51 protein-coding genes (1 of these 51 running past the window's edge) are annotated in these 57671 nt (G+C 66.0%); 15 read left to right on the top strand and 36 right to left on the bottom strand.

Annotation, left to right across the window (positions count from 1 at the left end):
• From GOOTI_RS00795 to GOOTI_RS00780, 4 genes are all read right to left on the bottom strand, one after another.
• Nucleotides 1-547 carry the start of a cytochrome P450 gene (locus GOOTI_RS00795; protein ID WP_007236648.1) on the bottom strand. 788 nt of this gene lie to the left of the window's left edge, so the window shows 547 of its 1335 coding nt (coding positions 1-547); it begins with the start codon at nt 545-547; its stop codon lies off the left edge, out of view.
• 140 nt (nt 548-687) lie between these two features.
• Nucleotides 688-1668 carry an o-succinylbenzoate synthase gene (locus tag GOOTI_RS00790; protein ID WP_007236647.1) on the bottom strand — a complete coding sequence of 327 codons (981 nt, stop codon included), beginning with the start codon at nt 1666-1668 and terminating at the stop codon, nt 688-690.
• Between the two features lie 41 nt (nt 1669-1709).
• Nucleotides 1710-2480, bottom strand: a complete 771-nt coding sequence (locus tag GOOTI_RS00785; protein ID WP_007236646.1) for an alpha/beta fold hydrolase — start codon at nt 2478-2480, stop codon at nt 1710-1712.
• A gap of 89 nt (nt 2481-2569) precedes the next feature.
• Nucleotides 2570-6355 (bottom strand): NACHT and WD repeat domain-containing protein, encoded by a 3786-nt coding sequence (locus tag GOOTI_RS00780; RefSeq protein ID WP_007236645.1) that lies wholly within the window; start codon nt 6353-6355, stop codon nt 2570-2572.
• Between the two features lie 190 nt (nt 6356-6545).
• Here GOOTI_RS00780 and GOOTI_RS00775 point away from each other — a divergent pair, with 190 nt between their 5' ends.
• Complete coding sequence (locus tag GOOTI_RS00775) at nt 6546-6848, top strand: LuxR C-terminal-related transcriptional regulator (protein ID WP_007236644.1); 303 nt, start codon at nt 6546-6548, stop codon at nt 6846-6848.
• A gap of 231 nt (nt 6849-7079) precedes the next feature.
• Here the strand turns inward: GOOTI_RS00775 and GOOTI_RS00770 are convergent, their stop codons facing one another.
• Nucleotides 7080-8018, bottom strand: coding sequence for an alpha/beta hydrolase (locus GOOTI_RS00770; protein WP_007236643.1), 939 nt, complete (start codon nt 8016-8018; stop codon nt 7080-7082).
• Between the two features lie 613 nt (nt 8019-8631).
• Between GOOTI_RS00770 and GOOTI_RS24595 the strand changes: the two genes are divergently transcribed.
• Genes GOOTI_RS24595 through GOOTI_RS26365 form a run of 3 tightly spaced genes read left to right on the top strand, consistent with a single transcriptional unit; the run spans nt 8632 to nt 10932 of the window.
• Nucleotides 8632-9525, top strand: a complete 894-nt coding sequence (locus tag GOOTI_RS24595) for a TIGR04222 domain-containing membrane protein (protein WP_007236642.1) — start codon at nt 8632-8634, stop codon at nt 9523-9525.
• A gap of 55 nt (nt 9526-9580) precedes the next feature.
• Nucleotides 9581-10450, top strand: coding sequence for an MbnB/TglH/ChrH family RiPP precursor modification enzyme (locus GOOTI_RS00760; RefSeq protein WP_051997818.1), 870 nt, complete (start codon nt 9581-9583; stop codon nt 10448-10450).
• Nucleotides 10447-10932, top strand: a complete 486-nt coding sequence (locus GOOTI_RS26365) for an SCO6045 C-terminal-like domain-containing protein (RefSeq protein WP_007236640.1) — start codon at nt 10447-10449, stop codon at nt 10930-10932. Before GOOTI_RS00760 ends, GOOTI_RS26365 begins: the two co-directional genes overlap by 4 nt.
• Before the next feature lie 149 nt (nt 10933-11081).
• On the opposite strand, the gene tuf is transcribed toward GOOTI_RS26365, so the two are convergent.
• From tuf to GOOTI_RS00670, 18 genes are all read right to left on the bottom strand, one after another.
• Nucleotides 11082-12272 (bottom strand): elongation factor Tu, encoded by a 1191-nt coding sequence (gene tuf / locus GOOTI_RS00755; RefSeq protein ID WP_007236639.1) that lies wholly within the window; start codon nt 12270-12272, stop codon nt 11082-11084.
• A 111-nt stretch (nt 12273-12383) separates the two neighbouring features.
• The gene (gene fusA / locus GOOTI_RS00750) at nt 12384-14489 is read right to left on the bottom strand and encodes an elongation factor G (RefSeq protein ID WP_007236638.1); all 2106 of its coding nucleotides are present in this window, start codon (nt 14487-14489) and stop codon (nt 12384-12386) included.
• Nucleotides 14490-14578: 89 nt separating this feature from the next.
• A complete protein-coding gene (gene rpsG, locus GOOTI_RS00745) occupies nt 14579-15049 on the bottom strand; it encodes a 30S ribosomal protein S7 (protein ID WP_007236637.1) in 471 nt (156 codons plus the stop codon).
• A 6-nt stretch (nt 15050-15055) separates the two neighbouring features.
• Nucleotides 15056-15427 (bottom strand): 30S ribosomal protein S12, encoded by a 372-nt coding sequence (gene rpsL, locus GOOTI_RS00740; protein ID WP_039993009.1) that lies wholly within the window; start codon nt 15425-15427, stop codon nt 15056-15058.
• 488 nt (nt 15428-15915) lie between these two features.
• The gene (locus GOOTI_RS00735) at nt 15916-16575 is read right to left on the bottom strand and encodes a hypothetical protein (protein WP_007236635.1); all 660 of its coding nucleotides are present in this window, start codon (nt 16573-16575) and stop codon (nt 15916-15918) included.
• A gap of 149 nt (nt 16576-16724) precedes the next feature.
• Nucleotides 16725-17615: an exodeoxyribonuclease III gene (locus GOOTI_RS00730; RefSeq protein ID WP_007236634.1), complete on the bottom strand. Its 891-nt coding sequence runs from the start codon at nt 17613-17615 to the stop codon at nt 16725-16727.
• Nucleotides 17616-17654: 39 nt separating this feature from the next.
• Nucleotides 17655-18677: a DUF6158 family protein gene (locus GOOTI_RS25935; protein ID WP_007236633.1), complete on the bottom strand. Its 1023-nt coding sequence runs from the start codon at nt 18675-18677 to the stop codon at nt 17655-17657.
• The gene (gene fdxA / locus GOOTI_RS00720) at nt 18674-19003 is read right to left on the bottom strand and encodes a ferredoxin (RefSeq protein ID WP_007236632.1); all 330 of its coding nucleotides are present in this window, start codon (nt 19001-19003) and stop codon (nt 18674-18676) included. The genes GOOTI_RS25935 and fdxA overlap by 4 nt, the downstream gene beginning before the upstream one ends.
• A gap of 9 nt (nt 19004-19012) precedes the next feature.
• Nucleotides 19013-20026: an NAD(P)/FAD-dependent oxidoreductase gene (locus tag GOOTI_RS00715; protein ID WP_007236631.1), complete on the bottom strand. Its 1014-nt coding sequence runs from the start codon at nt 20024-20026 to the stop codon at nt 19013-19015.
• Nucleotides 20027-20031: 5 nt separating this feature from the next.
• A complete protein-coding gene (locus GOOTI_RS00710; protein ID WP_007236630.1) occupies nt 20032-21606 on the bottom strand; it encodes a benzoate-CoA ligase family protein in 1575 nt (524 codons plus the stop codon).
• 4 nt (nt 21607-21610) lie between these two features.
• Entirely contained in the window at nt 21611-23344 is a 1734-nt protein-coding gene (gene boxC / locus GOOTI_RS00705) for a 2,3-epoxybenzoyl-CoA dihydrolase (RefSeq protein ID WP_007236629.1), read from the bottom strand.
• A gap of 67 nt (nt 23345-23411) precedes the next feature.
• Nucleotides 23412-24905 (bottom strand): benzoyl-CoA 2,3-epoxidase subunit BoxB, encoded by a 1494-nt coding sequence (boxB, locus tag GOOTI_RS00700; RefSeq protein ID WP_007236628.1) that lies wholly within the window; start codon nt 24903-24905, stop codon nt 23412-23414.
• Between the two features lie 145 nt (nt 24906-25050).
• Complete coding sequence (locus GOOTI_RS00695; protein ID WP_039993008.1) at nt 25051-25770, bottom strand: SDR family NAD(P)-dependent oxidoreductase; 720 nt, start codon at nt 25768-25770, stop codon at nt 25051-25053.
• 2 nt (nt 25771-25772) lie between these two features.
• On the bottom strand, nt 25773-26648 hold the full coding sequence (locus tag GOOTI_RS00690; protein WP_007236626.1) for an amidohydrolase family protein: 876 nt from the start codon (nt 26646-26648) through the stop codon (nt 25773-25775).
• 46 nt (nt 26649-26694) lie between these two features.
• On the bottom strand, nt 26695-27951 hold the full coding sequence (locus tag GOOTI_RS00685; protein WP_007236625.1) for an NAD(P)/FAD-dependent oxidoreductase: 1257 nt from the start codon (nt 27949-27951) through the stop codon (nt 26695-26697).
• Nucleotides 27951-28271: a 2Fe-2S iron-sulfur cluster-binding protein gene (locus GOOTI_RS00680; RefSeq protein ID WP_007236624.1), complete on the bottom strand. Its 321-nt coding sequence runs from the start codon at nt 28269-28271 to the stop codon at nt 27951-27953. Before GOOTI_RS00680 ends, GOOTI_RS00685 begins: the two co-directional genes overlap by 1 nt.
• Before the next feature lie 124 nt (nt 28272-28395).
• Nucleotides 28396-29601, bottom strand: coding sequence for a cytochrome P450 (locus GOOTI_RS00675; RefSeq protein ID WP_007236623.1), 1206 nt, complete (start codon nt 29599-29601; stop codon nt 28396-28398).
• Nucleotides 29602-29684: 83 nt separating this feature from the next.
• Nucleotides 29685-30071, bottom strand: coding sequence for an SRPBCC family protein (locus GOOTI_RS00670; RefSeq protein WP_007236622.1), 387 nt, complete (start codon nt 30069-30071; stop codon nt 29685-29687).
• 393 nt (nt 30072-30464) lie between these two features.
• Between GOOTI_RS00670 and GOOTI_RS00665 the strand changes: the two genes are divergently transcribed.
• From GOOTI_RS00665 to GOOTI_RS00650, 4 genes are all read left to right on the top strand, one after another.
• Entirely contained in the window at nt 30465-31517 is a 1053-nt protein-coding gene (locus tag GOOTI_RS00665) for an AraC-like ligand-binding domain-containing protein (protein ID WP_007236621.1), read from the top strand.
• A gap of 174 nt (nt 31518-31691) precedes the next feature.
• On the top strand, nt 31692-32561 hold the full coding sequence (locus tag GOOTI_RS00660) for a PaaX family transcriptional regulator (RefSeq protein WP_051997821.1): 870 nt from the start codon (nt 31692-31694) through the stop codon (nt 32559-32561).
• Between the two features lie 53 nt (nt 32562-32614).
• Nucleotides 32615-34270 (top strand): sigma-54-dependent Fis family transcriptional regulator, encoded by a 1656-nt coding sequence (locus GOOTI_RS00655; protein WP_007236619.1) that lies wholly within the window; start codon nt 32615-32617, stop codon nt 34268-34270.
• 120 nt (nt 34271-34390) lie between these two features.
• Nucleotides 34391-35869: an aldehyde dehydrogenase gene (locus tag GOOTI_RS00650; RefSeq protein WP_007236618.1), complete on the top strand. Its 1479-nt coding sequence runs from the start codon at nt 34391-34393 to the stop codon at nt 35867-35869.
• A gap of 45 nt (nt 35870-35914) precedes the next feature.
• Here GOOTI_RS00650 and GOOTI_RS00645 read toward each other — a convergent pair whose 3' ends face one another.
• Nucleotides 35915-37282 (bottom strand): carboxylesterase family protein, encoded by a 1368-nt coding sequence (locus tag GOOTI_RS00645; protein WP_007236617.1) that lies wholly within the window; start codon nt 37280-37282, stop codon nt 35915-35917.
• 98 nt (nt 37283-37380) lie between these two features.
• On the opposite strand from GOOTI_RS00645, the gene GOOTI_RS00640 reads away from it, so the two are divergent.
• From GOOTI_RS00640 to GOOTI_RS00625, 4 genes are all read left to right on the top strand, one after another.
• Entirely contained in the window at nt 37381-39036 is a 1656-nt protein-coding gene (locus tag GOOTI_RS00640; RefSeq protein WP_007236616.1) for a sigma-54-dependent Fis family transcriptional regulator, read from the top strand.
• 166 nt (nt 39037-39202) lie between these two features.
• On the top strand, nt 39203-40699 hold the full coding sequence (locus GOOTI_RS00635; protein ID WP_007236615.1) for an aldehyde dehydrogenase family protein: 1497 nt from the start codon (nt 39203-39205) through the stop codon (nt 40697-40699).
• 58 nt (nt 40700-40757) lie between these two features.
• On the top strand, nt 40758-41870 hold the full coding sequence (locus GOOTI_RS00630) for an NDMA-dependent alcohol dehydrogenase (protein WP_007236614.1): 1113 nt from the start codon (nt 40758-40760) through the stop codon (nt 41868-41870).
• A gap of 108 nt (nt 41871-41978) precedes the next feature.
• Nucleotides 41979-42776, top strand: coding sequence for a hypothetical protein (locus tag GOOTI_RS00625; RefSeq protein ID WP_174299100.1), 798 nt, complete (start codon nt 41979-41981; stop codon nt 42774-42776).
• A 5-nt stretch (nt 42777-42781) separates the two neighbouring features.
• Here GOOTI_RS00625 and GOOTI_RS00620 read toward each other — a convergent pair whose 3' ends face one another.
• On the bottom strand, nt 42782-43147 hold the full coding sequence (locus GOOTI_RS00620) for a VOC family protein (protein ID WP_007236612.1): 366 nt from the start codon (nt 43145-43147) through the stop codon (nt 42782-42784).
• A 95-nt stretch (nt 43148-43242) separates the two neighbouring features.
• On the opposite strand from GOOTI_RS00620, the gene GOOTI_RS00615 reads away from it, so the two are divergent.
• Complete coding sequence (locus GOOTI_RS00615; RefSeq protein ID WP_007236611.1) at nt 43243-44022, top strand: alpha/beta fold hydrolase; 780 nt, start codon at nt 43243-43245, stop codon at nt 44020-44022.
• Nucleotides 44023-44081: 59 nt separating this feature from the next.
• Here GOOTI_RS00615 and GOOTI_RS00610 read toward each other — a convergent pair whose 3' ends face one another.
• Entirely contained in the window at nt 44082-44432 is a 351-nt protein-coding gene (locus tag GOOTI_RS00610) for a Dabb family protein (RefSeq protein WP_007236610.1), read from the bottom strand.
• 112 nt (nt 44433-44544) lie between these two features.
• Here GOOTI_RS00610 and GOOTI_RS00605 point away from each other — a divergent pair, with 112 nt between their 5' ends.
• The gene (locus GOOTI_RS00605; RefSeq protein WP_007236609.1) at nt 44545-45132 is read left to right on the top strand and encodes a Pr6Pr family membrane protein; all 588 of its coding nucleotides are present in this window, start codon (nt 44545-44547) and stop codon (nt 45130-45132) included.
• Nucleotides 45133-45134: 2 nt separating this feature from the next.
• Here the strand turns inward: GOOTI_RS00605 and GOOTI_RS00600 are convergent, their stop codons facing one another.
• From GOOTI_RS00600 to GOOTI_RS00565, 8 genes are read right to left on the bottom strand one after another with little or no spacing between them, the layout of a single operon-like run.
• Nucleotides 45135-45764, bottom strand: a complete 630-nt coding sequence (locus GOOTI_RS00600; protein WP_007236608.1) for a TetR/AcrR family transcriptional regulator — start codon at nt 45762-45764, stop codon at nt 45135-45137.
• On the bottom strand, nt 45761-46576 hold the full coding sequence (locus tag GOOTI_RS00595) for an enoyl-CoA hydratase family protein (RefSeq protein ID WP_007236607.1): 816 nt from the start codon (nt 46574-46576) through the stop codon (nt 45761-45763). The genes GOOTI_RS00600 and GOOTI_RS00595 overlap by 4 nt, the downstream gene beginning before the upstream one ends.
• A gap of 57 nt (nt 46577-46633) precedes the next feature.
• Nucleotides 46634-47791: an acyl-CoA dehydrogenase family protein gene (locus GOOTI_RS00590; RefSeq protein ID WP_007236606.1), complete on the bottom strand. Its 1158-nt coding sequence runs from the start codon at nt 47789-47791 to the stop codon at nt 46634-46636.
• A complete protein-coding gene (locus GOOTI_RS00585; RefSeq protein WP_007236605.1) occupies nt 47788-49833 on the bottom strand; it encodes an ATP-binding protein in 2046 nt (681 codons plus the stop codon). The genes GOOTI_RS00590 and GOOTI_RS00585 overlap by 4 nt, the downstream gene beginning before the upstream one ends.
• An 8-nt stretch (nt 49834-49841) precedes the next feature.
• Nucleotides 49842-51440, bottom strand: coding sequence for an acyl-CoA carboxylase subunit beta (locus GOOTI_RS00580; protein ID WP_007236604.1), 1599 nt, complete (start codon nt 51438-51440; stop codon nt 49842-49844).
• Entirely contained in the window at nt 51437-52612 is a 1176-nt protein-coding gene (locus GOOTI_RS00575; protein WP_007236603.1) for an acyl-CoA dehydrogenase family protein, read from the bottom strand. Before GOOTI_RS00575 ends, GOOTI_RS00580 begins: the two co-directional genes overlap by 4 nt.
• A gap of 3 nt (nt 52613-52615) precedes the next feature.
• A complete protein-coding gene (locus tag GOOTI_RS00570) occupies nt 52616-54397 on the bottom strand; it encodes an acyclic terpene utilization AtuA family protein (protein ID WP_007236602.1) in 1782 nt (593 codons plus the stop codon).
• Nucleotides 54398-54447: 50 nt separating this feature from the next.
• Nucleotides 54448-55260, bottom strand: a complete 813-nt coding sequence (locus GOOTI_RS00565; protein ID WP_039993007.1) for a TIGR03084 family metal-binding protein — start codon at nt 55258-55260, stop codon at nt 54448-54450.
• Nucleotides 55261-55365: 105 nt separating this feature from the next.
• Between GOOTI_RS00565 and GOOTI_RS00560 the strand changes: the two genes are divergently transcribed.
• Nucleotides 55366-56013: a pentapeptide repeat-containing protein gene (locus tag GOOTI_RS00560; RefSeq protein ID WP_007236600.1), complete on the top strand. Its 648-nt coding sequence runs from the start codon at nt 55366-55368 to the stop codon at nt 56011-56013.
• 54 nt (nt 56014-56067) lie between these two features.
• On the opposite strand, the gene GOOTI_RS26570 is transcribed toward GOOTI_RS00560, so the two are convergent.
• Both GOOTI_RS26570 and GOOTI_RS00550 read right to left on the bottom strand, forming a co-directional pair.
• Nucleotides 56068-56457, bottom strand: a complete 390-nt coding sequence (locus GOOTI_RS26570; protein WP_233425386.1) for a PaaI family thioesterase — start codon at nt 56455-56457, stop codon at nt 56068-56070.
• 698 nt (nt 56458-57155) lie between these two features.
• Nucleotides 57156-57476 (bottom strand): hypothetical protein, encoded by a 321-nt coding sequence (locus GOOTI_RS00550; RefSeq protein ID WP_039993006.1) that lies wholly within the window; start codon nt 57474-57476, stop codon nt 57156-57158.
• Between the last annotated feature and the right edge of the window lie 195 nt (nt 57477-57671).

Here is a 57671-nt window from a genome sequence, read left to right as displayed (position 1 = left end):
GGACGGTCTCGATGAAGGCCTTGTTGAGCCGGTCCGCCTCCTCGCGGGGTAGGGCGACGCCGAGGAATACCTCGAGCGCGACGTCGAGCGTCAGCGCCTTGAACTCGTCGGCCAGCAGTACCTTTCCGGTCGCGAAGCGCTGCATGCGGTCGGCGATCATGGGCGACATCTCCTGCATGTAGCCCTTGAGCGCGGTGTTGGCGAAGACCTGCTGCATGATCAGCCGATGGTGACGGTGTTCCTCGAAATCGAGGAGCATGAGCCCCCGATTGAAGAACGGGCCGATCAGATAGCCCCACGCGGGGCCGTTCGCGAACGCGCGATCGCGGTTGCGCAGGATCGTGTCGGCGGCGTCGACTCCGGAGGCGACGACGATCCTCTTGCCGAGCGCATTGATCCCGTACAGCTGGCCGAACCTCGCGCGACGGTCCGCCGCGAAACCGAACGGGTCGCGCCGCATCGACAGCACTTCGAGCATTCCGTTGCGGTCGGCACACTGCACGGCGCGTAACCCGCTTCCCGGGGGCGCGGGGGCGATGATCGTCATGTTCGGCCTTTCTGTTCCGGCAGAGCTCTCGATCGGAGCACGTGCTCAACAGCGGTACGGCGTCGATCGGATCAGGACGGCCTGCAGGCCGATATGTGATCCACATCTCCCCTTATTGGAACAGATCGACAGAAATGTCTCTATGATTTGCCGAACTCCGCGCCGTGGCCACGTCGACGCAGCACGTCATGGCACCGACGCAGACGGTCGTGCCACCACGCTGTGGTCGCCGGGTCGGCGAGCGTGGCGGGTGCGAGGTCGACGTCGGGGCCGAACCACCGCGGGGTGACGACGCCGTGCTCGGGCAGGAACGGCTCGGCGACGTCGACGGTGAACAACGAGCCGGTACCGAGGCCGCACGCGAGGTCGAGGCGTGGAAGGGCTGCTGCTGCGGCGACCCCCGCTGCCATGCCGACCGCGGTGTCGAGCGCACTCGACACGACAACGGGCAGACCGATCCGATCGGACAACGCCAACACCGATCGCATGCCCCCGAGCGGCGCCACTTTGAGGATCGCGACATCGGCTGCGTCGGCCGCGACCACGCGCATCGGGTCTGCGGCCTTGCGGATCGACTCGTCCGCGGCGATCGGAACGTCCACGGCACGCCGCACCTGTGCCAGTTCGTCGACGGTGGCACACGGCTGCTCCGCGTATTCCACCTCCCCGATTGCACTAATCGACGAAATTGCTTGCGGTACAGTCCACTTGCCGTTGGCATCGATCCGCACGCGGGGTATCACGGCGCGCGCCGCAGCCACACGGTCGACATCGTCCGACAGTGACTGTCCGGGCTCGGCCACCTTCACCTTGGCGGTCGTCGCTCCGGGATAACGGGCGAGTATCTCGGCCACCTGATCGGCCGCTACGGCGGGAACCGTTGCGTTGAGGGGCACCGCGTCACGTTGTGCGACAGGCGGTCCGAGATAGGCCGCCTCGATTCCCGCGGCCAGCCACGGCGCCGACTCCTCGTCGTCGTATTCGACGAAGGGCGCGAACTCGCCCCACCCCGCCGGCCCACGGAAGATCAGCGCCTCGCGGCGCGTGATCGAACGGAATCTGGTGCGCATCGGTAGCGCGACGACCTTCGCCGCCTCCAGGATCTCCTCGACCGGAGGCATTATCGGGCCCCCTGGCCCGCCGCCGGAGCTTCTCGTCATCCTCACACCCGCGCCGAGAGGAAATCGCCTGCGAGACCGGCGAATCGGGCTCTCTGGTCACGGTGCACGGAGTGACCGGCGTCGATGATCTCGAACGAGCCGTCGGGCAGCCGCTCACTGAGTGTCCGAAGGTGGTGCGGCGGAAGAAAGCTCCGCCGTCCGCCGGAGATCACCAGCGTGCGTGCACGCACGTCCTCGAGTGCCGACCACCACTGCGGCGCCGCCACCGCGAACTCGGCGTTGACCTGATCTGTGACAGACCTGTCGTAGCGGAGGAACGGACGCGGGTCGATGATCAACTGCCCGAGCCCGCGCAGTCGCTCACCGAGGGTCGCGTCCACCGCGATCTCCTCATCGAGGTCGGCCTTGTCGCGCGGCATCGGGGGGACCTCCTCGAGTACCAACCGCCGGACGCGGTCGGGCTGGTCCATCGCGACCCGCAACGCTGTGTGCGCACCGAGCGAGTGACCGGCGAGATCGACGGTATCGAGGTCGAGTTCGTCGAGCACGAACCGCACGTCGCCGCTGAAATCGTCGAGCCCGTAGCGCTTCTCCCGACTGCTGACACCGTGCCCGCGCATGTCCACCGACACCACGGAACGTCCACGCCGACGCAGCGATCTCGCGAACGACCGCCATGTGGTGTGATCCGAGGCCATACCGTGCAGGAGAACCACCGGGACGTCGGTGTCGATCGGCCCTGACACCTCGACGCCGAGCGACTGCGTGGGCGCTTCGTCGGTGCCGGTCCGCTGACGATGGAGAATACGCACGCCTTCCGAGGGTAGTCGCGACGCCGTTTGCCTCCTGTCAGCGCTACGCCGAGTCCCGGGTCGACCGCTCTGTTCGTCGGGTGCTGCGATCATTCACGACACGGGGATCGGTAGTCGATGCCGTGGACGTAAGTGCGCCACTCGTCGGCCGTGATCGGGTCACCACCCTGTGCACACAGCTCGTCGATGATCCTGTCGGGGCCCAGGTTCCAGCTCTCCATGAACCCGCCCTGACCTGCCGCGAGGATGCGATCGTCAGGCAGGAACCGGACGTCGTAGACCCGCCCGGGATACGACCGGAGCACCACGTCGGCGGCGCCGTCGGTGAGGTCCCACACCCACACCTCGGAGTTGCTCCCGCCTGCGATCACCCGTGTGCCGTCCGCGGAGAAGCCTGCGCTGTACAACTGTCCCGCGGGCCCGGAGAGCTCAGCGGTTCTGCGGGGGTGCTCCTTATCGGAGATGTCGACCACCTCGACGTTGCGTTCCTCCGACGTCGCGACGAGTCTGCTGCCTGCTGGGTCGAAGCGCACCGAGAGCGCCGATGCCTTGAACGCGATCGGGTCCGGATAGGCGCGCGGTGCCGCGGGGTTCGACAGATCCAGGAGACGCACCGGTCCCGTGACGGTCGCCACCGCTGCGGTGCGGCCATCCGGACTCAACGACGCCCACGCGATGCCGCCGCCTGCATCGAAGCGGGAGACGACCCGAGGGGCCGAGAGTGTCGATGCGTCGATGACGGTGAGGTTGTTGCCGTCGGTGGCGCCGGTGACGGCGAGTCCGGAGCGTTCGCTGTAGTCGACGGTTTCGTTCAACGTCGGCTGGGCTGCCACACTGCCGACCACATGCGGTTTCTGCGGATCGCTGTAGTCGGCGAATTGCACGGTGCCGGTGACGGTTCCAGTCGTGACGACGCGACCCGACGGGGTCATCACCACTGCCCCCGAGTAGACCGTTCCCGGGGCCGGAACGAGATCGGGCCCGCTACGCACGAGCCCGTCGCGCCCGACGCGCCACTGGGTGATACGACCGTCGGTTCCGGTGTCTGCGGCGACGATCGCCGTCGCATCGCGGTTCGCGGGAATCTGATAGACGCTGTTGGTGCCCACCGACGACATGCCGCGCACCGGCGGCCAGTCCTGGACCCGACCGTCCTCACTGGAGGCAACCACGTGGTCGCCTGCGAACATCACCGACACCGCGTTCGACGATCCGGTCATGACCTGTGGCGCCGCGGCGGGATCACTACGATCGAACACCCGGATGGTGTTGTCCGCGCCGGCCCCGACGACCTTCGTCCCGTCCGTGCTGAGTGCGACGGCGTTCACGTAGCTGTTGAAGCCGGTGAAACGCGCCACCGACCGCGGCGCCCCGGGATCGGCGACGTCGAACTCGTCGATCACGCGGCTGCGCAATCCGGCGAGTAGACGCGATCCGTCCGGACTGTAGACGAGCCCCTGCGCGAGTTCGTTGTCGCGCCACTGATCGAGCGGGATCTCCCCGGTCGGGACGAGTGCGTCACCATCGACCCGCCACAGATCGATGCGCCGATTCGCGCTGCTGGTGGCCAGCGACTTCCCGTCCGGACTGAACGCGGCCGCACCGGCCACACCTGCGACCTTCGGTGGCAGCGGGATTCGCCGCCACGTGCCGTCGGCTGCCACCCACGCCGCGACGCCCGCGTCGGGGACGGATGCGATGACCATCCGACCGTCGGGGCTGACGGTGATCCGGTTGATGTCTCCGCTCACCTCGGGAAAATCGTACTGGCGCGTCGGACGTGCGGGGTCGGCGATGTTCCAGGCGGTGATCGTTCCACGTCCCCCGAGCAGTAGCGTCCTGGCATCGGGCATCAGCGCCACACCGGCCAGCCTGCCGCCTCCGCCGGGCGCACGGAAGTCGGCGATCCGCGACGCGATGCCACCGTCGTCGACTCTGAACAGCCGCACCTGGCCGCCCGCGCCCGCCGCGGCGATCAACGACCCCGCGCGCGACATCAGCACCGACCCGGGATCGCCGAGATAGCGGACCGGAACACCACGACCTGTGGCATCGATGAGACGCGATCGCGCCTCGAGTGTGGGCGACGACTCGTACGCAACCATGGCGAGCTGGGCCGACATGAACGGGTCACGCGTCCCGAGGTCTGCCGACTGCACGGCGAGCTGTCGGCTCAACGCCTCGTTCCGTGCGTCCTCGGCGTCCTCACGCTGGTGAACCGCATTCACACCGGCGACGACCGCGAACACCGCAGCGAGCAGGGCGACGACCGCGAACACCGCGGCGAACAGCGCGACCCGACGCAACTGTGCCGAACGACGGCGCTCACGGTCGACGAGTGCGGCGCGACGTGCGTTCGCGGAGTTGAGGAATTCGCGACTGACCGGATCGATCGGGTCGTCCCCGGCCCCCTGCGCCAGCTGATCGAAGACCTCGAGTCGGGATCCGCCGATCAGCATGTCGTCGGGCCTGCCGTCGGCATCCCACGGTTCGGAGTACGCGCGCAACCTGCGGCGCAACAACAGCTGCTCACGATCGTCGTCGATCCACTCGCGCAGCCGAGGCCAGGCGGTCAGCAGCGCCTCGTGGGTGACCTGAGCGTGCGACGACGACACGGTGACCAGACGCGACGCAGCGTAGTTCTCCAGCACGTGCGCGGCCCGGTCGTCACCGTCGACGGTCAGTTCGTCGAGCGGAACACGTCGTCGGGTCACCGCATCCTCGTCGACGTTCACCATCGCGAGCAGCATGCGTCGCGCGATCTGCTGCTCATCGGGTGTCAGTTCCCGGTAGACCTTCTCCGCTGCCTGCTCGACCGCCCCGCCGATGCGGCCGGTGGCGAGGTAGTCGCGCACGGTCATGCGTCGACCGTCGGAGAGCTCCCAGGTCGCCAACAGCGCGTAGGACAGCAGCGGGAGATCACCCGCCGCCGTGGACCCTGCCGCGGGCACGGCGTCGTCGAGGAGCATCTCCACCAGTTCGGGCTCGACCTCGACGTCGGAGACGCGCGCGGGGCCGACGATGATCTCGCGTAGCTGATCACGCTGCATCGGCGGAACCACCAACTGCGCGTTCTCCAGTGTCTTCGGAACCCATGGGACGACGCGTCCGTAGAAGTCCGCGCGCAACACACCGACCGGCACGACGTCGGATCCCGGCGCCGTTGCGGCGTCGAGAATTCGCGTGATCGCGAGCTTGCGCGCGTCGTCGGAGTTCTGCGTCCACATCTCCTCGAGTTGATCGATGATCAGCAGTGCGGGCCGCTCCGGGTGCTCGTCGGCATCCAACTCGTTCATCGCAGCGTCGAGTGCGGCGAGGGCATCGTCTCCCGGGGTCATCACCGCGTGCCGCCAGCCGGCCAGCGGACCCTCGTGGGTGACCTGGGCGAGCAGCCCCGCGCGCACGAGTGACGATTTCCCGACGCCCGACATACCGACGACCATCACGCCGCGAGCCATGTCGTTGGCCTCACGATCCGGACTGCGGGTCGCACCGATCAGATCGACGAGTCGTGCGACGAGATCGTCACGTCCGAAGAAGAGCTGATTGTCGGCCGGCCCGAACGCGGCGAATCCGCGATAGGGGGATTCCGGGCGAGTACGCCGCCGACCCGTCCGGCGCGCGCTGCGCTCTACCGCCTCCCACCACCTGGCCACGTCGTCGGATTCGGTCACGCCGCAGACCCCGAGCACCCTGGTGAACATGGCCCGGCTCGCACGGGTCGGGGCGTGCTGTCCGGCGAACCAGCCCGCAACGGTTCCGAGTAATGCGTCTGCGTCGGCGGCGACATCCCGCACACTCAGTCCCGCCTGAACGCGTAGTTCTGTGAGTGCACGCCCGAGTTCTTCACGCGTGCTCACCGACTCCGGCCTCATCAAGCCTCCTGCTCTTTGTGCAGGTCAGCGTATCGACAGTCGTATCGACTTGCTGTCCGAACGCGCCAGAGACACCACGTCGAACGCGGGACCTAGAAGATATTTCCACCGATGAGACGACAACCTGGTCGCCCGACCACAGTCGGTCTCGCGGCGCCCGTCCACGCTCGGCGTCAACACAGGGAGCTCAATGAACGAGACACCACCGGTAGCCCGGCTCCGCCCCACACACCTGCATCGCATCGATACCGTCGGGCAGGGTCCGGTGCGCGCACGATTGTCCGCGCGCGAGGTCGAGGTACTCGTCGCGTGGCTGCATTCGGAGTCCAAGGAAGAAGCGGCCAAGAGCTTGTTCCTCGGTGCCACGACCGTCAGCACCCACATCTCCCGTATCCGCGCGAAGTACAACGCGGTGGGACGCCCTGCGCCGTCGAAGGCCGCGCTGTTCGTCCGCGCGATTCAGGACGGATACGTCGAGCTCTCCGATTGGTGACGCCGCAGCAGCGTCCGAACCACCCGCCAGCGAGGCGGCTCCTGACGTCGATCTCGGCGGTCGGAGCAGTTGAGGTGATCGAAGTCGATGTCACGCCCGCGGCCGCGTTGGTGTGACGGGCAACCGCTCCCCATCCTCGGTCACGGGCGTGACATCGGCGTCGCAAAGGAAGTCCAACGCCAGTTGTCGTTTCTCGCGTGCCGCATCCCCTGAAGACACGCGTGAACCGGGTCAGCTGTCGTGGAACCACCTGCTGTTCTTGGCCCGCCACACCATGTCCTCCCAGTAACCCCACGTGTGGGTGCCGGTGTTCGGGAAGTCGGTGCTGACCGGAATCTTCTGCAGAGCCGCGGCGACCTCGAAGGCTCGCGTCTGCGCCAGTGCCGCAACCTCGAGCGGGGTCCCCTGGATCGACGACACGGCGTCGGTGTTGTAGCGCCCCCAGGTCGCCGAGCCGGATGCGATGCGGATCTTCATGCCGCGCATACGGGGTAGCTGTACGAGCGGATCGTTGGCCTGCCATCGCGCACCCCACGGCGGCCCCCACATCGCGTCCGCGCTCAGCGGACCGACGCCTGCCTGCACTCCCGCGTCGATCAGCGCGACGCGGATGGCCTCGCGCATCGTCGGGGCCGACAGATTGAGGTACCCCGACATAGAGAAGACGCTCGAGATGCGGTTGCGGTGGTAGGCGCCGTAGATCATGGCGGCGTTTCCGCCCATCGAGATGCCCATCATGGCGTATTTCTGCTTCGGACCCACTGCGAGGCCGCGGGCGTCGAGTGCGCGGATGATCGCGTCGAGCCGACAGGTCCACCGGTAGCGGTAGGCGATCTTGCTGCCGGGACTCTTCGTCTCCCAGTCGGAGTAGAAGCTCGCGAGTCCCCCGACGGGTTCGACGACGTTGACCCCGGAATCCGCCATGCGTTGGATGTGCGTCTCGTGCCGCCAACCGCTCATGTCACTGGTCGCACGCAGACCGTCGAGCGCGATGACGGTCTTGTAATTGCCTGCGCGCGTCCACATGTCGACGGGGCTCGCGGGCATACCGCATCCTCCAACGTAGAAACGTCCGAAGGAGGCGGCATTCGCCGAGCCCGCATTGACGAGTCCGACGCACAGCGCTGTCGCGACCAGCACCACCAGAACGATCACGCGCCGCACGGGCATGGCAGACCACCACGATCTCTTACGCACCGGTGAACCGTATTGCGGTCACCGACGCCCGGGCCAGCCCATAGAGGCGTCGTGACCACAGGTCTCCGACATTGAGATCCGTCAGTTACCAAAGTGGCGCATGTGACAATTGTTAACTAGAGTTATTCACCACCTTCGCGCCGATTCGTTCAACCGACCCCAGACCTCGCCCGCACGCGAGAAGTGCGAGTCCCCGGTCACGACTCGGCCACGAACCCTGCCGCCGGGTGGACTTTTCCGCCCCCTCGCCGATACTGAGATCACCTGGCGCGGTATACCTTCCGCGCCTCACGAATCTTCGATTCGAAGATGAAGGAGGTGGTCATGAACAACGACGCCGAAGCAACTGACGGTGCACATGATCACCTCGCCGTGACTCTCTTCTGACCCTCTCGGTCCACGGCTTTCTCCGGTCGACGAATCCGTCATGCGTCCACCGAGACCCCCGAATTCTCACCTGGCACCCGCTCCCCGGCATCGGGGTCGGCGGGTATCCGTCTCATCGACCGCACCCTCGACGTTCTCACGACGACGAGGGTCGGTTCTCGAATCAACCCCGATTCGGCCACGAAAGGTGGTGTCACACATGCGTACCCACAACACCTGGGGTATCCCCGGACCTGTCTTCCTCGTTCTGTTCGCGGTGCTGTCCGCAACGTGCGTCGCCTGGGGCCTGCGGAATCTGCACCGCGCCCGCAATGCGGGCGGCACCGCCCCTCTCGACAAATTGACACCGACCGAGATCGGCATGCTGATCTCCGATCGCAACGCCTATCTCGCGGCGCTCATCCAGTTGCGGACCGCCGGACTGATCGACGAAGACGCTCGCCCCGTGCGAGCGCTCCTGCCGACCGACCGCGGCATCGACCACCTCTCACGAGAGGTGCACGCGCGACTCGACTCACCCACACGCCGGTCGAGCCGTCGGGACACCTCGCTGCTCGACGCCTACGACGACCTGCGCAGCGCGCTCGAGACCCGCAGATATCTCGCCGCGCTGCCGTCGCCGGGAGGTGTCGTGGCACTGATGCTGGTCATGGTGTTGGGTATGGTCCGCGTGATCGCGGGCACGGTCAACGGCAAACCCGTCTCCATTCTCGTCGTGTTCCTCTTCGTCGACCTAGGGCTTCTTCTGATGCTGGTGAGCCTGCGTCAACGACGTACCGCCCGCGGCGAGCGGGCCCTTGCCAGCGCTCAGACCAAAAACCGTCATCTGCGACCGCAGCTGCGGCCGGCGATGCGCACCTATGGCCCGGCTGCCGCCGCCGTCGGAGCTGCCCTCTTCGGGGTCGGAATCATCGAACTCGTAGATCCGGTGTTCGCCGCGAACGCAGCAGTGTCGACCCGATACTTCGCTGTCGGTGCGGGCATCGGCGGAGCCGGTTTCTCCGGCAGCAGTTGCAGTTCCGGCAGTTCCAGTTGTGGCAGCAGCTGCGGCGGTGGCGGCGGATGTGGTGGAGGAGGCGGTTGCGGTGGCTGAGCGATACGCGTCAAGCGAATTCATCCACGACACTCCCCCGGAACGGAGGACCCGCATGAACAACAAGAATCTGACACCCACGGTGTGGCCGAGTGGGATCGGCATCGGGTGGCGTCCGGATATCGCCGGCGTCGTCGCAGCGCTACCAGGCCTCGGCTTCTGCGAGGTCATCGCCGAGTCGGTCCCGGCCGTCGAGACCGCAGAGAGTTGGCTACCGGATCTTCTCGCCGTCGATGTCCCGATCATCCCGCACGGCGTCGGACTCTCCCTCGGTGGAGCCGAACCCGTGTCGGCCGAACGCATCTCGGTGCTCACACGCTGCGCGCAGATACTCGACGCCCCGCTCGTCAGCGAACACATCGCGTTCGTCCGCGCAGGCGGCGTCGAGGTGGGACACCTCCTTCCGGTGCCGCGCAGCCATGAGGCATTGGCCGTGCTGAGCGACAACATCCGACGCACCCAGGATTTCCTACCCGTCCCGCTCGCCGTGGAGAACATCGCATCTCTCTTCGAGTGGCCCGACGACGAGTACAGCGACGGCGAGTTCCTCGCCGAGCTTGTCGAACGAACCGGCGTCCACCTGCTTGTCGACGTGGCCAACGTGTACGCCTGCGCACTCAACCGTGGTACCGACCCCGCAGCCGACCTCGCGCGACTGCCACTGGAGAGGATCGCCTACTGCCACGTTGCGGGCGGCGAGTCGGACGGCGTCCTCTACCACGACACGCACACCGCGCCGGTCAGCGACGACGTCCTCGCACTGGTCAACCAGCTCGCGGGGACCGATCGCGTCGACGCCTTCATTCTCGAGCGTGACGGTCGATACCCACCCGCAGCCGAGCTGATGGCCGAGCTCGATGCCATCGCCGACGCCGCGGGGATGACCCGCCCGTCGTGTAGTCCCGGCGTAAGAAACGCATCATGAACGCGCACAAAGACATTGCCGCCAAGGGCCCTACGGACAAGGGCACTACGGACAAGGGTGTGACGGACAGGGACTTGAGAGACAGCGGCTTCACGGACAGCGACGCTGCCGGTGTCACTACCCCGTCCGTCGGCGGCCATACACTCGCCGACAGACAGCTCGCATTGGTGCTCGCGCTTGTCGCCGACGCCCCGCTACCACCGTCGTTCGACGCAACTCGCCTACACGCAACCCGAGAAGCACTGCTACGCAAGAGGTGTGGCGAGGTGGCACGTCACCTACTGTTAGTGTGCGCAGAGCTCGGCGAGCAGTTCAGCACAGAGTTCGTCGCGTGGGCGCGCACCCGGCCCCGACACGGGTCCGCACACGATGCTCACGATTTCGTCGAGCATCTGATGCGCGAGGGGATCTGGACCCCTCCGCGGCGGAGCAGGTTCGGACGTCGACGACACCGTGGACTACCACGAGAGCGACGCGACTGATACTGGCGCGGAAGACACCGCTGACATCGCCGGCGCGGCCATCGGCGGCCCGGCGCACGACGTACGCCGGACATAGCAAGGGCGCCCGGTCACTGTCGTGACCGGGCGCCCTTGTCGACTCAGTGAGTCAGAGCATCAGTGAAGCGAAATCACTTGATGATCTTGGTGACTCGACCCGCACCGACCGTGCGGCCACCCTCGCGGATGGCGAAGCGCAGGCCCTCGTCCATGGCGACAGGCTGGATGAGCTTGACGCTCATCTCGGTGTTGTCGCCCGGCATGACCATCTCGGTGCCCTCGGGGAGGGTCACGACGCCGGTCACGTCCGTGGTACGGAAGTAGAACTGCGGACGGTAGTTGTTGAAGAACGGGGTGTGACGGCCGCCCTCGTCCTTGGACAGGATGTACGCCTGGCCCTCGAACTCGGTGTGCGGGGTCGTGGTGCCCGGCTTCACGATGACCTGGCCACGCTCGACGTCCTCACGCTTGAGGCCGCGGAGCAGCAGACCGGCGTTGTCGCCTGCCTGAGCCGAATCGAGGAGCTTGTGGAACATCTCGATGCCGGTGACGGTGGTCTTGGTCGACTTGTCGCGGATGCCGACGATCTCGACTTCCTCGTTCACGTTGACCTCGCCGCGCTCCACACGACCGGTGACCACGGTGCCGCGGCCGGTGATCGTGAAGACGTCCTCGACGGGCATCAGGAACGGCTTGTCGGTCTCGCGGACCGGGTCCGGGATCGACTCGTCGACAGCGTCCATCAGGTCCTCGACGGACTTGACCCACTCGGCGTCGCCCTCGAGAGCCTTCAGCGCCGACACCTTGACAACCGGTGCGTCCTCGTCGAAGTCCTGGGCGGCCAGCAGTTCGCGGACCTCCATCTCGACGAGCTCGATGATCTCCTCGTCGTCGACCATGTCGGCCTTGTTCAGGGCGACCAGGATGTAAGGCACACCGACCTGACGGGCCAGCAGCACGTGCTCGCGGGTCTGCGGCATCGGGCCGTCAGTGGCGGCGACCACGAGGATCGCGCCGTCCATCTGAGCAGCACCGGTGATCATGTTCTTGATGTAGTCGGCGTGACCCGGGGCATCGACGTGCGCGTAGTGACGCTTCTCGGTCTCGTACTCGACGTGGGAGATGTTGATCGTGATACCACGAGCCTTCTCCTCCGGAGCCTTATCGATCTCGTCGAAGGCCGATGCCTTGTTGAGCTCCGGATACTTGTCGTGCAGGACCTTGGTGATAGCCGCGGTCAGGGTGGTCTTGCCGTGGTCGACGTGACCGATGGTGCCGATGTTCACGTGCGGCTTGGTCCGCTCGAACTTCGCCTTCGCCACTTGTATGTCCTCCTGGACTGTGTTGCTCTACTGGGCGGATCCCAGCAGGGGTTTTCTCTTACGTTGTCCGCGCCGTTGGCGCGCGGTCAAAGCCGTGGACCGGCCGGCGAATTACTCGCCGGTGGCCTTGGCGATGATCTCCTTCGACACGTTCGCCGGAACCTCGGCGTACGAGTCGAACACCATGGAGTAGTTAGCCCGGCCCTGGGTCCGCGACCGGAGGTCGCCGATGTAGCCGAACATCTCCGACAGCGGGACCTGTGCCTTGACGACACGGGCACCACTGCGCTCCTCCATGGCCTGGATCTGGCCACGGCGGGAGTTCAGGTCGCCGATCACGTCACCCATGTAATCCTCCGGAGTCGTGACCTCGACGGCCATGATCGGCTCCAGGATGACCGGGCTCGCCATCTTCGCTGCCTCTTTGAGAGCCTGCGAACCGGCGATCTTGAAGGCCATTTCCGACGAGTCGACGTCGTGGTACTGACCGTCGAGCAGCGTGACCTTCAGGTTGACCAGCGGATAACCGGCGAGCACACCGTACTGCATGGCGTCCTGCGCACCGGCATCCACCGACGGGATGTACTCGCGCGGGACGCGACCACCGGTGACGGCGTTCTCGAACTCGTAGGTCGCACCGTCCTCGGCATCCGTGAGGGGCTCGAGCTTGATGATGACCTTCGCGAACTGGCCGGAACCGCCGGTCTGCTTCTTGTGCGTGTACTCGTGCTTGTCGACCGTCTTGCGGATGGTCTCGCGGTAGGCGACCTGTGGCTTGCCCACGTTGGCCTCGACCTTGAACTCGCGCTTCATGCGGTCGACGAGGATGTCGAGATGGAGCTCGCCCATACCGCCGATGACGGTCTGGCCGGTCTCGTCGTCGAGCTGCACGGAGAACGTCGGGTCCTCTTCGGCGAGCTTCTGGATCGCGGTGCCGAGCTTCTCCTGGTCGGACTTGGTCTTCGGCTCGATCGAGACGTTGATGACCGGGTCCGGGAAGCTCATCGACTCGAGCACAATCGGTGCGCTCGGATCGCACAGGGTGTCACCGGTGGTGGTGTCCTTGAGGCCGATCATCGCGTAGATGTGGCCCGCGGTTGCCTCCTCGACCGGGTTCTCCTTGTTGGCGTGCATCTGGAACAGCTTGCCGATGCGCTCCTTCTTGCCCTTGGTCGCGTTGAGCACCTGGGTGCCCGCCGCGATGTGGCCGGAGTACACACGCACGAACGTCAGCTTGCCGAAGAACGGGTGGGCAGCGATCTTGAACGCCAGAGCCGAGAACGGCTCGTCACGGCTGGGCTTACGGGAGAGGATCTCCTCCTCGTTGCCGACCGCGTGGCCCTCGACGCTCGGCACGTCAAGCGGCGACGGCAGGTAGTCGATGACCGCGTCCAGCATCGGCTGCACGCCCTTGTTCTTGAAGGCCGAGCCGCACAGCACCGGGTAGTACTCACGTGCGATGGTGAGCTTGCGGATGGCGCCCTTGATCTCGTCGACGGTGAGCTCTTCGCCGCCGAAGTACTTCTCCAGCAGCTCCTCGTCACTCTCGGCGATGGTCTCGAGCAGCTTCTCGCGGTACTCGGCCGCCTTCTCCTTGAGATCCTCGGGGATCTCCTCGATGGTCGGCTCCGCGCCGATCTCGACCGTGCCGCGCCAGGTGATCGCCTTCTGCTCGATCAGGTCGACGACACCGTCGAAGTTGTCCTCGGCGCCGATCGGCAGCTGCAGAACCAGCGGCTTGGCACCGAGACGCTCCTCGATGGTGCGCACGGTGAAGTAGAAGTCGGCGCCCAGCTTGTCCATCTTGTTGACGAAGCAGATACGCGGGACGTCGTACTTCTCGGCCTGACGCCAGACCTGCTCGGACTGGGGCTCGACACCCTCCTTGCCGTCGAAGACGGCTACGGCACCGTCGAGCACACGCAGGCTGCGCTCCACCTCGACGGTGAAGTCGACGTGCCCGGGGGTGTCGATGATGTTGATCTGGTTGCCGTTCCAGAAGCAGGTCACGGCAGCGGAGGTGATGGTGATACCCCGCTCTTTCTCCTGCTCCATCCAGTCGGTGGTCGAGGCACCGTCGTGGGTTTCACCGATCTTGTAGTTCACACCGGTGTAGAAGAGGATTCGCTCGGTCGTGGTGGTCTTGCCGGCATCGATGTGGGCCATGATGCCGATGTTGCGAACCTTATTCAGGTCGTTGAGCACTTCCTGTGCCACTTAATCGCCTCGCAATTTCGCTAAGAGGTGGTTGTGTTGGGTGCCGACCGAGCCGGTGGTCCGAAACGGAGCCACCGACCCGGACGAAATCACCAGCGGTAGTGCGCGAACGCCCGGTTGGCCTCAGCCATCTTGTGGGTGTCCTCGCGACGCTTGACCGACGCGCCGAGGCCGTTGGAGGCATCGAGCAGCTCGTTGGCCAGACGTTCGACCATGGTCTTCTCACGACGCTGACGGCTGAAGGTCACCAGCCAGCGCAGCGCGAGCGTGTTGGCGCGGTTCGGCTTGACCTCGACGGGCACCTGGTAGGTGGCGCCACCGACGCGACGGCTCTTGACCTCGAGGGTCGGCTTCACGTTGTCGAGCGCGCGCTTGAGCGTGATGACCGGATCGGTACCGGTGTTCTCACGCGCCTGTTCGAGGGCCTGGTACACGATGCGCTCGGCGGTCGACTTCTTGCCGTCGAGCAGGATCTTGTTCACGAGCTGGGTGACCAGCGTCGAGCCGTAGACCGGGTCGTTGACGAGGGGACGCTTGGGTGCGGGTCCTTTACGTGGCATCGCTTATCAGCTTCCCTTCTTGGCGCCGTAGCGGCTGCGAGCCTGCTTGCGGTCCTTGACACCCTGGGTGTCGAGCGAGCCGCGGATGATTCGGTAGCGAACACCGGGGAGGTCCTTCACGCGACCGCCGCGGACGAGCACCATCGAGTGCTCCTGCAGGTTGTGACCCTCACCCGGGATGTAAGCGGTGACCTCGACGGAGCTCGTCAGGCGCACACGGGCGACCTTACGGAGCGCGGAGTTCGGCTTCTTCGGGGTGGTGGTGTAGACGCGGGTGCACACGCCGCGACGCTGCGGGCTCCCCTTGAGGGCTGCCGTCTTCTTCTTGGCGGCCTTGTCGTGACGGCCCTTGCGGACCAGTTGGTTAATCGTTGGCACTGGTGAGTTTCTTTCCTCGTTGTCGTCGTGTCGTGGTTTGTGCTCCGGGCAAACACACAGAGCCGAAGTTCCGATTCTGGTTGCTTCCACAACTCGCCCCACCGGCACTTCTGTGCTGGTCAGTACAGTTATTGCTACCCCGAGGTCGGGCGTGTCAAACACCCGACAGCGGACTCGCTTGGTGTGGTCCGGCGCGCCTGGGACGTGTCGGGACGTTCTCTGCGAGAGAATGAACCCGATCCGATCACCACCGGTATCCCGGCGAGGGCATGCGGACGTCGCCCGGGCAGCCGGGCACCGACGATCCACTCTACCGACCCGATTTCCACAGGTCAAAAAACGGATCCACTGTCCTACTCGCAGCTCACCGCCGGGTGAACACGTGGTGTCGCGTACGGGTTGTCAACGGCGGAGCGCGCCGTCGTGTTCCCGACGTCGTGCCTGGTCGACGGCCTGATCTCGATGCGTGGCCATGCGTGACCGCCGAATCAGTGAGCGAGCAGAACCTTGAGCAGCACGACCACCGCGGCGAGCCCTGCGGTGGCAACGCCCGCCACGATCACTCTCATGCTCACCCGGTTTCCGCGTACACGCTCGACGACGATCGGCACGCTCGCGATACGTAGCACGACGACCGCCCCCGCCAGCCCGTGCGCCCATGCCGTTGGCAGCACATCGGCCCAGCCGAGGGCCAACGCGATCGCGGGAAGGATCGCCGACGAGATGATGGGCGTCGCATCACGGAGTTCGTGGCGCACATGGGCCCGCGCACCGTCGTCCGCGGGCGGATGCTCACTCCCGGGGTGTCCTTCGTCGTGCGCGCCGCCATCCTGCGCCGACGACCCACTGTGACCGTGCGCCTCGGGAATGCTGCTCCCGGCGACGAGGTCGGCGAAGACGTGCGCGATGTAGGTCGTCAGCCCGGTCCCGAGGACCAACCAGACGGCCTCACCGTTCTCGACCGCATGCGCCGACGCCGTCACCAGGGCGGCGAGCACCATGATGTTCCCGTAGACGTACGCCGACAGCCGAGATGCCGCACGGTCCGGTGCGAGCGGCCCGCCTCGACGTCGCGTGAGGATTCCGCGCCATTCGGCGCGCGGGGTTCGGACGGGCGGGGTTCGGGCGGGCGGGACCTGTGAGGTCATGGCCTGATGCTGTCACGTCCCGGCCGCAGCAATGCGGTGTAACCCTCACCCGCCCGGGGATGACCCTCACGTTGCGGTTGCCCAGGAGTGCGGTTTCCGCACCTCTGGGCAACCGGAATCGCACGGTGGCGTCGACGGACTACCGGTCCCTACTTGGCCTGCGGCAGCCGTGCTGTCGCGCCACGACGCGCGGGGTTCGACGGAGGAGGCACCATCGGTCCGATGTCGCCGTCGGGAGCTGTGTCGAGGTCGACGACGACCGGCGCGTGATCGCTGGGTTTGGTCCCCTTGCGCGCCGCGCGATCGACCCATGCGGCCTTCACCCGTCCGGCGACGTCGGCACCGGCGAGTATCAGATCGATCCGCATGCCGAGGTCCTTGTGGAACATGCCCGCCCGATAGTCCCAGTAGCTGAAGACGCGGTCGTCGGGCCATCGATCCCGGACCACGTCGTGCAGGCCGAGTCCCTCGATGTCCTCGAGCGCCGACCGCTCGGCGACGGTCACGTGGGTGTGTCCGGCGAACGCGGCGGGGTCGTAGACGTCGGCGTTGGCCGGCGCGATGTTCATGTCGCCGCACAGCATGGTGTTCGACGGGGCATCGACGCCGGTTCCCGCAGCGACGACCTCGCGCAACCGCTCCAGCCACGCGAGCTTGTAGTTGTAGTGATCGGAGTCGGGCTCACGCCCGTTGGGTACGTAGAGCGAGTAGATACGCACACCACCGCAGACGGCGGACACGGCGCGCGCCTCCGGGTCAGTCGTCGGGTCGGGAAAGCCGGGCGCGCCGTCGAAGTTGTCGACGACGTCGTCGAGTCCCACCTTCGACAGGATCGCCACGCCGTTCCACTGTCCCTGCCCGACGTGCGCGAATTCATAACCGCGCTCGGCGAATTCGGGGCCGAGGACCGTGTCGAAGACGTCGTCGGAGAGTTTGGTCTCCTGCAGGCAGACGACGTCGGGTGAACGTTCGTCGAGCCACGGCAGCAGTCTCGGGATGCGTTGCTTGACAGAGTTCACGTTCCAGGTCGCCACGCGCATGCAAACCACGGTAGTCAGGTGCTCGACTGCGGTGGAACGTCAGTAGCGTTGAAACTCCGGGTCGACGTATCCGCCTTCTTCCTCCGCGCCGGGGCCCCGGTCGACGGCGTCGTCGAAGACGGGAGCATAGAGCGGGTGATCCGGATCTCGGATGACCCGGCCACCGACCCTTTTTCGCAAGGTCTCCCCCGCCTCGTCGGCGACGTAACCGCGACCGATGAGCCAGGCACTGACCTTCGCCCGATGACCACGATCACCGCGCACGGTGTTGTACACGTAGTTCACTCCACGTGCCGCAGCCTCACTCTCGAGATGGTCGAGGATGAATCCACCGATGCCATGGGCCTGCCGGTGTGGCTCCACCGCGAGCAATATCTCGGCGTCGCCCCACGCGCTGTCCATCCACCCGTACCCGACGACGCCGTTGTCGTCCTCGGCGCGCCACCACTGTCCCGTGAGTGCTGTATCTCCCGTCGTCGGGGCGATATCGAACACGCCGTCGGGCGCATAGCCGACGATGCGTTCGCGATCAGCGTCCCATCGTGGCTGCGGATCGTAGACCCAGGTGAGGTCGGGGACACTGTGCGGCCCGGAGCCGCCCTGTCCCGCATCGCGATTGCCGCGCGCCACCTCCCGACCGGCGGGTGTGAGCACTCGGTCGGCCCGGTCGGCGTCGAGATAGCCGCGCTCGCCGTACAGCGAGGCGAGCACCTCGCGCGGCACCTGGCATTCGCGAGCGATCTGGTGCAGTTCGAGTTTGTGCACCCGGCCGCCGGCAGCGTCGACTGCTGCGAGTAGCGCGGTCACCGGGTCGCCGGTCGCCCGGTCGGGTGGAACCGGATCGTGTCCCTGCCAGGTCCGTTTGGGATGACGACGCAGATACTCCTGTTCGAGCGCGAGCATCCGCCGGGTGTGGTTCGCGAACTGTTCGGCGGTGCCGTGGAGGAACACCCAGTTGCGGGTGTCGTGGGACTGCTTGCCCTGTAACTCGAGTTCGGCGTCGGAGAGTTCTTCGACAGGTCGGCCGAGTCCCTTGTCCGCGCGGTCTGTTGTGATGCTCATTTGTCCGCCACCATCGGGGTGTCGACGCCGATCGGTCCGGTCTTGTGAGAACCGCCCGGCGCACCCACGGGCTCGGACCGACCGGGCAGCAGCTCGGTGAAGAACCGTCGGCCGTCCTCGACGAACTCCTCGTCCTCCGGCGCGACCCGACGGTCCTGACTGATCGCCTCCACCGGGCACACCGGCTCACAGGCCCCGCAATCGATGCACTCCTTCGGGTTGATGTAGAGCTTGCGCTCGCCCTCGTAGATGCAGTCGACCGGACATTCCTCGGTGCAGGATTTGTCCATCACGTCGATGCACGGACTTGCGATCACATAGGGCATGACGCCTCCTCAAGCGGTGACCGGCGCGGGCTGGGCGTCGGTCGAATGTCCTGGGAACAGTTGCGCATCGGGGTCGAGATGAACCGCTGCGTTGTTGACCGCGGTGGCGACTTCGCCGAATCCCACGGAGATCAGCCGGACCTTTCCCGGGTAGTCGGTGATGTCGCCTGCCGCGTAGATGCCCGGGCGTGCTGTACGCATCGCCGAGTCGACGACGATGTGGCGGTTGTCGTGCAGTTCGAGTTCCCAGTCACGTAGCGGACCGAGATTCGCCAGGAAACCCAGGGCTGCGACTACGCGCTGACAGCGGACCTCGCGTCCGGCGCCATCGGCCTTGTGGGTGATGTGCGCGGCACGCAACTCGGTGTCGCCGGTCAGTGCGGTGACCTCCGCGTCGGTGACGATCTCGACGCTCGACGCCATCACCTGATCGACCGTTGCCTGATGCGCGCGAAATGCGCTGCGCCGGTGCACGAGGGTGACCGAACCCGCGATCGGTTCGAGCATCGATGCCCAGTCGAGCGCGGAGTCGCCACCGCCCACGATGACGACGTCGGCACCGCGGTACGGCTCGGCGTCGGGCACGAAGTACTCCAGACCTCGGCCGAGAAAATCTTCTCCCGCAGGCAGTTTGCGCGGTGTGAAGGTGCCGATGCCACCGGTCACGACGACAGCGCCACAGTCGATCTCCTCCCCCACCGAGGTGGTGATCGTGTGCCGACCGTCGGCGTGGGTCACGCAGCCCTGCACCTCCCGACCGAGTAGATACTCCACGTCATGTCCGGCTGCCTGCGCCTGGAGACCGGCAACGAGGTCGCGGCCCTTGATCGCAGGGAAACCGGCGACGTCGAAGATGAGCTTCTCCGGGTACATGGCGGTGATCTGTCCCCCGATCTGGGAGAGCGAGTCCACGACGATGGTGCTCAGTCCCCGCGCGCCTGCGTAGTAGGCGCCGTAGAGACCCACGGGTCCGGCTCCGACGATCACGAGATCCACGCGAGTGCGCGGGTTCGCAGAAATCATTCCTGTCACACCCCCGTCGTCGTCGCGGTCGGCAGCATCTGCTGGCGGACCCGGAACCGCTGCAGCTTCCCGGTCGCCGTCTTGGGTAGATCCTCGACGAAGACGACGTCGCGCGGACGCTTGAACGACGCCAGACCTTCTCTGCACCAATCGATCAGCTCAGCCGCTGTCAACGTCGACGGCGCATCGTCGGTCAGGACGACCGCCGCGATCGGCTTGTCCAGTCCTGCCTCGTCCGGCAGACCGACGACCGCGGCTTCCGCGACGGCCGGGTGGGCCAGGAGTCGTGATTCGACCTCCGAGGGCGACACCCAGATACCGCCCGCCTTCAGCAGATCGTTCGACCTACCGAGACACTGGAAGTAGCCCTCGTCGTCCTGCAGGTAAGTGTCACCCGTCGACAGCCACGAGCCCTCGAACACGCTGCGCGTCGCCTCGGTGCGGTGCCAGTAACCGAGTGCGATGGACTCCCCGCGCACGTAGAGCCGGCCCGGGGTTCCGATCGGGACGAGGGCCCCGTCGCCGTCACGTATCTCCAATTCGTAACCGGGAACCGGCTTTCCGGTTGTTCCCGGCTTGATGTCAGTCGGGCTGTTCGACAGGAAGATGTGCAACGCTTCGGTCGAACCGATGCCGTCGAGGATGTCGATGCCGAAACGATCGTGGAACTTCGCCATCAGGGTCGGCGGCAATGCCTCACCAGCTGAGACTCCCCACCGCACCGAGGCGAATGCATCGTCGGGAAGTGTCGAGTTCAGCAGCGTCGCATAAAACGTCGGCACGCCGAAGAACAGTGTGGGCTTCCCCTGCGCCAATCGATCGGCTACGGATTCGACGGTCGGTCGCAGCGGCATCAGCAGCGACGTCGCGCCCGCGGCGAGAGGGAAGAACAGACTGTTCCCTATCCCGTAGGCGAAGAACAGCTTGGCCACCGAGAAACAGGTGTCGTCGGCCCGGATCCCGAGTGTCTGCCGACCGTAGGTCTCGTACACCCACTTGATGTTCTCGTGGCGGTGCATCGCCGCCTTGGGCGTGCCGGTCGTGCCGGAGGTGTACAACCACAACGCCCACGAGTCCGGGTTGGTCGCGGCGACGCCGATCGGGCTGCGCGCCAGGTCATCCCAGGAATGAGTGGTCACGTCCGAGTGCGGTGACGGCGGGGGCGCACCGGTGACGACGAAGTGGTCGACCTCGGCGGCACCGGCGACGGCTTGCGTCGCGGTGTCGACGAATTCGGCGCTCGCGATCACCGCCCTCGCACCCGAGTCGACGACGAGCTTGCAGAGTTCTTCTGCGTTCAGCATCGTCGAGACCGGCACGGCGACGAGTCCGGCATGGAAGGCCGCCAGGATGGTGACGGCCATCTCGACGTCGTCGCTCATCACCAGCAGAACGCGGTCGTCGGAGTGCAGGCCGAGGTGTCGCAGACCCGCGGCAACCCTGGAGACCTCATCGGAGAGTTCTGCGTACGTCACCGAGCGGGTGCCGATCAGCGCGGTCTTGTCACCGAGGCCTTCGGCCACGCGGGCGTGTACGAGATAGTCGGCTGCGTTGAAGCTCGCCGGGGCTGTGGACGTCATCGTGCTAGACCCTCCCGGTGTCGAACTCGGCACGCTGACCGGTTCCGTAGCGGCGTAACGCCCCCTCCGCGCCGGCGGCGTTGGGCCGTATGAAGATCCAGTTCTGCCACGCGGTCAGTCGCCCGAAGATCTTGGTCTCCACGGTTTCCGGTCCGACGAACCGGTGATTGGCCTCCATCCCGGTGAGTGCGTCCGGCGACAGCGAGGCACGTTCCTCGAGGACGATCCTCAATTCGTCGGCGAAGTCGATGTCGTCGAGCGCGAAGGTCACCAGCCCGAGTTCGTCGGCGGTCGGTGCATCCAATGGAATGCCGGTCGCGCGGACGACCGCATCGTATTCGTCGTCGTGACCATAGAACCTCGAGGCCAGTCGGGTCAGACCGTTGCCCATCGGATAGCTGCCGAAGTTCGACTGTGTCAGGACGATCACCGCCGGTTCGGCGTCGGGATCGACATCCTCGTATACGCCTTCGAGCATGTACTGGCGATCGCTCGCGTAGGCGATCTCGGCAAGGAATCCGACGAAGGCGCTACCGGGTTCGATCACGCTGATCAGGCTGCGGCTGGTCACGTCGAGTCGCTTGAACGTTCGCTTCAGGTAGTGGCGGATCTCGTTGACGAGCCAGTCGGAGGCGAGATCCTCGAGCTGCTGGTCATACGCACGGGCCGCCTCGGTGTCGCCGACCACTCTGAACACCCAGGTGCCCAGGTCGTTCTCGTTGGTTCGCAGACGCAGGATCACGTCGTCGAGTTCGCGCGCGAGCGCCAGCGGGAAGTAGTCGACACCCTGTGCGGCGACGCCCGCCGCGTCGGCGGGCGGATCGTTGTCGGCGACGTTGATCGTGATGTCTACACGTCGTGCGGCACGGTCGAGTTCGGCTGTGACATAGGTGTATTCGATTTGATCGTCGCTCTCGCGACGATCGAGCGGCGTGAGCACGACACCGACCGCATCCGATGGTCGCGTCGACGCCTCGACCGCCGCAGTGGCTCGTCGGGTGACGGCTGCGTCGAACTCGGATCGGGCAACCGTCTCGTCCACGAGCCCCCACTGCACGGCCGTCGCACCTCGAACGCCCTCCGCACGGGTGGCGAACACGTCCGCACGGTCCTTGCGTACATGGCGTTTGTCCACCACGCGGGTCAGGCCCCCGGTGCCGGGAAGCACACCGAGGAGAGGTACCTCGGGCAGCGACACCGCCGACGACCCGTCGTCGACGAGCACGATCTCCTCGCATGCGGCCGCGAGCTCGTATCCGCCGCCCGCGGAAGTTCCGTTCACCGCCGCGATATAGGTTTGGCCCGAGTTGGCAGTGGCGTCTTCGATACCGTTGCGCGTCTCGTTGGTGAACTTGCAGAAGTTCACCTTCCACGCATGGGGCGATGCTGCGAGCATCTTGATGTTGGCACCTGCACAGAACATCCGGTCGAGTCCGCTGGTGATGACCACCGCCTTCACCTCGGGATGCTCGAATCGTAAGCGCTGCACGGCATCATAGAGTTCGATGTCGACGCCGAGATCGTACGAGTTCATCTTCAGTTCGTAGCCCCCGACCAGCCCGCCCGTCGGGTCGACCGACAGGATCAAGCTGGCCACGGGGCCGTCGATGTCGAGTGTCCAGTGTCGGTATCGGGCGGGTTCGGTGTCGAAGTCGACCCGTGGAGGGGTCGCCGGCCGATCGGGGCTCGACGCGTCCGGCGACGTCGTGTCAACCGGCGAGGCAGTGGTAGCAGTCATCGGAATTCACCTTCGGGCTGTGCTGGTGGACGAACAAGGCGGTATGGGCGACGGCATCGGACGCGATTCAGAGCAGTGCCTCCTCACGGAGGTGCACGTAGTCGAATTCGACGGGCTGGTCGTTGATTCCGGTACTCGGCGGTGCGATCCAGCCGGCGAACTCGCCGTACTCGTAGTGCGGGATCATCAGAGCGGCGACCCGCGAGCGATCCTTCTCCAGCGGCAGCCAGTCGGCGACGTTGTCGTCCCACTCCTGTTGGGAGATGACCCGGCCGTCGGGTGAGATGAAGTGCTCGGCGTAAGTGCCGACCTTGCGATGGAATCCTTCGTGCGGCAGGTACAGCCGCTCCTCGAGACCGGCGTCCTCGAGGGCCTGGTTCCACCGTCGCACGCCGTTCTCACAGTCGGCGACGTACTCGTCTCGCAGGTCGAGGTTGAGCGCGGTCAGGTAGGGCACCTGCTCTTCGACGATCTGCCCGTCGCGCACCGAGCGCATCGGATAGGTCGCATCGGTCAGCACGTGGTCGTCCTTGCGTCGGGTCTCCTGCCAACGGCCTTTGAGACCGCCCGTGAAGTAGGCCGCGGCGTTCGTGGACTGTTCGGAACCGAACAGATCCATGGACACCGAGAACTGGAAGTTGAGGTACTTCTGGATCACCGACAGCGGGATCCCGCCATGCTCGAACAGGATGTCGTCGTCGGACCCGGACACGTTGTGCTCCACCATGAGTTCGGCGGTACGTTCCACGGTGCGCTGAACGCCCGTGGTCCCGACGAACATGTGGTGCGCTTCCTCCTTCAACATGAACTCACAGGTGCGTGCCAGCGGGTCGAAGGCCGACTCCTTGAGGGTGCCCAGCTGGTACTTGCCGTCGCGGTCGGTGAAGTAGGTGAACATGAAGAACTGCAGCCAGTCGGTGGTCTCCTCGTTGAATGCTCCGAGAATGCGCGGGGAGTCGAGATCACCGGAATTGCGTTTGAGCAACTGTTCGGCTTCGTCGCGGCCCTCGCGGCCGAAGTATGCCTGCAGCAGATAGACCATGGCCCACAGATGTCGGCCCTCTTCGACGTTGACCTGGAAGAGATTTCGGAGATCGTAGATGCTCGGCGCGGTGTTGCCGAGCACTCGCTGCTGCTCGACGGAGGCGGGTTCGGTGTCGCCCTGGACGGTGATGAGCCGCATCAACTCAGCGCGATACTCGCCGGGCACCTCCTGCCACGCCGGCTGGCCCTTGTGTTTGCCGAACGGGATGATCCGGTCCGGATTGCGCTCGGCCAGGAAGATGCCCCAGCGGTACTGCTCCATCGGCACGTGGTCGAAGTGTGCCCAGCCGTCACGACCGACTGCGATCGCCGTGCGCAGATACACGTCTTTCGTCGGCAGAGCGGGGCCGAGCGTCGTCCACCACTCGAGGAACTTGGGCTGCCAGCGTTCCAACGCACGTTGCAGTCGACGGTCCTCTGCGAGGTTGACGTTGTTCGGGATGCGTTCGGAGTAGTCGATCGGGCTGAGCGGTCCGGTGGGTGCCGGGGCGGCACCCGTGCGGTCTTCCACAGTCACGGCGGGTCCTCTCGTGAGTCGGGCTGTCTCGACAAACTCTACAATTTTCGCGCGTCGCGTCTATGCGTTTGTAGAATAAAAGTTGTCGAATTCGTGCACGATCCGAGACGGTCGAGCAGGGCCCGCACGCCATCAGATGTCTCGCTCAGAACAAGCCGCCGTTGGCGTCGATGACAGAACCGGTCACCCAACCCGAGTCGGGACCGACGAGCCACTCGACGACGCGAGCGACGTCGTCCGCGGTTCCCAATCGCCGGAAAGCATTTGCCGATGCCATCGCCTCGATGGCCGCATCGGCGGTCGATTCACGCAACCGGTCGGTGTCGGTCGCGCCGGGGCGCACGACGTTGACAGCAACCCCCCTGCGGCCGAGTTCTTTTGCTGCGACGCGCGTGGCCGCCTCCACACCGGCTTTCATCGCGGCATACGACGACTGCCTCGCCGGCGCGAGATACGCCGCGGCGCTCGAGAGCACAACCACCCGCCCGTCGTCCGCGACCTCGCGTCCGCACGCCGACAGCGTCAACAACACCGACTTCAGATTCACCGCGAAATCGCGTTCGACGATGTCCGCGGTCAACCCGTCGATTCTGGTGTAGTCCCAGGCGCCGGCACAGTGCACCACGGCGCGGAGCTCGCCGAGTTCTGCAGCGGCAGCCACCGCGTGTGCGGCACCCTCGTCCGTGGCCACGTCGGCACCGACGGCGACCGCCGCGCCTCCCTCTGCGGCGATCGCGTCGACCACCGAGGCCGCACGCCCGGCGTTGCGTCGGTATCCGACCGCGACCGCGTGCGTGGTGGCCAGCCGACGACACACCGCGGATCCGATTCCACCACCGCCGCCGATGACGAGCGCACTCGGCATACTCACGCCGGAACCTCCACCTTGCCTGCGATCCGTGTGAATACCCGCAGCGCATTACCGCCGAGGACGCCATCGAGAGCCGCGGACGAGAGACCAAGCCCGGCAAGGGCTTCGGCGTTGCGTCGAATCCCCGGCACCCCGGGCCAGTCGGTTCCGAAGATCATCTTGCGGGCAAGCCGGTCGAGGTCGAATCGGGCATAGTATTCGGGCAGTTTCCGGGGAGGGAGGCCGGCGAGATCCACCCAGACATTCGGCTTCGCCTGCGCCATGAATGCCGCGACGTCGTACCACCATCCACGACCACCGTGCGCGAAGACGAACTGGACCTCTCGGAAGTAGTCGACGGGATCGAGCAGCAACTCCGGGTTGCCCATGCTCGTCCGCGACCCGGGAAAGGTCGAGGTACCCGAATGCAATATCACCGGCAGACCGAGGTCGGCGCACCGTGCGTACACCGGATACAGGTCACGATCACCCGGATCGAATCCGCCGTGCACAGGGTGGAGTTTGAGCGCGACCGCCCCGAGGTCCACCTGCCGCATCAGTTCGTCGACCAGCGGAAAGTGCAGATGCGGATTCAGATTGGCGACCAGCGAGAACCTGTGCGGATACGCTTCGACGAGCGGAACCACATCGTCGATGCGTTGAATGCCGGTCGCCTTGGGGCTGTACTCGCAGAACAGAAGCGCGTGGTCGACACCCTCCTCGTCGAAGAGCGCGTCGAGCGCACAGGGATCCGGCTGTCCGGACGTGTCATACCCGCGACGCCACGGATGTCTCCCGGAGAACTCGTCCGCCCACTCCAACCATGCGGGAGCCAGGCTGTCGAGGAGAGGTGCGTGGACGTGCGAATCCACCAGTAGGCGGTCACCGATCATGCCCTCACACTACTGATATTTGTCGGATCGCAAGCCATAAGTAGCACTATGCGTTGGCGGCCGACGCGCCGCGAGCGAACTCCTTCAGCGTGAATCCCCGCCGTCCGGCCTCGGCCGGACCGAGGAACACGTTGTCCGCCAGTATCTTTCGTGCCGCCATGTGATCTGCGGGCGAGTTCACCGACTCGACGCAAGCCAGCCGGCCCGCGCGGAATCTGAGGACGGAGAACTTCTCCCCCGCGACATCACCGACGGTCACCGTGTCGTCCTGTTCCCCGCCGAGGCCGGCGATCTGGACGTTCAGGTCGAACTGATGCGTCCAGAACCAGGGAAGCGCCGCGTACCGGTCGACGGAGCCGCCTGCGATTCGCGCGGCAACACAGCGCGCCTGATCGGTCGCGTTCTGGACCGATTCGAGGCGGACCATTCCTGGCGCGTGCACGCTGGGATACGCCGCGCAATCCCCGATCGCACTGATCCTCGGATCGACCGTAAGCAAGGTCTCGTCGACCAGGATTCCGTTCCGGACAGCCAGTCCAGCGCTCTCGGCGACATCGGTGACCGGTTCGACGCCCACACCTATCACCACCAGGTCGGCGGGCAACACCTCACCGGAGGTCAGCTCCACCCCTGCCACCCGCCCGTTCGAGTCGTGGAGTCGGGCGACGCCGCTGCCGACGCGCACCACTGCGCCCTTCGATCGATGAGCGCTGGCGACGAACTCGGACAGCTCACGCGATACGACACGCCCCATGACGCGAGGGGCGGCCTCGACGACGGTCACCGCACAACCCGACCTTCTGGCTGCCGCGGCGACCTCCAGCCCGATGAAGCCCCCGCCGATCACGACCACCGTGGTGGCCGCACCGAGCGCGGTCCGCAACGCGCGCGCGTCGTCGAGGTCGTGCAGTACGTGAACTCCGGCCACATCGATCGCGGGCAGCGACAGTTGTCTCGGACGGGCACCGAGAGCAAGCACCAGATGGCCGTAGCGAAGGACCTCGGCGGAGTCGAGGCGGACGGCGCCTGCCCGACGGTCGATCGACGAGACCCGGGTGCCGACGCGCACCTGCACGCCGTGACGCTCGTAGAAGCTGTCGGGCCGGAACTCGAGCACCGCGTCGTCGGCCTCGTTGGTGAGATCCAGATAGGCCTTCGACAACGGCGGTCGCTGATACGGTCTCGCCGTGCCCGCCTCGACGATGGTGACAGGTCCGGCGAACCCGTTCTGCCGCAACGACACCGCGGTTTGGAACCCCGCCTGTCCCCCGCCGACGACGACGACACCCGCGTCCGCGTCCATCACTGGGCCGCTGGCAGGTCCACCACGAGACCGTCGTGGTCTGCGGTGACGAAGAGTTGGCACGACAGCCGACTGTTGGGCTCGCGTTCGGTCACCGCGCAGTCGAGCATCTCGTCCTCGTCTGCAGCCATCTCGGGAAAGTCCGCGGGGCTCTCGGCATCGACGAAGACATGACACGTAGCGCACATCGCGTTACCGCCGCATTCGGCGACGATCCCGTCGATCCCGGCCGAGATCGCAGCCTGCATGACAGAACTCCCGACGGATGCGTCGACGTAGTCCTCGGTGCCGTCGGATGACCGGTAGATGATCTTGGGCATTGCGCTCCTCTGAAGCTGTGGGCCGTTGGGCCATGGGCTGATCACGAGCTGTCGCCGCGCACGGCGGTGCGAGTGCCGGCACGGTGTGGTCGGTTGCTCTCGTCACCGACCACACCCGTACGACTCAGCGCGGATGAACACGCACCGGCTGCGATTCGAGGCTGCGGATGAGGTTGTTGACGTGCCGGACCGGCTCACCGGTCGGCTCTATCCGATCCACCTTGCGCACGAGTTCACTCATCAGCGAGAAGATCTCGAGATTCGACAACGACTTGCCCATGCAGGTGTGTACGCCGAATCCGAAGGCCAGGCTGTCGGCAGGGTTCCGTCGTACGTCGAAGCGCTCGGGGTCCGGATACTTGCGCGGGTCCCTGTTCGCGGCACCGTAGGAGTGATACATCCGCGTGCCGGCATCGACGGTGACATCACCGAAATCGACGTCAGCGGTGGTGACCCGGGTGAACCATTGCGCAGGTGATTCGACGCGCACACCTTCCAGAACTGCCGAGGGAATCAACGACGGGTCGTCACGCACCAACTCCCACTGATCAGGATGCTGTGAGAACAGCATCATCAGACTGCCGATGGCGCTGGCGGTGGTGTCGAGGCCCGCTGTGGCGTACCCGCCGAGGATCCCGAACGCCTGCTCCGGCGTGATCATCCCCTTGTGCGCGGCTTCCCAGGTCTGCGCACCGATGCTGCCGGGCCGGAATCCCTCTTCGCCCATGTTCTCCAGCACGTACCCGTAGAGCTTCTGCATACTCGGCAGGGTGTCGTCGAACGAACCGTCGGGTCCGCAGCAGTTGTAGGAGTCAGTTGCCCAGTGCAGCAGGTCGATTCGCAGCGCGGGGTCGGGATCCAGACCGATCAGGTCGAGGATGACCCGGGTCGGGAGGATCTGCGCGAACTCCGTGACGGCGTCGAATTCACCCTTTTCCACCACTTCGTCGACCAGACGCCCGGCCGCGGCTTCGATCGTGCCCGTGTACTGCGACGCGGCCTTGGGGCCGATGGTCTGCATCATCACCCGACGTAGTGGTGCGTGGTCTTGTCCGTCGAGACACGGCGCGAATGGGGCCCATGCGGTGTTGAGCGTGTCGTTCATGCCGATACCGTCGCCGGATTTGAAGATCTCCGGAGCGCCGAGAACGCGCTTGACCCCGTCGTAGCGGGTCACCGCCCACATGTCGTATCGGCGGAGATACGCGATCTCTCCGATGTCCTGCAGCGCCTTGTAGTCGGCGTAGGGATCCATCAGCGACGCCCGGCTGAACAGGTCGATGTCGGTGCCGTACTCGATGCGGGGGTCGATGGATGTCGATGTGGTCATGGGGATGAGTCCTCTCGTGAGTGAAGTGTCCGGCGGAGGGAAAGCGAACCCGGGTACGACGCATGATCACGTCGCGGCTGGATTCACTCGAGACGGTCGCGGATGCCCGACAACGATTCAGCGATCGCGGGGCCCATCACGTCGCCGATCGCGTCGGGAGCGATCTCGGTGCTGTAGACGACCAGGCTCGACGTCGGACTCGTTTCGATGACATCGACAGTGCCCAGGTGACTCTCGACCGGAAGGTCACCACCGACGATCTGATACTGGAATCGCCGCAGCGTCGAATCGCGGGTGACGATCCGCTCCTCCACCTTCGTTCCGTCCTGGAGGACGATGGTCCGGCTGGTTCCCTCGACAGCCGACGAGGCGATCAACGGAAACCAGCTCTCGATGGGATCGTCGACGACGACGCTCCAGACGACGTCGGCGGGCTTGGCGATGGCGAGTTCTGACCGCAGTGTGGCCATGACGGCTCCTCGAAGATGCTGGGGAAGATGCTGGGGACTGATGGACGCCCCGTACGGAACGTGGTTGCTCCACCCAGAGACCCTCAGGTGTGATGTGGAGCACGTCCCATTGAAGTGCGGCGATCACGTCGATGTTGTCGACGATGCGCCCGGGCGCTGTCACTTCCGTGCACACGTGCGACGTCCCCTTGGCCCCCACATGGCCTGACGCCCGCGTACGGAGCAGAGCGTGCACGTTTTCGACAGTCGTCTGGCACACAGGTGACAATCGGCAACCGCGCTACGTGTAACGTGCATCACACTGCCGCACTGTCGGCGACGTGCCGGGGACATGTCTGAACCAGCCCAGCGGTGTCCGCCGGCGTAGCGAGGCACCCACCATCGAGGCACACGATGACGAGCACACTGACGACCGATCACGAGACCCGCTCATCCGGCGGCGTACCGGAAGCTGCGGTACGTGCGACCGAATCGGGAATCCAGATAGCCCCCCGCGAACAGCTCGATGCGTGGAAGCACGCGGTGAACACCACCTTTTTCCCGCTGGAGGTGAATGCGTCGGAGTCGTCGCGCTTCGCCTGGGGGCTGCGGACCGGATACATCGGGCCGCTGCAGGTGACGCGTGCCGATGCCGATCCCGAACTCGTGATCCGCACCCCCAAGCAGGCGGCGTCGGACGACAACGATCACTATCTCGTCGCGCTGCAGATCCGTGGGTCGTGCCGATTCCGCCAGGATGGACGTGACGTGGAGATCCAGCCGGGAGAATTCACCATCTACGACTGCACCAGGACATTCGACGTCGAATGGCACGCCCAGCACAGCACGATCGTGGCCATGTTCGACCGCTCCCTGTTCGAACTGCGCCCTGACGAGGTCGCCCGGGTGACGTCGACGCCCGTGTCGGGGTCGGAGGGCACGGCGACGCTCGTGCGGTCGATGCTCGGTCAACTCTCCCGCACCCCGGATGCATACGGCGGATTGGCGGCCAACCGCGTCGCCTCGACGTTCCTCGACCTCCTCGCCACCGTCTACAGCTGCAGACTCGACCCCGACCTCCCGGCGTCCGAAGCGGCCCAACGCACCCTCCTGACGCGGGTGAAGGCCTATATCGAAGACCATCTCTTCGATCCGGACCTCTCGGTGGAATCGATCGCCGCGGCGCACTTCGTGTCGGTTCGCTACCTCCACCGCGTGTTCGAGAACGACGACATGACCGTCGCGCGATGGATACGCCATCATCGTATGGAGCAGTGTCGACGCGATCTGATCGATCCGCTGCTCGTCGGCAGGACGGTCGGAGAGATCGCCGCCCGCAACGGACTTCTCAATGCCTCGCATTTCAGCCAGATGTTCCGTAAGGAATTCGGTGAGAGCCCGAAGGAGTACCGGAATCGCACGTTGGCGCATGCGGCGATCCCCACCGCGTCCGCACACCGGCCCTGAGAGCACGGGTGCGACGAGAACGTGTGGCCGGCCGACCGTCGACCACTTCGAGATTCGACATAAATTGGACGGCACGTAGATGTAGTGTCACAGAATCGAGAGCAGGTTCTCAGCCGCCGGTCAGTAAGTTTGATGACCGTGCCGAATTCGAATGTGCGGAAGCGAAATGAAGCGATGACGTCAGCTGCCACTGCGGACCTACCCGAGACGCTCGCGGCAGCGGGGTCTCGCCGCCGCCAGGTGTCTGCAAGCAGCGCCCGAGCCCTGCTGCTGACCGTTCTGGGTGAGTTCGTCTACCCGCGCGACGAGCCGGTCTGGACCTCGACCCTCACCGTGGCCCTCGGCGAACTCGGCGTCGAGGAGAAGACCGCTCGCCAAGCGATCGCGCGGTCGGCCAACGAGGGGCTGCTCGACTCGACCCGTCTCGGCCGCCGGGTGCAGTGGGTGATCACCGACCCCGGCAAGCGTCTGCTCGCCGAGGGTACCGAGCGCATCTACTCGTTCCTGACCGACACGCGTTCTTGGGACGGGCGCTGGCTGATCCTGTCACTGGCGATCCCCGAGACTCAGCGGCGGCTCCGTCACCGACTTCGTGCCCAGCTCACCTGGGTCGGCCTGGGCTCACCGAGCCCCGGTCTCTGGATAACACCGGATGCCGGACACGAATCCGAGGTACGGCGCGTGGTCGACGAACTGGGACTCGACGATCGCGCGTTCGCGTGGGTCGGACCGCTCACCGCGATCGGTTCGCCGCAGAAGCTCATTTCCGACGCCTGGGCGCTCGGCGACGTGGAGGACGCATACCGAGGCTTCATCGAGACGTTCTCGACGATGGAGGCCACCACGCGATCCGCGGCGTTCACGTCGCAGATCAAGCTCGTGGGCGAATGGCGACGCTTCCCATTCCTGGACCCGAACCTGCCTGCCGAACTCCTCGACCATGCTTGGCCGGGGACGCAGGCCGTCGAGTTGTTCCATCGGAAGCACCGCCAGTGGCACACACGCGCACAACAGCATTGGACCGATCTCACGGCCCTGGAATGAGCCGACCACTCCGCAGGCCGTAGCCGTGCGGCACCACGACACGAAGGATCACCATGAGTGCGGCATTGAGCACAGCCACTCGGCCCGAAATCGACACCTCGTGGCATCGATCGGCGTTGAACGGACTGATGCCCGATGCCGTGCCCGAAGTCGCGGTGGACGAAGATGTGTCCAATTGCGCACAGCTCCTGCGCATTTCCCGCCCCATCCTGGAGGTGGCGGCCGACCAACTCGCCGATACCGACGTTGCGCTGCTTCTCACCGACAGGGAGTCACGCCTGATCTCGAGGGTGTTCGGGGGTACCGCCGTGGAGAGGAACCTCGACCGACTTGGCGCGGTTCACGGTTCCTACATGCCAGAAGATGCGGTGGGCACCACCGCACTCGGCACCCCGACCGAGACCCGGCAACCGATCGAGGTCAACGGCGACGAGCACTTCCTCGACGTCTACAAACACCTGAGCTGCTACGGCTTCCCGATCCTGCACCCGGTGACCAATCGGCTCGAATGTGTCCTCTGCATGACGTCGGTCGGTGTGGAAGCCCACCCACTGTTCCGCCCGTTCGTGCAACGCATCGCGTCGGAGATCCGAGCAGGACTACTCGAGCACTCCCGCTCGGCCCATCAGCAACTCGTGGACACCTATCACAGGATCGCCACCCGACGTCAGATCGCGGTCGTGGCCCTCGGCGATGACGTGCAGTTGCTGAACAACGCGGCGGTCGATCAGACCGACCCCACCGATATCGCGGTGCTTCGCTCCATCGCGGCGTCGTCTCTGGCGATGCCGCCGACGGTGACACTCAGTTCCGGCAGGACCGTCGAACTGCATGGCGAACGGGTTCCGGCTTGTCGCGGAATGGTTTTCGCACTGGTCCCCTCCGACGATCGAATCCACCCGCCTCGACGATCGTCGTATCATCGTGGGAATTCCTGCGTCTTCGACGTCCCGTCGTTCGTCGTGTCCGCGGACAGGTCGTTGGCCGTCACGGGCGCACCGGGCACGGGGCGATCGAGCTATGCACGACTCGCAATCAACGGGGCACGAGCTGAGATCATCGACGCCTCAGGGTGTCTCGCGGCAGGTTCACGTCCGGACATCCTCGGCGCGACCGGCGCGGCGCGGGCCTCGGGTTCGGTACTGGTCGTCGACAACGCGGATGCGCTGACCGACGGCGACGCGACGACGCTGCGCCACGTGATCGCACAGCGAAAGCAACCGGTGGTGGTGGTCACGGGTCCGGCCGCCGACTCCTCTGCATCGGTGGCCGCACTGTGCGCGCTGTGCACCGACCGGGTAGACCTCGCACCGATCAGACACCGACCGAAACACATCGCCGCGGCGAGCAACCACTTTCTGCGGCAGCATTCGCCGGCAGGCGCGCGGCTACACGCGGCTGCCCTCGACGCATTGGTCGCGCACAGCTGGCCCGCGAACTACACCGAACTCGACCGTGTCGTCGAGCGCGCGGTCGAGCATGCCGCGTCCTGCGGGCACGAGAATCTGATCGAACTGACCGATCTCCCGCGACACCTACGCGTGTCCGGCCGTCCGGCTCGGCTGACCTTGCACGAACGCGTCGAACGTCAAGGGATCATCGATGCCCTTGCCGACTGCGATGGCAACAAGGTTCACGCAGCAAAGCAGCTCGGCATCAGCAGGAGCACGTTGTACGCCAGGATCCGATCACTGGCGATCGAGCTGTGACCTCGTCCCGTCCGTCGGGTGTCTGAATTCCGCACAGTTCGCCGCACACGATCGGTGTGACCATGTCCCCACACAGTCAATCGTGATCGATGAGCACGACATCTGGAGGGACAGTCCACCATGAGTACCGCGACGACGCAGAACACCTTGCCCACGGGCGACAAGCCACTCGATTCGTTGTTCATCGGCGGCGAATGGGTTGTGCCGCAGGGCACGGGACAGATCACCGTGATCTCCCCGAACACGGGCGACCCCATCGGAGCGGTCCCCGACGGCACCGCGGGCGACATCGACGCCGCCGTGCGCGCGGCTCGCGCCGCATTCGACGACCCACGTATCTGGTCGGGGCTGCCGGCAGCACAGCGCGCCGCACACCTGAGGCGCTTCGCCGACGAAATCGACGCTCGCAAAGATGATTTCGCGACCCTGGTGTCGGCGCAGAACGGAATGCCCATCGGTGTTGCCGCACAACTGGAAGCCGTGTACCCGGCAACCCTGTTGCGCTACTACGCCGACCTCGTCGAGGCGCAGGGCCCCGATGTCCGCGACGGCATGTTCGGTGGCAAGGTCGACGTGCGCCGCGAACCGATAGGCGTGGTCGGGGCGATCGTCCCGTGGAACTTTCCTCAGACACTGGCCGCGTTCAAGTTCGCCCCGGCGCTCGCCGCCGGCTGCACGCTGGTGATCAAGCCCTCGCCCGAGACGGTGCTCGATTCGCACCTGCTCGCCGAGGCGGCAGAGGCCGCGGGATTACCCGCAGGAGTCATCAACATCGTGCCCGGGGGGCGCGAGGTGGGTGCGTACCTCGTCTCGCACCCCGACATCGACAAGGTGGCCTTCACCGGCTCCACCGCTGCCGGCACGTCGATCGCCGAGACATGCGGTCGGTTACTCCGACCGGTCACCCTCGAACTCGGCGGCAAGTCGGCGACCATCGTCCTCGACGACGCGGAACTCGACCTGGCGACCATCGGCAACGAACTGTTCGTCGCAACCCTGGCCAACAACGGACAGACCTGCTTCCTGGGCACCCGCGTGTTGGCGCCTCGATCGCGCTACGACGAGGTGGTCGACGTGTTGACCGCTTTCGCCTCGTCGATGCAGATCGGCGACTCACTGGACGCGACGACACAGATCGGCCCGATGGCCAGCGAGCGGCACCGCGAGCGGGTCGAGGGCTACATCAGCAAGGGCAGGGCCGAGGGCGGCCGAATCACCACAGGTGGAGGACGCCCGAGCGGGGTGGACGCCGGATGGTTCGTACAACCGACGGTCTTCGCCGGTCTGGACAACTCCGCGACGATCGCGCGCGAAGAGATCTTCGGCCCGGTGCTCACCGTGATCGGCTACGAGGACGATGCCGACGCCGTCGCCATCGCGAACGACTCGGAGTTCGGCCTCGGTGGCACCGTGTGGAGTTCGAACGAAGATCGAGCACGCGCCGTAGCCGCAGCCGTCCGGACCGGAACCATCGGAATCAACCGGTACATCCCCGATCCGGTCGCCCCCTTCGGCGGAGTCAAGCACAGTGGCATGGGCCGCGAGCTGGGTCCGGAGGGGCTGGCCGCCTATCAGAATCTCAAGTCCGTCTACTGCTGACCAGCCGACATCGTGACCGGTGGGCGGGCACCCGTCGTCCACCGGTCACGCGGACACCCGCCGATACCGCAGCACCGATCGAGCCTCGCGGGGCTCACGCTCGCCGAGGTCCACGCCGCGCAGAAATCGGCCCCAGATGTCACGCAGCACGCGTCCGGCCTCCTCGACCTGCTCCCACGTCGCACCCTGGAGCAATTGCGCTCCCTCCCACTGCTCTTCGATGCCGAACAGCAGTGGCAATTCGATACAGTGCGCGGCCCCGAGTGGATTACCCGGCGCATGCCAGTGCAGCCGGTAGTCCACGACGTTCCCACCCGCCGCAGCGTGTTTGCGGGCAAAGTCCGCAGTCGGCGCCGAATACACCTTGCGGGTGATCGCCGACGTGACCACGCGTCGGATCGGTCTACCCAGGACGGGGAAGTGTGAGGCCGTCTCGGCGATGGGCACGCCCGGCACGAAGAACTCGATCTCGTCGCGGTTGCAGCCGACGAGGAGATCGATGTCCGACGCCGTTGCCGCCCATGCCTCCTCGACGTCGGATTCTGCGGGCAGCGGCTCCATCCCGTACTGCACGCCGAACGGCATGGCGCCGGTCAGTCCGTGTCGCGGGCCGTCGACGATCAGTTTCTGTTGCGTCGCGAGCATGTCACGGAGCGAGGTATGTGCATCGAATCCCGCTGTGTGGGCGAACATTCCACTGACCATCGCGCTGCGGTTCCACCTGATACCGAAGGGCGCACTCTGCAGGATCGCACGGCGAAAGCGGCGTGTGGCGTTCGGCACGGCCATCAGATGCGACACAGCATCGGCGCCCGCGGACTGGCCGACGCACGTGACCTGACCGGGATCCCCGCCGAACGCCTCGATGTTCTCGTGTACCCAGTCGAGTGCGGCGATGAGATCGAGCAGGCCAAGATTCGCGGGCCGCTGCGCCGAACCATCGCCCAGGAATCCGAGCACCCCGAGCCGAAAGGTGACGGCGACGACGATCACATTCTGTTCGGCGACCAGCACGGTCGGATCGTGGTGGGGTTCGTCGCCGGCGCCGAGCACGTATGAGCCGCCGTGGACCCACACCATGACCGGCAGCGGCGAATCATTCTCAACGGAAGGTCGGGTGATGGTCAACCGCTGACAGTCCTCGTCGGCGACGAGGGCTGTGGGCGGTCCGCCGAGCATCGCCGCCACGAGTGGACTCGGCAGTTGCGGGCATGCGGGTGCGGGCTCGTCATTACACAGTGGGGCCGTCCAGGGCGCCACCCGTTCCGGGGCCGCGAATCGATCGGCATGCGCGTACGGAATTGCCCACGCGCGTACGACCGGCCCGTCCACGACCCCGACGACCGGCCCGCAGGACGGGTGGAATGTGCGCAGGTCGGTGGCCTCTTCGTCGTCACGTGCCCGTGTCCCCATCGCCCCACCGTAATGAACGGACCACCGGTAGGTCTCGGCAGGCAACGGCCAAGGGGCGAATGCACTCCCTGTCGCACGTACCGATTCGGTATGATTCTGTGATCATCGACACACAATTGGCCTCATCGGAGAGCGCGCCACAGCGAGCGGTGATAGCGCAGTCGTGGCGTCGATCGGCGTTGTCCGGGCTGCAGCCCGACAGTCCGCTTCCCGATCCCGTCGACGACACCACGCGTTCCGACGCCCTCCTCGACGCCGCGCGCCCGGTTCTCGATGACGCAGCCCGACGACTCGCCGACACCGGAACGTCGCTGCTGCTCGTCGACCACGAATGCCGCATGGTCTCGCGGGTGGCTCTCGGTTCGACGGTCGAACGGGCACTCGACAAGATGGGCGCAGCACCCGGTGCCGACCTCGGCGAGGAGGCCGTGGGCACCACGGCGCTGGGCACGCCCGCCGAGATCAGACGGGGACTCGCCGTCAATGGGCGTGAGCACTACCTCGAGCAGTTCAAGTCGCTCAGTTGTTTCGGCGCACCGATCATCCATCCCGCGACGCGTCGACTCACCGGCACCCTGTGCATGACCGAGATCGCCGACAGGATGAACCCGCTCGCCGTGCCGCTGGTGACGACGATCGTCAACGACATCGCCGACAGGCTCCTCGACCGCTCTCGCGCCCAGCAGCGCCGTGTGCTCGATGCCTTCCAGCGCGCGGCACCACGCCGCGACGTCGCCGTGGCGGCCATCAGCGACGATCTCCAGCTCACCAATTCCCGTGCCGCCGAGCTTCTCTCACCGACCGACATCGCGGCGCTGCGTGCCGTTGCCGCCGACCCCTACCTGCGGGAGACCACTCTGCCGCTGACTCTCGCGTCCGGTATCGACGTCGAGGTGCTCGCCACACCGATCGCCGGGGCTCGTGGAGCGGCACTGTTCGGACTGCGCCCCGGCACTACGGCGAGGCACCGAACGACGACGGCGCACCGACCGTCACACCCGGGCGTGCTGCCGACGAGGGCGGCGACGACCGCGATCACCGGCGAGCCCGGAACCGGGCGGAGCACACTGGCGCGAAGCCTCGCCGGTGACGACGCAGCGGTCGCCGACGTCGCCGAACTACTGATCACCGGCGAACAACCGGATGTCGGCGCGCTGATCGGGAGCGCGCGGCGACGGTCCGTGCCGCTGATCGTCGACGGCGTCGACCTGCTCGACGAGCGATCGATCACATTGCTGGCCACCGCGTGCCGACTGGCCACCGAGGCCGAACCGCTCGTCCTCGTCTCCGGACCACCCGACCAGGCACGGACAGCGGTCGCGGCACTGCTGGCACGCTGCACCAGCAGAGTCGACGTGCCGGCGCTTCGCCATCGAACGCCCGAGTTGTCGACCGTGCTCGACGAGATGCTCGTCGAGATCGATTCGCCCACCGTGTGTTCGGTCAGCGCGGCGACGCTCGAGGCCCTCGTGTGCCAGGAGTGGCCGGGCAACCTCGTCGAACTGCGCTCGGTGCTGCGGCGCGCCGTGCGTTCCTGTGAGGCACGCGCCGCACGTGCGATCGAACCGAAGGATCTGCCTGCCGAGTACCGCACGACTAGTCGTGCCGCACATCTGTCCGGACGCGAGCAGGCCGAGCGCGGCGCCATTCTCGAAGCACTCGAACGCCACTGCGGAAACAAGGTGCACGCGGCGCGCGACCTCGGCATCAGCCGGACCACCCTGTATGCCCGCATCCGCGCGCTGGGGATCTAGTCAGGCCTCGTCGAGCGGGCGGCTGCCGTGTTCAGGGCCGGTGTCCAGTTTCTGGACAGTTCACCGCACCGCGGTGATGGCAGAACTATAGATAGGTCCGCATCTATGACCCAGATCACTTCGTCGTGCGGGCCGCAACGACTCGACGCTCTCGCAGGAGGACTACATGACGGCTGTCGCACCCGAACTCGCAACCAAGGTCCGGGACTTCATCTCCACCGACCGACCGATGTTGATCGGTGGCGACTGGGTGTTCGCCGCGTCCGGCCAGACCTTCGAGACCATCGATCCGGCCAACGGACGCACACTCACCTCGGTCGCCAGAGGCGACGGCACCGACATCGACCGCGCGGTGCGAGCAGCACGCGAGGCGTTCGACGACGGCCCGTGGTCGCGGATGAAGCCCAACGAGCGCGAGCGTCTGCTCTGGCGGGTCGGTGACATCCTGACCGAGCGCGCCGAGGAGTTCGGTCAGCTCGAGGCCCTCGACAACGGCAAGGCCGCCACGATCGCGACCGCCGTCGACACCGCATGGTCGGCAGACATCTTCCGCTACAACGCGGGTCTGGCCACCAAGATCACCGGCAGCACCGTCGACGTGTCGATGCCCTTCGTACCTGGCGGCGAGTTCCACGCCTACACATTGCGTGAGCCCGTCGGGGTGTGCGGCCTGATCGTGCCGTGGAACTTCCCGCTCCTGATGGCGTCGTTCAAGTTGGCTCCCGCGCTGGCCGCCGGCAACACCGTGATCCTCAAGCCCGCAGAGCAGACCCCACTGACCGCGCTACTGCTCGGGGAGGTCTTCTGCGAAGCGGGCTTCCCACCCGGCGTGGTCAACATCGTCACCGGCTTCGGCGACGCCGGTGCGGCACTCGCAGCCCATGACGACGTCGACAAGATCGCGTTCACCGGCTCCACCGAGGTCGGCAAGAAGATCGTCGAGGCGTCGAAGGGCAACCTCAAGAAGGTCTCACTCGAACTCGGCGGCAAGAGCCCCAACATCGTCTTCGCCGATGCCGATTTCGAGCAGGCCGTCGCGGGTTCGGTCGCGGCGTGGATGTTCAACCACGGTCAGTGCTGCGTGGCGGGTACGCGCCTGTTCGTCGAGCGACCCATCTTCGACGACTTCACAGCCGCAGTCGCCGACGCGGCGTCGAAAGCCAAGATCGGGCCGGGACTCGACCCCACAACCGAACTCGGCCCACTGGTCAGCCAGGAGCAGTTCGACCGGGTATCGGGCTATCTCGCCGCGGGGCTGGCCGACGGCGCCCGCGCTCTGACCGGCGGAAAGCGTTGGGGCGACGAGGGATTCTTCATCGAACCCACCGTCTTCGTCGACGTCGAACCCGATTTCTCCATCGTCCGTGAGGAGATCTTCGGACCCGTCGTCGCGGCGCTGCCCTTCGATGCCGACACCGGTGTGGCTGCTGCAGCCAACGATTCGATCTACGGCCTCGCCGCAGGCATCTGGACCACAGACCTGTCGAAAGCACACAAGACCGCTCGCCAACTCAAGGCGGGTTCGGTGTGGGTCAATCAGTACAACGGCTTCGACACCGCCATGCCGTTCGGGGGCTACAAGCAGTCCGGGTGGGGACGCGAACTGGGCCAGTCGGCCATCGAACTCTACACCCAGACCAAGGCCGTCAACGTCGCGCTGTGAGCGTATCCCGCAGTAGCGCAACACAACACAACAATCGCACGATCAAGGAGACACGACCATGAAAACCAAAGCCGCAGTTCTGATGGGCGAGGGCAAGCCGTTCGAGATCATGGAACTCGACCTCGACGGACCCAAGGAAGGCGAGGTGCTGATCAAGTACACCGCCGCGGGTCTGTGCCACTCCGACCTGCACCTCACCGACGGCGACCTGCCGCCGCGCTATCCGATGGTCGGCGGGCATGAGGGATCGGGAATCATCGAGGAGATCGGTCCCGGCGTGACGAAGGTCAAGCCCGGCGACCACGTGGTCTGTTCGTTCATCCCCAACTGCGGAACCTGCCGCTACTGCTCGACGGGCCGACAGTCGCTGTGCGACATGGGCGCAACCATCCTCGAGGGCATGCTTCCCGACGGGACCTTCCGCTTCCACGGCAACGGGCAGGACTTCGGCGGGATGTGCATGCTCGGCACGTTCAGCGAACGCGCGACCATCAGCCAGCACTCCGTGGTCAAGGTCGACGATTGGCTGCCGCTCGACAAGGCGGTGCTCGTCGGGTGCGGCGTGCCGACCGGCTGGGGGTCAGCGGTCTACTCCGGCAACGTCCGCGCGGGCGACATCGTGGTCATCTACGGCATCGGCGGTATCGGTATCAACGCCGTCCAGGGCGCGGTGCACGCCGGAGCAAAATATGTCGTCGTCGTCGACCCGGTGGCGTTCAAGCGCGACACCGCCGTGAAGTTCGGCGCCACACACGCCTTCGCATCGGCAGCAGAGGCGCAGGAGAAGATCACCGAACTGTCCTGGGGCCAGGGCGCAGACGCCGCGATCGTGACCGTCGGCACCGTCGACGAGGACGTCGTATCCGCGGCGATCGGGTCCGTCGGCAAGGGCGGCCAGGTGGTGATCGTCGGCCTGTCGAGTCCGGCGAAGTTCACGGTCCACTGGCCGGGCATCGACCTGACCCTCAACGAGAAGACCATCAAGGGTTCACTCTTCGGGTCGGCCAACCCGCAGTACGACATCATCCGCCTGCTGCGTCTGTACGACGCAGGTCAGCTCAAGCTCGACGAACTGGTCACCCAGACCTACACACTCGAGCAGGTCAATGAGGGCTACCAGGATCTGCGCGACGGCAAGAACATCCGCGGTGTGATCATCCACGACTCCTGATCACACCTGTCTCCCAGACTCGGCCCGGATGCGATGGAATTCCTCGCATCCGGGCCGTTCCATGTCACGATGGCGCCCCGGTCGTCGCGAAGCGATTATCCTCACCGCATGCAGGTGGTCAGCCCCACCACGCGCGCCGCGGTCCGCGCCGAGCTCGCGCGCATCGTGCGGCGTCCCGCGGACACGCTGGGTGTGCTCGCATTCAACGCCGTTCTGGTATTGCTGCTCTGGTATCTGGTGCCCCGATCGTGGTTCTTCACCTTCACCGGCCCCGAAGGTCTGCCCTACGCGCTCGCCGGATGGATGTATGCCGACGTCTGCGCCACCAACATCCTGACGCCCGACCGTGATCGGGCACTGGCAGCACTCGATGACCCGGCAGCGTTGACGAGTCTGTTACGCGCGAAGACGCTCGGTGTCTGGTTGCTCGTCGGACCCGCGTGCACGGCGATCGCCGTCGCGATCGCGCTCACCACCCACACGCACTGGCGCTTCGTGACCGAGGTGATCGTCGCGGTTGCGGTGGTCCCCTTCGGTGCGCTGGCGATGAGCAGTCTCGTCGGGATCGTGTTCCCCTACCATCAGCGGTCACTGCGCTGGCGGTGGCGGAACCGGCACCGGATCTGGCAGGTGGTGGTGCGCTGGATCGTCCTGCTGGTCGTGCCCTACGCGGCATACCCGGTGGCGTTCGGCCTGATCGTGCTCGTGCCGGTGGGCCTCTGGCGTCTGCTGCGCAGGCAGACGTGGAGTGCAACCCTGTCCGACGGCGAGTTCGCACTGTGCGTGAGCCTTGCCGTGCTCGTCACTGCTGCGATCTGGTACTTCTCACATCGCATCGGGGTGCGTTGGGTCGCCTCACATCGAGAACGCCTGCGCGAGTACCTGCTCGACGTCGACCGCGGCTGAGCCGATCAGTGATCGGCAGGCGCCACGCGAATGCGGTTGCCGTCGAGATCCTGCGCGACGAACGTCAGTCCGAAGACCTCCTCACGCGGAGGTTCGACAATCTCTACACCCTTGCCCACCCACTCCTCGTGCAGTGCACGTGTCTGCGCGTCGTCGTCGACGAGGATTCCGATCTCGAAGCGCGCCAACCCGTCTCGAGACAGTTCGCCCGCCTTCTCGCTCCACAGGGCCAGCACCACGCCGTCCCCGAGTTCGAAGATCGCGTACCGGTCGCTGAGCATCGTGGCCTCGGCGCCGAAGAGTTCCCGGTAGAACGCGACCGCCATGGCGGTGTCGGAGACTCGGACCAGGAATTGGTTGGGCAGCGGCATCGGCACACACCTTTCTCTCGTTGTCGGTCGTAGCGACGCTAGGACTTCAAGTCGACTTCAGGTCAAGCGGCGCTCCGGGGTGCTTGAATTGCGGTATGAAGCTGGTCAGGTCCGCAGACGGAACGCCGATCGCATGCGGCACCGTGGGGACCGGGCCCGTGGTCGTCGTGGTCAACGGAGCGATGTCCACGGCATCCGACGCACGGGGTATCGCCGATGCCCTCGCCGGCCAGGGGTTCACCGGCGTGGTCTACGACCGGCGGGCTCGCGGCGAGAGCGGCGACACCCGTCCGTATGTTCCCGAGCGCGAGGTCGAGGATCTCGCGGCGGTCATCGAGGCTGCCGGGGGCCGTGCCGCGGTGCTCGGACACTCGTCGGGCGCGATAGTGGCTCTGTTCGCGGCATCGCGCGGGGTGTCGATCGAGCATCTCTTCCTGTCCGAACCACCCTTCCGATTCGGGATGGGCGAACCCGATCCCACCCTCCCTGAACGGTTACAGCAACTCGTCGACGACGGTCACCGCGGTGAGGCCGTGACAACGTTCCAACTCGAGGGCGTGGGGCTGCCGAAGGAGATCGTCGAGCAGATTCGATCCAGCCCGATGTTCGACGGACTGGTCGCCATCGCACAGTCGGTCGTCTACGACGCCACCATCGCGCGGGACCTGTCAGACCCGACTGCGGAGATGTGTGCCGTGCGAACACCGACAACGGTCCTGTTGGGAGCGGAGACGTTCCCGCTGCTGGAGGCTGCGGCACCGCGTGTCGCCGATGAACTCGACTCGGCAGAACTCGTCCGCGTTCCGGAGTCCGTCGGGCATCGCGTCGATCCCCTCGCCACGGCTCGCGTCGTCGCTGAACGCTGGATCGTCTGATCGCCCGTCCGTTCACCGCTCGTCAGCCGACCTCACCCGCCATCGTTGTCGAGACCGCGTCACGGCCCCGCTGGGGATGAACCAGGCAGCCACACTTCCGATGACGAGCAGGCCTCGAACTGCACGCGCGCGACCTGCTCGCACACCTCGACGACCATTGCGCGAAAACGGTTGTGTTCCGGGTCGAGATCGTAGGTGCGGTATGCATCGGCGTCGACCCAGTCGTTGGTGATCGCGAAACTCCACCCGCCCTCCCGGAGGCCGAGGTCGAGACCGATCCGGTTCGACAGCAATCCGGGCAGGCGGAGTGCGGCTATCCCGGCCAGCCCCTCGTCGAGCTGTCGTCGGTCGCGTAGCGCTGCCTCACCGTCCGCGGGCCGCAACCGTCCCATCACCACGTTGCGAATCATGGACTACGAATCTAGCCGCGCGAGCGGCGCGGCACAGCTCGTCGAGCCCACTTGGCAGAATGCGAGGGTGTCCAGAGGCGATCGTCAGTGGTGGGTCCGTGTCCTTCGAGTGGTGTTCGCCGCGATCGGCGCGGCAGCGATCGTCTACGTGCCGGTCACGGCGTCCGACGGCTTCGACTTTGCCAACTACTTCAGCTACTTCACCATCCTGTCCAACATCGGTGCGGTGATCGTGCTCGTCGTCGGTGCGTTGTTCGCTCCTGCTGCAGCGTGGTGGCAGTGGTGCCGCGGCGCCGTCACGACCGCGATGCTGATCACGGCGATCGTCTACGCGCTGCTCCTGGCGGGTATCGACGTGAATCTGAACGACGAGTGGACCAACACCGTGCTTCACAGGCTGATGCCGCTGGTGTTGCTGATCGACTGGGCGGTCTTCCGGCCCCGGGCGCTGCCCGTGGGCTCATGGCTGACGTGGCTGCTGCTTCCGTTGCTGTACGGCGTCTACACGCTGTCGAGGGGTCCGTTCGTCGACTGGTACCCCTACCCGTTCATCGATCCGCGCGAGCAGGGATATCTGTCGATGACCATCGCGGTGATCGTGGTCGTCGTCGGCATGGCGGCGATGTCGGCGGGGGTTTACTGGTTGGGCACTCGCGGGTCGGGACATCGCGACAACCAGACGTCCTATCCCCGCCCGTAGGGTCAGTCGGTCTCGGAACCGGCGGCGAGCGCGTCGGACACCATCTCGACCCAGGTGTCGAGAACCTGCGCGCGACGGCGGGAATCGTCCGACAACGTGTCGGCGAGTCCGAGACCGCGCGCGAGGTCGAGCGTCACCTGTGCGACCCGGTGGGCGCGCGGGTTGGAGCCGTCGGGGTCGAGCGCTGCCACCGTCACCCGATGTGCGGCTCGCGCGAACCTGGCTTCCATCGGCAGAATGAGTTCCCGCAGTGCCGGATCCGACGCCGCCGCTGCCCAGACCTGTAGTGACGCTTTGAACTCGGTGCCGGTGTAGATACTCACCGCGCGCTCGACCGCCATGCGCACACGTCGTGGGTCGTTTACGTCGGGCTGAACCAGCGTGTCGGCGTTGAGCGTGAGATCGTCGAAGATCTGCTCGAGCGTTGACGAGATGAGCGCCTCCCGGGTCGGGAAGTGGTGCTGCGCGGCGCCGCGGGACACCCCTGCCCGCTGGGCAACGGCTGCCACCGTCGCCGATGCCCATCCCTCGTGTGCCAGGACCTGTATGGCCGAGCGCAGCAGACGCTCACGTGTCTGTCGTGAACGTTCCTGCTGCGGCTCGCGATTGGCCGCCGCGCGCGAGGTGGTCATGCGTCACGCGCCGCTGTCAGGTCCCACGGCGGACGGCTCTTGGACAGGAACGCAGCCATTCCGGCTTGCGCATCCGGCCCGGCGAACAGTGCTGCGGACTCCTGCGCACGGCGTTGCGCAGCGCGATCGAACTCCTCGCGAATACCCGCTGTGGTCAGTTCTTTCGACGCCGCAAGACCCACTGGTGACGCACGCCGGACGCCGTCGAGTATGCCGTCGAGCGTCTTGCCGAGTTCGTCGGAACCGTCTGCCGCCTCGGTGATCACACCGATCGACGCGGCCACCGCCGCGTCGAAGGTCTCGCCGGAGACGAAGTACCGACCGGCACTTCGCGCGGTCATCTTGGGCAGCAGGACCAGCGAGATCATCGACGGCGCCAGCCCGAGTCGCGATTCGGTCAACGCGAACGTGCTGTGGGGTCCCGCCAGTGCGATGTCGGCGGCACCGATGAGGCCGAATCCCCCCGCCCTGACGTTGCCGTCGACCACGGCGATCACCGGCTTGGGCAGTTCGAGGATCGTGCGCATCAGGTCGAGCATCGACGCCGTCGCCTCGGCGGATGCCTCATCCGGGGAGGCACCGCGCTTGAGCGCCTCCCCGAGATCGGCACCCGCGCAGAAGGTTGTACCGGCGTGCGTCAACACCACCGCGCGTATCCCGTCGTCTGCCGCGGCACGCTCCAGACCAGCCGTCAGCTGACCGACGAGCGCCCTGCTGAGTGCGTTGCGGTTCCGGGGAGAATCGAGCGTCAGGGTCATCACGCCCGCATCCACGGCAGAGTGGACGACCTCGGTGTCAGCAGGTGTACTCATCGGAGAATCTCCTTGCGCTGTCGCGGTATTCGTCGAACGGTGACATCGGGTGTTCGCTCAGTACGACTTCGGCAGACCAAGGCTTGTCTGGGCGACGAAGTTGAGCACCATCTCGCGGCTCACCGGCGCGACGCGCGCGATCCGCGAGAGCGCCAGTAGCGGAGCCACACCGTATTCGGTGGTCAGACCGTTGCCACCGAGCGACTGGACTGCCTGATCGACGATCTTCACACACGCCTCGGCCGCCGCGTACTTGGCCATGTTGGCAGGCTCGGCAGCGCCCCAGTCGTCGCCCGCGTCATAGAGGGTCGCGGCCTTCTGCATCATGAGTTTCGCCATCTCGAGTTCGATCTTGCCCTGCGCCAACGGATGCGCGATGGCCTGATGTGCACCGATCGGTGTCTTCCAGACCGTGCGCTCCTTCACGTAGTCGACCGCCTTGCCGAGCGCGAAACGTCCCATACCCACCGCAGACGCCGCGGCCATGATGCGCTCGGGGTTGAGTCCAGCGAAGAGTTGGCTCAGCGCGGCGTCGGGCGAACCGACCAGAGCATCTGCGGGCAGGCGAACGTCGTCGAGGTAGAGCTGGAACTGCTTCTCCGGGTTGACCAGTTCCATCTCGATCATCTTGTACTCGAACCCGGGCGCATCCGTGGGGACGATGAACAACGCCGGGCGTAACTTGCCCGTCTTCGCGTCCTCGGTACGCCCGACGATGAGCACGGCGTCGGCCTGATCGACGCCGGAGATGTAGACCTTGCGGCCGTTGAGAACCCAGTCCGAGCCATCGCGCGCGGCCGTCGTCGTGATCTGGTGCGAATTGGATCCGGCGTCGGGTTCGGTGATGCCGAAGGCCATGGTGATCGACCCGTCGGCCAGGCCCGGCAGCCAGCGATTCTTCTGCTCGTCGGTGCCGAACCGTGCGATGACGTTGCCACAGATGGCAGGCGAGACCACCAGCATCAGCAGCCCGGTACCGGCCGCGGCGATCTCCTCCATCACGATCGCGAGCTCGTACATGCCCGCTCCCCCGCCGCCATACGCCTCGGGAAGGTTGACTCCGATGAATCCGAGTTTTCCTGCCTCGGTCCATAATTCGTCGGTCTTGCGGCCCTCTCGTGCGCATTCGCGGAAGTAGTCCTGCCCGTACTTCTCGGCGAGTGCTGCCACCGACGCACGCAGGTCGGCCCGTTCGGCTGTTTCGACGAAGCTCATGCTGATGCCTCCTGAGGAGTTTCGGTATCGGTGTGGGCGTCGGATACGGCTGCGTCGTCCTCGGCGATGACGGCGAGTACATCGCCGACGGCGAGTTGCTGTCCCGGTTCGACGGCCAGCATGCTCACCACGCCGTCGGCCGGGGCCGACACGGTGTGTTCCATCTTCATCGCTTCGAGCCAGATCAACGGTTGTCCGGCGGTCACGCTGTCACCCTCGGTCACCGCCACGCGGATGACCGAGCCGGGCATCGGTGCGAGCAGCGAACCCGGTCGGGCGACAGCGCTGGGATCGACGAAACGCGGTGGACGACGGAAGTGCACCGAAGCTCCGGCCGTGTCGACGTAGACGTCGTCGCCGTACCGCGCCACGTCGAACGTGCGCCGGATTCCCCTGTGGCACAGAACGACCTGCTCCGTGCCCACCGTCACCACTTCGGTGTCGGCGACATCGGGCAGCTCGACGCTCTTACCGCGGCCACACTGATACCGCACGACATGGTCGATGTCATCGTCGGCCAGGAACGTCTTCTGCGCATACTGGGAGGCCATGTTTCGCCACCCTGCGGGCAGGGTCCGCTGCACCCGGGCGCCGAGACGGTTGGCAGCCACCTCCGCCATCGTCGCGGCCACCGCGGCAAGTGTCACCGTCGCGTCGTCGGCCAGCGGCGCGGACAAGACGTCGAGGCCTATCTCATCGAGATAGCCGGTGTCGGTGCGGCCACTGCGGAACGTCTGCTCGCGCAGCGTGTTCACCAGCATGTCGCGGTTGGTGACGGGACCGTGCAGCGTGGCGTCGGACAACGTCCTGGCGAGCATCGCGGCAGCACGCTCACGCGTGGGCGCCCAGCTGATCACCTTCGCGAGCATCGGGTCGTAGAACGTCGAGATCTCCGAACCGGATTCGATGCCCGCATCCACTCGGACCCCGGGCCGGTCGAGTGGTCCGAAATGCGTCGCAGCGTCGACGTCGATGCGGTGCATCGTCCCCGACTGGGGCTGCCAGCCCGCAGCCGGATTCTCGGCGTAGAGACGCACCTCGATCGAGTGCCCGGACGTCGACGGTTCGGCCACGTCGAGGTGTTCGCCCATGGCCACACGCAACTGCCACGCGACGAGGTCGGTGCCGGTGGTCAACTCGGTGACCGGATGCTCCACCTGCAACCGGGTGTTGGTCTCGAGGAAGTAGAACCGGCCGGACTCGTCGGCGAGGAACTCGACGGTGCCCGCGCCGGTGTAGTCGATGGCCGACACCGCACGACGTGCGGCGTCGTACAGGCGCTCCCGGAGATCACCGCCGATGCGTTCGACGAGTGGTGCAGGCGCCTCCTCGATCACCTTCTGGTGACGGCGCTGGATGGAGCACTCGCGTTCTCCCACAGCCCACACCTCACCGTGCCTATCCGCCATCACCTGCACCTCGATGTGATGGCCGCGTTCGACATACGGCTCGCAGAACACTGTCGGATCGCCGAATGCCGATGCGGCCTCGCGTTCGGCCGCGGCAACCTGGTCGGCGAGTTCGTCGAGCGACCGGACGATCCGCATGCCGCGGCCGCCACCGCCGGCCGACGCCTTGATCAGCAGCGGAAGGTCGGTCTCCGTGACCGCTGCGGGATCGATGTCACCGAGCACCGGCACCCCGGCGTCGGCCATGAGCTTCTTGGCGTTGAGCTTCGAGCCCATCGCGTCGATCGCCGCGGGCGGCGGACCGATCCACGTGAGTCCGGCGTCGATGACCGCCTGTGCGAACTCCGCGTTCTCCGAGAGGAATCCGTAGCCGGGATGGATGGCGTCGGCGCCCGAACGCTGGGCTGCCGCGATGATGGCGTCGCCGCGGAGATAGGTCTCCGCCGATGTCGAACCCGGCAGCGCCACCGCGACATCGGCTGCTGAAACGTGGGGCGCGTCGGCATCCGGGTCGGAGTACACGGCGACGGTCGCAAGACCCATGTCCCGGCAGGTCGCGAACACGCGTCGGGCGATCTCGCCGCGATTGGCGACGAGCACCGACGTGATCCCCTGTGTAGGGGTTTCGGTCATCTCACACCTCACATCCGGAAGACGCCGAAGCTCGACGTCCCCTCGACCGGTCCGTTATGGATCGCCGACAAGCAGAGTCCCAGAATGGTTCTCGTGTCCCGCGGGTCGATCACACCGTCGTCGTAGAGCATGCCCGACAGAAACGCCGGTACCGACTCGGCTTCGATCTGCGCTTCGATCATCTGCCGCATCCCGGCATCTGCCGCCTCGTCGACCGTTCCGCCGCGTGCCTCGGTGGCTGCACGCGACACGATCGAGATGACGCCTGCGAGTTGGGCCGCACCCATCACCGCCGATTTGGCGCTGGGCCACGCGAACAGGAAGCGGGGGTCGTAGGCGCGCCCGCACATGCCGTAGTGTCCGGCACCGTAACTGGCGCCGACGAGCACCGACAAATGGGGCACCTTCGAGTTCGATACCGCATTGATCATCATCGCGCCGTGTTTGATGATGCCCTTCTGTTCGTACTCCTTACCGACCATGTAGCCGGTCGTGTTGTGCAGGAACAACAGTGGGGTGTTGGATCGGTTGGCGAGTTCGATGAACTGTGTCGCCTTCTGGGCTTCCTGGCTGAAGAGCACGCCCTGCGCATTGGCGAGGATTCCGATCGGGTACCCGTGGATCTCGGCCCAGCCCGTGCACAGCGAGTTGCCGTACTCCGGTTTGAACTCGTCGAAGTCACTGTCGTCGACGACCCGCGCGATCACGTCACGCGGGTTGAACGGGATCTTGAGGTCGGAGGGAACGATACCGAGTAGCTCTTCCTGGTCGTACCGCGGTTCGCGCACCTCGGCGCGGGGCGCCCCGCCCTCCTTGCGCCAGTTCAGACGCGACACGATGCGCCGCCCGATGCGGATGGCGTCCTGCTCGTCGGCGGCGTAGTAGTCGGCGAGACCTGATGTGCGCGCGTGCATCTGGGCTCCGCCGAGCGACTCGTCGTCACTCTCCTCGCCCGTGGCCATCTTCACCAGCGGCGGACCGCCGAGGAACACCTTGGAGCGTCCGTCGATCATGACCACGTGGTCGCTCATTCCGGGGATGTACGCGCCGCCGGCGGTCGAGTTGCCGAACACCAGCGCGATGGTGGGGATGCCTGCTGCAGACAGACGCGTGAGGTCGCGGAACATGCGTCCGCCGGGGACGAACACCTCCTTCTGCGTGGGCAGGTCCGCCCCGCCGGACTCGACGAGCGAGATCACCGGGAGTCGATTCTGCAGCGCGATGTCGTTGGCGCGCAGCGTCTTGCGCAACGTCCAGGGATTCGACGTGCCGCCCTTGACCGTGGGGTCGCTCGCGACGACCAGGCACTCGACGCCTTCGACCACACCGATGCCGACGACGACCGACGCCCCGACGTGGAAGTCCGAGCCGTACGCCGCGAGCGGACACAGCTCGAGGAAGTCGGAGTCTTCGTCGAGTAGGAGTTCGATGCGTTCACGTGCGGTCATCTTGCCGCGCTTGCGGTGACGCTCGACGTACTTCTCACCTCCGCCTGCGAGTGCTTTGTCGAGCTCGCCCTGCAGATGATCGAGCTTCTCCACCATCGAGTCCCGTGCTGCGGTGAACTCCGCGCTCGTCGGATCGATCGTCGAGCGCAATGCCGTCATCGTGTGCTCCCCTGTGCGATGTAGCCGAGTCGTTTCGCGGCGAGACCGCTCAGGATCTCGGTGGTGCCGCCCCCGATTCCGAGGATGCGCATGTCCCGATACTGCCGCTCGACCTCGGTGCCGGTCATGTAGCCGAGTCCGCCGAAGAGCTGAACAGCCTTGTCGGCCACCCACTCCCCGGTCTCGACGGCGGTGTTCTTGGCAAAGCACACCTCGGCGATGAGATCGTCTCCGGAAGTGACCTTCCTGGTGACGACGCCGCGCGCATAGGTTCGTGCCACGTCGATACGACGAGCCATGTCGGTCAGGGTGTCCTGCACCGACTGACGGGCAGCCAATGGCTTGCCGAAGGTCTCCCGGTCGCGTGTCCAGGCGAGGGTGAGGTCGAGGCAGCGTTGCGCGCTGGCGTACGCCTGCACGGCCAGCCCGGATCGTTCCGTCACGAAAGCCGCTGCGATCTGGGCGAACCCTGAATTCTCGGCGCCCACGATGTTGCTCGCCGGTACTCGTACGTCGACGAACGACAGTTCAGCGGTGTCCGAGCTGCGCCACCCCATCTTGTCGAGTTTGCGTGCGACGGTGAATCCCGGTGTGTCCTTCTCGATCACGAGCAGCGAGACGCCCGACGCGCCCGGCCCGCCGGTACGCACGGCGGTGACGACGAAGTCGGCGCGTACCGCCGAGGTGATGTAGGTCTTGGCCCCGTTGACGACATACTCGTCGCCGTCACGCTCGGCGCGCGTCGTCAGATGTCCGACGTCGCTCCCGCCGCCGGGCTCGGTGATGGCGAGGCTGCCGATCTTCTCCCCGGCCAGGGTCGGCCGCACCCAGCGGTCGATCTGGTCGGGGTCGCCGGCGGCGATCAGGTGGGGCAGCGCGATCCCGTGGGTGAACAGCGAGGCGAACACGCCTCCGGCACCGCCTGCGTAGTGGAACTCCTCGCCGAGGATCGACACGTCGATGAGGTCGCCTCCGCTACCACCGACAGACTCGTCGACACCTAGCCCGAACAAGCCGAGCTTTGCTGCCTCGCGGTGCAATTCGCGTGGGATGAGCCCTTCACGTTCCCACTCGTCCTGGTAGGGCAGGACATGCCGTTCGACGAAACCACGGACGGTGTCACGCAGCGCACGACGCTCCGGGGTCTCCCATTGCGGGTCTACCAGCGGCACAGTTCAGTTCCTCTCTGACGAGTCGGATGATCGGTCCGTCGCGGACCCGGACGACTGCTCGGCGACGAAGCTCACCGGGATGGGTATCGGCCGCGATCGCAGCCACTCCCCCATGCCCTTGGCCTGCGGATCGAAGCGCACATTGTCGGCCACGCCGCGACCGAGTACGCCCTCGATCACGAAGTTCAGCGCCGACAGGTTGGGGAGCCGGTACCGCTTGACCTCAAGGTCGGCGATCTCGGGCAGCAGCTTCTTGATCAGATCGACGTCGAGCGTCGCGTCGAGCCAGTCGAAGTGCTCCGGATTGCGCACCCACACACCGATGTTGGCGCTGCCGCCCTTGTCGCCGCTGCGTGCCCCGGCCACCAGTCCGAGCGGTGCCGACGCGGTCGGACCGGGATCGGAGCTCTCGACGACGCTGCGTTGTTCGGGTTGATCCGGCGCCACCTCGGCGCGCAGCGGACTCGGCTCGACGCTCTCGGTGACCCCGTCGGCGAAGGAGACGCGATGCTCCACGCGCGAGGCGTCGACATAGCCGGGTTCGAAAACGCCGTAGGGCGAGCCGTTTCCGGGCGGCGCGAGCATGTGGAAGCCGGGGAACGTTGCCAATGCGAGTTCGACCGCGGTGTTGCTGAATGCACGTCCGACCTTCTTCGGATCGGGATCGCGCGCCACGCACCGCAACAGCGCGGTCGCCTGCTCTTCGGTCTCGGCGTCGGCACGCTCCATGCGGGAGAGCTCCCAGCTCATTTCCTGAGGCGTGGTGCGCAATTCGGCACGGAACTGTTCGCGGAAGAGCTCGGCCTTCTTCTCGATGTCGAGTCCGGTGAGCGCAACGGTGATCTCGTTGCGTGTACCCGCGAGATGGTTGAGCGAGACCTTCACGGTCTCGGGCGGAGCCTCTCCCCTGACACCGCTGATGGCCACCCGGTCGTCGCCGTCGGCGCTCAGCGTGATGGTGTCCAGACGCGTGGTCACGTCTGGTCCGAGGTAGCGCGGACCGCCGACCTCGTAGAGCAGTTGCGCGGTCACCGTGCCGACCGTCACCGCGCCCCCGGTGTCGGGGTGCTTGGTGATCACCGACGTACCGTCGGATGCGACCTCGGCGATCGGGAATCCGAGGTGGCCCATACGGGGCAGATCGGTGAAGAATGCGTAGTTTCCGCCAGTTGCCTGGGCTCCGCATTCGATCACGTGGCCCGCGACGACCGCACCCGCGAGAGCATCGAGATCGGTGTAGCCCCAGTCGAATGCGCTCGCGGCAGGTCCGACGGTCAGCGAGGCGTCGGTGATTCGTCCGGTCACCACGACGTCGGCACCGGAGTCGAGAGCCGACTTGATCCCGAAGGCACCGAGGTACGCGTTCGCCGTCAGGGGTGTGCCGAGTCCGAGCTCGTCCGCCCGGTCGACGAGATCGTCACCGTCGACGAAGGCGACGGATGCGTCGATTCCGAGCTTGTCGGCGAGCTCACGAAGCGCGACCGCGAGGCCGTGCGGGTTGAGGCCGCCCGCGTTGCTGACAATGCGTACGCCCTTGTCGATGGCGAGTCCGAGACAGTCCTCCATCTGGCGCAGGAAGGTCTTGGCGTAGCCGAGCGCCGGATCCTTCAGCCTGTCCCTGCCGAGGATGAGCATGGTGAGCTCGGCGAGGTAATCACCGGTGAGGTAGTCGAGTTCACCGCCCTCGAGCATCTCCCGCATAGCGCTGAAGCGGTCACCATAGAAACCGGAAGCGTTGCCGATGCGTACGGGTCGATCCGAACGTGCGGGTGTGGTGGATGTCATCGCTACTCCGATGGTCGACGGTGGAAGGTGATCGCGTTCTCGCACACGGGTCACAAAGCGCGGGTACCCGTGTTTCGCGGCGCTCGTCCCGATCCGGGCGGACCGGCGAAACACTGTGCGATCGAGGACCATTCGCGCACCGACTCGCCGTCGAGTTCGAGGTCGAGATCGGCGAGGGCCCGACGCTGGGTGACGAGTCGGCAGAAGTCGACGGCCGAGCCGCGCACTGTTCCGTCGACCGCCGCCGGATCGTCGGGACCCCACGTCCACATCTGCCCGGAGGGGGCGGTGAGCTCGATACGAAAGGGGCGTTGGGGCGGGGTCATCCCGTTGACCACGTAGGCGAAGTCGCGCGTGCGCACGCCGATGTGGGCGACGTGCCGGATACGGTCGGTCGGCGCGAGCTCGACCCCGAGCGCGTCGGCGATGTCGAGGCCGTGCGCCCAGGTCTCCATCATGCGTGCTGTGGCCATCGACGCCGCCGACATCGGCGGTCCGAACCACGGGAGCTTCGCGCCCTCTGGGACATCGACCAATGCCCTCGCCAGTTCGGCACGCGCTGCACGCCAGTCGTCGATCAGCTCGGCCTTCGGCCGTGCCGCCCCTTCCGCCGCCGTCACGTCGGTGAACCCGTCGATGTTGCGCATTGCCTCCGCAACGACCTCGGCGAATGCCTCGGGGTCGGTCGCGGAGAGGAGCGCAACCTTGTCCGTCCAGTACAGGTGGGCGATCTGGTGAGCGACGCTCCACCCCTCTGCGGGCGTTGCGGTGCGCCATCCGCCCTCGTCGAGAGGGGCGACCAGCGCGTCGAGCTCTTCACCTTCGGCGGCCAGATCGGCCACGAGATCCGTCACGATCGACATGTCAGTAGCGTCACACACCGACGGATAAAAAGCAATCACGCTTGCTTGTTTTACCGTTGAGATGCAGCCCGGGCTCGTCGTGGCGTGCGCGTAGGCTCTCGGGCGATGAGTATTCGCGCACCCAGGATCAGCCCGGTACCGAAGTCCACGCTTGATCCCTTCGACGCGGGATCGATTGCCGCGGGCGACGCGATCGAATCGGCACTGATCGCCGACGCGGACCTGTCCGGCACCGATTTCGGCGACGTCTCCCTCACCGGATGCGAGGTGGTGCGTAGTTCACTCGACGACGCCGACCTCACCGGACTACGTGCCGTCGACACCCGTCTCGACGCCGTCAGCAGCGCGCGTGTGTTCGCACCGCGGTCGACTCTGCACAACGTCCGTATCGAGAACAGCAGGATCGGCGCGCTCGACCTGTTCGGTGGACGCATGCGGTCGGTGGTCATCGAGAACTGCAAGCTCGGATTCGTCAATCTCAGCGGGAACGAGGCGCGCGACGTGCTCTTTCGATCGTGTGTCATCGACGAGCTCGATGTCTCCGAGGCCCATCTGACCCGGATCTCGTTCGAGGACAGCTCGGTGAACGCCCTCGACGTTCGCCGAGCGACACTCACCAACGTCGATCTCCGTGATCTGCGGGTCAACGTGGTGCGCAACCTCGGCGGACTGTCGGGCGCAACCATCACCACTCAACAGGCCGTTGCGCTGGCCGACCAGTTCGCCGCACATCTAGGTATCTCCGTCGCGTAGCGACCCTGAGAGCGACCCGCCTAGCGACCTCTCATCACCCCCGGGTGGTGCACGTCAGCCGAAGTGGATGTCGGCCGCACCTTCGGCGAGCAGTGTTCCGTCGGGGCCGGTCATCCGCGCCGAGAAACTCGCGATTCGACGCCCCACCTTCACCGCCTCGACGTCGACGCTCACGCGGCTGCCGTCGACCGGCGGTGAGCGGAAGAACGCCACCGACAGGTCGCCGACGCGGTAGTCCTGACCCGCGTGCGTCTGTCGCTGCCCGGCGAACGAGCACGCCACACCCACGATCGTGGCGATCACTCCGCCGTGCATCGTCCCGAACATGTTGCCCATCCAGGCCTGCGTGTCCACGACGAGGCGCAGGCCCGTCGAAGGGCCTGCGGGGTCGATCCGCGCGTTGAGCAGTTCCGCGAGCGGGCCGCGTTCGCGCTGCCCGCTCACGATCTGCGCAATGATCGTCTCTCCGTCGAGGTCGGGGGGGAATCGCTTGTGCCAGCGGCACGTCGAGCGTTTCGGCGGCCGGAATCTCGTGGGCGAGCTCGGCGTCGTCGAAATCATCCGGTATCGCACGGCCGACGGCGACGTTGCGCGCAGTGCCGACGCAGTAGTTGGTGGTGCCGTCGCCGATGCGGATCTCCGTGACGCCGACCCTGGCGTCGTGCATCAGCAGTTGCGCTGTGCCGACGAGCCGTTCGGTCAATGTCGGACGCCCGACAGTCGAGAAGTTCAGGCGAGCCTGCATACTCGGCGACCGGGTTTCGCGGTGATATGGAATCCCACCGATGTGGTCGAGGAGAACTGCGTACGCGGGAAGGTCGATGAGGCCACGATGGTCCGCAAAGCGCGGTCCGAGTTGCTGCTCCGCGACGACGACGTCGTCCTCGAGTCGCAGGGCACCTACACCGAACGCCTCGAGGGGATCGCGCGGTTCGGCAACTGTCGACGCCGTCGTCGTGTCTTCGCGAATGTCGTCGTTCATACCTTCACTTCATCACCCCGCGTCCGGGGGCGAGTGTCCGGCCCGGGAGGCAGCGAGTCCGATCACACTCGGATGACGCCGAGGGTCCGCAGTCCACGCGCGCAGTTGGCGACGACCGGCGCGGTGATGTGGGGACGTCGGAGTAGCCGGCAGTCGCAGTTCACACCGTCGCCCAACTCACTGCCTCGAAGAATCGGGGCGCGTTCACGACACCGCCGTTCACAGGCGGGATCGTCTGGATGTAGTTGTGCACCAACAGGATCAACGAATGTCGACGCTGCATCTCGGGTAGGTGGGCGAGCGAGTCGGAGAACAGCCGGTACCAGTGGTCGTAGTCGTCCACGGTGGCGATCTCCTCACCGGAGTCGGCGAGCCAACCGACAACCGTGTCGAGGTCGATGCCGTCGGAGTGCGGATTGACCGGGTTGTAGGTGAGGTGGCCGGCGGTGACCGCGAGCGACGAGATCGCGAAATTTCCCACGGGAACGCGCAAAACCCACGGAAAGACCCCCTCCCTCACTTCCTGCACGCACGGCCGTGCGCCCCTTCCCCTACTTCCCGACCCTTCCCCGCGAAACTTCCCACGGAAACGCACATAACCCACGGAAAAGCCCCTTCCCCTACTTTCTGCGCCCGGCCGTGCGCCCCTTCCCCTACTTCCCGCCTCTTCCCCGCG

Origin of the sequence: Gordonia otitidis NBRC 100426 (assembly GCF_000248075.1) — a bacterium.
Taxonomy (GTDB): Bacteria; Actinomycetota; Actinomycetes; order Mycobacteriales; family Mycobacteriaceae; genus Gordonia; species Gordonia otitidis.
Note: the sequence above shows the minus strand (reverse complement) of the source record. Positions and strands in the feature narration are given on the sequence as shown.

Bases quoted from the DNA above. Each gene is read 5' to 3' on its own strand.
- GOOTI_RS00790 (WP_007236647.1), bottom strand. From the start codon at position 1,668: ATGCCTCCGGTCGAGGAGATCCTGGAGGCGGCGAAGGTCGTCGCGCTA.
- GOOTI_RS00780 (WP_007236645.1), bottom strand. From the start codon at position 6,355: ATGAGGCCGGAGTCGGTGAGCACGCGTGAAGAACTCGGGCGTGCACTC.
- GOOTI_RS00775 (WP_007236644.1), top strand. From the start codon at position 6,546: ATGAACGAGACACCACCGGTAGCCCGGCTCCGCCCCACACACCTGCAT.
- GOOTI_RS00770 (WP_007236643.1), bottom strand. From the start codon at position 8,018: ATGCCCGTGCGGCGCGTGATCGTTCTGGTGGTGCTGGTCGCGACAGCG.
- GOOTI_RS24595 (WP_007236642.1), top strand. From the start codon at position 8,632: ATGCGTACCCACAACACCTGGGGTATCCCCGGACCTGTCTTCCTCGTT.
- GOOTI_RS00760 (WP_051997818.1), top strand. From the start codon at position 9,581: ATGAACAACAAGAATCTGACACCCACGGTGTGGCCGAGTGGGATCGGC.
- GOOTI_RS26365 (WP_007236640.1), top strand. From the start codon at position 10,447: ATGAACGCGCACAAAGACATTGCCGCCAAGGGCCCTACGGACAAGGGC.
- rpsG (WP_007236637.1), bottom strand. From the start codon at position 15,049: ATGCCACGTAAAGGACCCGCACCCAAGCGTCCCCTCGTCAACGACCCG.
- GOOTI_RS00735 (WP_007236635.1), bottom strand. From the start codon at position 16,575: ATGACCTCACAGGTCCCGCCCGCCCGAACCCCGCCCGTCCGAACCCCG.
- GOOTI_RS00730 (WP_007236634.1), bottom strand. From the start codon at position 17,615: ATGCGCGTGGCGACCTGGAACGTGAACTCTGTCAAGCAACGCATCCCG.
- GOOTI_RS25935 (WP_007236633.1), bottom strand. From the start codon at position 18,677: ATGAGCATCACAACAGACCGCGCGGACAAGGGACTCGGCCGACCTGTC.
- fdxA (WP_007236632.1), bottom strand. From the start codon at position 19,003: ATGCCCTATGTGATCGCAAGTCCGTGCATCGACGTGATGGACAAATCC.
- GOOTI_RS00715 (WP_007236631.1), bottom strand. From the start codon at position 20,026: ATGATTTCTGCGAACCCGCGCACTCGCGTGGATCTCGTGATCGTCGGA.
- GOOTI_RS00710 (WP_007236630.1), bottom strand. From the start codon at position 21,606: ATGACGTCCACAGCCCCGGCGAGCTTCAACGCAGCCGACTATCTCGTA.
- boxC (WP_007236629.1), bottom strand. From the start codon at position 23,344: ATGACTGCTACCACTGCCTCGCCGGTTGACACGACGTCGCCGGACGCG.
- GOOTI_RS00695 (WP_039993008.1), bottom strand. From the start codon at position 25,770: ATGCCGAGTGCGCTCGTCATCGGCGGCGGTGGTGGAATCGGATCCGCG.
- GOOTI_RS00690 (WP_007236626.1), bottom strand. From the start codon at position 26,648: ATGATCGGTGACCGCCTACTGGTGGATTCGCACGTCCACGCACCTCTC.
- GOOTI_RS00685 (WP_007236625.1), bottom strand. From the start codon at position 27,951: ATGGACGCGGACGCGGGTGTCGTCGTCGTCGGCGGGGGACAGGCGGGG.
- GOOTI_RS00680 (WP_007236624.1), bottom strand. From the start codon at position 28,271: ATGCCCAAGATCATCTACCGGTCATCCGACGGCACCGAGGACTACGTC.
- GOOTI_RS00675 (WP_007236623.1), bottom strand. From the start codon at position 29,601: ATGACCACATCGACATCCATCGACCCCCGCATCGAGTACGGCACCGAC.
- GOOTI_RS00670 (WP_007236622.1), bottom strand. From the start codon at position 30,071: ATGGCCACACTGCGGTCAGAACTCGCCATCGCCAAGCCCGCCGACGTC.
- GOOTI_RS00665 (WP_007236621.1), top strand. From the start codon at position 30,465: ATGACGAGCACACTGACGACCGATCACGAGACCCGCTCATCCGGCGGC.
- GOOTI_RS00660 (WP_051997821.1), top strand. From the start codon at position 31,692: ATGACGTCAGCTGCCACTGCGGACCTACCCGAGACGCTCGCGGCAGCG.
- GOOTI_RS00655 (WP_007236619.1), top strand. From the start codon at position 32,615: ATGAGTGCGGCATTGAGCACAGCCACTCGGCCCGAAATCGACACCTCG.
- GOOTI_RS00650 (WP_007236618.1), top strand. From the start codon at position 34,391: ATGAGTACCGCGACGACGCAGAACACCTTGCCCACGGGCGACAAGCCA.
- GOOTI_RS00645 (WP_007236617.1), bottom strand. From the start codon at position 37,282: ATGGGGACACGGGCACGTGACGACGAAGAGGCCACCGACCTGCGCACA.
- GOOTI_RS00635 (WP_007236615.1), top strand. From the start codon at position 39,203: ATGACGGCTGTCGCACCCGAACTCGCAACCAAGGTCCGGGACTTCATC.
- GOOTI_RS00630 (WP_007236614.1), top strand. From the start codon at position 40,758: ATGAAAACCAAAGCCGCAGTTCTGATGGGCGAGGGCAAGCCGTTCGAG.
- GOOTI_RS00625 (WP_174299100.1), top strand. From the start codon at position 41,979: ATGCAGGTGGTCAGCCCCACCACGCGCGCCGCGGTCCGCGCCGAGCTC.
- GOOTI_RS00620 (WP_007236612.1), bottom strand. From the start codon at position 43,147: ATGCCGCTGCCCAACCAATTCCTGGTCCGAGTCTCCGACACCGCCATG.
- GOOTI_RS00615 (WP_007236611.1), top strand. From the start codon at position 43,243: ATGAAGCTGGTCAGGTCCGCAGACGGAACGCCGATCGCATGCGGCACC.
- GOOTI_RS00610 (WP_007236610.1), bottom strand. From the start codon at position 44,432: ATGATTCGCAACGTGGTGATGGGACGGTTGCGGCCCGCGGACGGTGAG.
- GOOTI_RS00600 (WP_007236608.1), bottom strand. From the start codon at position 45,764: ATGACCACCTCGCGCGCGGCGGCCAATCGCGAGCCGCAGCAGGAACGT.
- GOOTI_RS00595 (WP_007236607.1), bottom strand. From the start codon at position 46,576: ATGAGTACACCTGCTGACACCGAGGTCGTCCACTCTGCCGTGGATGCG.
- GOOTI_RS00590 (WP_007236606.1), bottom strand. From the start codon at position 47,791: ATGAGCTTCGTCGAAACAGCCGAACGGGCCGACCTGCGTGCGTCGGTG.
- GOOTI_RS00585 (WP_007236605.1), bottom strand. From the start codon at position 49,833: ATGACCGAAACCCCTACACAGGGGATCACGTCGGTGCTCGTCGCCAAT.
- GOOTI_RS00580 (WP_007236604.1), bottom strand. From the start codon at position 51,440: ATGACGGCATTGCGCTCGACGATCGATCCGACGAGCGCGGAGTTCACC.
- GOOTI_RS00570 (WP_007236602.1), bottom strand. From the start codon at position 54,397: ATGACATCCACCACACCCGCACGTTCGGATCGACCCGTACGCATCGGC.
- GOOTI_RS00565 (WP_039993007.1), bottom strand. From the start codon at position 55,260: ATGTCGATCGTGACGGATCTCGTGGCCGATCTGGCCGCCGAAGGTGAA.
- GOOTI_RS00560 (WP_007236600.1), top strand. From the start codon at position 55,366: ATGAGTATTCGCGCACCCAGGATCAGCCCGGTACCGAAGTCCACGCTT.